The 57,671-nt window shown below is 41.3% G+C and carries 50 protein-coding genes and 1 riboswitch (2 of these 51 running past the window's edge); of the genes, 24 read left to right on the top strand and 26 right to left on the bottom strand.

Annotated features, from left to right (window positions below; translation table 11 throughout):
- Both ACFSBH_RS01585 and ACFSBH_RS01580 read left to right on the top strand, forming a co-directional pair.
- Nucleotides 1-395 carry the 3' portion of an NADPH-dependent FMN reductase gene (locus ACFSBH_RS01585; RefSeq protein WP_379595704.1) on the top strand. 184 nt of this gene lie to the left of the window's left edge, so 395 of the gene's 579 nt are visible here — the last part of the coding sequence; the start codon falls outside the window, past its left edge; its stop codon occupies nt 393-395.
- A 640-nt stretch (nt 396-1,035) separates the two neighbouring features.
- Complete coding sequence (locus ACFSBH_RS01580; RefSeq protein WP_251515723.1) at nt 1,036-3,057, top strand: transglycosylase domain-containing protein; 2,022 nt, start codon at nt 1,036-1,038, stop codon at nt 3,055-3,057.
- A 186-nt stretch (nt 3,058-3,243) separates the two neighbouring features.
- On the opposite strand, the gene ACFSBH_RS01575 is transcribed toward ACFSBH_RS01580, so the two are convergent.
- From ACFSBH_RS01575 to ACFSBH_RS01565, 3 genes are all read right to left on the bottom strand, one after another.
- Nucleotides 3,244-3,756 carry a YwhD family protein gene (locus ACFSBH_RS01575; RefSeq protein ID WP_251515721.1) on the bottom strand — a complete coding sequence of 171 codons (513 nt, stop codon included), beginning with the start codon at nt 3,754-3,756 and terminating at the stop codon, nt 3,244-3,246.
- 104 nt (nt 3,757-3,860) lie between these two features.
- Nucleotides 3,861-4,358 carry a YwgA family protein gene (locus ACFSBH_RS01570; protein WP_251515719.1) on the bottom strand — a complete coding sequence of 166 codons (498 nt, stop codon included), beginning with the start codon at nt 4,356-4,358 and terminating at the stop codon, nt 3,861-3,863.
- A complete protein-coding gene (locus ACFSBH_RS01565; RefSeq protein ID WP_379595702.1) occupies nt 4,348-5,670 on the bottom strand; it encodes an HD domain-containing protein in 1,323 nt (440 codons plus the stop codon). Before ACFSBH_RS01565 ends, ACFSBH_RS01570 begins: the two co-directional genes overlap by 11 nt.
- A gap of 80 nt (nt 5,671-5,750) precedes the next feature.
- Here ACFSBH_RS01565 and ACFSBH_RS01560 point away from each other — a divergent pair, with 80 nt between their 5' ends.
- Nucleotides 5,751-6,599: a lipoate--protein ligase family protein gene (locus ACFSBH_RS01560; protein WP_379595700.1), complete on the top strand. Its 849-nt coding sequence runs from the start codon at nt 5,751-5,753 to the stop codon at nt 6,597-6,599.
- A 346-nt stretch (nt 6,600-6,945) separates the two neighbouring features.
- On the opposite strand, the gene pta is transcribed toward ACFSBH_RS01560, so the two are convergent.
- Nucleotides 6,946-7,923, bottom strand: coding sequence for a phosphate acetyltransferase (gene pta / locus ACFSBH_RS01555; protein ID WP_251515713.1), 978 nt, complete (start codon nt 7,921-7,923; stop codon nt 6,946-6,948).
- 182 nt (nt 7,924-8,105) lie between these two features.
- Here pta and hemQ point away from each other — a divergent pair, with 182 nt between their 5' ends.
- The 3 genes from hemQ to ACFSBH_RS01540 all read left to right on the top strand — a co-directional run bounded on the left by hemQ (nt 8,106) and on the right by ACFSBH_RS01540 (nt 9,907).
- Nucleotides 8,106-8,855 (top strand): hydrogen peroxide-dependent heme synthase, encoded by a 750-nt coding sequence (hemQ, locus tag ACFSBH_RS01550; protein WP_251515711.1) that lies wholly within the window; start codon nt 8,106-8,108, stop codon nt 8,853-8,855.
- 264 nt (nt 8,856-9,119) lie between these two features.
- A complete protein-coding gene (gerQ, locus tag ACFSBH_RS01545) occupies nt 9,120-9,578 on the top strand; it encodes a spore coat protein GerQ (RefSeq protein WP_379595697.1) in 459 nt (152 codons plus the stop codon).
- Between the two features lie 74 nt (nt 9,579-9,652).
- Nucleotides 9,653-9,907, top strand: coding sequence for a hypothetical protein (locus ACFSBH_RS01540; RefSeq protein ID WP_251516198.1), 255 nt, complete (start codon nt 9,653-9,655; stop codon nt 9,905-9,907).
- On the opposite strand, the gene ACFSBH_RS01535 is transcribed toward ACFSBH_RS01540, so the two are convergent.
- The 5 genes from ACFSBH_RS01535 to ACFSBH_RS01515 form a co-directional block, all read right to left on the bottom strand.
- Nucleotides 9,902-10,270, bottom strand: coding sequence for a DUF423 domain-containing protein (locus ACFSBH_RS01535; protein WP_251516196.1), 369 nt, complete (start codon nt 10,268-10,270; stop codon nt 9,902-9,904). The two genes, ACFSBH_RS01540 and ACFSBH_RS01535, sit on opposite strands and share 6 nt — an antisense overlap.
- A gap of 13 nt (nt 10,271-10,283) precedes the next feature.
- Entirely contained in the window at nt 10,284-10,577 is a 294-nt protein-coding gene (locus tag ACFSBH_RS01530) for a YwdI family protein (RefSeq protein WP_251516194.1), read from the bottom strand.
- An 81-nt stretch (nt 10,578-10,658) separates the two neighbouring features.
- Entirely contained in the window at nt 10,659-10,823 is a 165-nt protein-coding gene (locus tag ACFSBH_RS01525) for a hypothetical protein (protein ID WP_379595694.1), read from the bottom strand.
- Between the two features lie 125 nt (nt 10,824-10,948).
- Nucleotides 10,949-11,251, bottom strand: a complete 303-nt coding sequence (locus ACFSBH_RS01520) for a phasin family protein (protein ID WP_251516191.1) — start codon at nt 11,249-11,251, stop codon at nt 10,949-10,951.
- Between the two features lie 60 nt (nt 11,252-11,311).
- Complete coding sequence (locus ACFSBH_RS01515) at nt 11,312-12,964, bottom strand: ABC1 kinase family protein (RefSeq protein ID WP_379595692.1); 1,653 nt, start codon at nt 12,962-12,964, stop codon at nt 11,312-11,314.
- 171 nt (nt 12,965-13,135) lie between these two features.
- Between ACFSBH_RS01515 and ACFSBH_RS01510 the strand changes: the two genes are divergently transcribed.
- Nucleotides 13,136-14,482 carry a YjiH family protein gene (locus ACFSBH_RS01510; protein WP_379595690.1) on the top strand — a complete coding sequence of 449 codons (1,347 nt, stop codon included), beginning with the start codon at nt 13,136-13,138 and terminating at the stop codon, nt 14,480-14,482.
- A gap of 208 nt (nt 14,483-14,690) precedes the next feature.
- On the opposite strand, the gene ACFSBH_RS01505 is transcribed toward ACFSBH_RS01510, so the two are convergent.
- From ACFSBH_RS01505 to ACFSBH_RS01485, 5 genes are all read right to left on the bottom strand, one after another.
- Nucleotides 14,691-15,686, bottom strand: a complete 996-nt coding sequence (locus ACFSBH_RS01505; RefSeq protein WP_379595688.1) for an acyltransferase family protein — start codon at nt 15,684-15,686, stop codon at nt 14,691-14,693.
- A 251-nt stretch (nt 15,687-15,937) separates the two neighbouring features.
- A complete protein-coding gene (locus tag ACFSBH_RS01500; protein WP_251516182.1) occupies nt 15,938-17,332 on the bottom strand; it encodes an L-cystine transporter in 1,395 nt (464 codons plus the stop codon).
- Between the two features lie 223 nt (nt 17,333-17,555).
- Nucleotides 17,556-17,996 (bottom strand): OsmC family protein, encoded by a 441-nt coding sequence (locus ACFSBH_RS01495; protein WP_251516180.1) that lies wholly within the window; start codon nt 17,994-17,996, stop codon nt 17,556-17,558.
- Nucleotides 17,997-18,098: 102 nt separating this feature from the next.
- Nucleotides 18,099-18,890 (bottom strand): TerC family protein, encoded by a 792-nt coding sequence (locus tag ACFSBH_RS01490; RefSeq protein WP_251516178.1) that lies wholly within the window; start codon nt 18,888-18,890, stop codon nt 18,099-18,101.
- Nucleotides 18,891-19,743: 853 nt separating this feature from the next.
- Complete coding sequence (locus tag ACFSBH_RS01485) at nt 19,744-21,483, bottom strand: phospho-sugar mutase (RefSeq protein ID WP_251516176.1); 1,740 nt, start codon at nt 21,481-21,483, stop codon at nt 19,744-19,746.
- 332 nt (nt 21,484-21,815) lie between these two features.
- On the opposite strand from ACFSBH_RS01485, the gene ACFSBH_RS01480 reads away from it, so the two are divergent.
- The 4 genes from ACFSBH_RS01480 (at nt 21,816) to ACFSBH_RS01465 (ending at nt 26,198) form a co-directional block, all read left to right on the top strand.
- Nucleotides 21,816-22,910: an AI-2E family transporter gene (locus ACFSBH_RS01480; protein ID WP_251516204.1), complete on the top strand. Its 1,095-nt coding sequence runs from the start codon at nt 21,816-21,818 to the stop codon at nt 22,908-22,910.
- Between the two features lie 474 nt (nt 22,911-23,384).
- Nucleotides 23,385-23,570: an SE1832 family protein gene (locus ACFSBH_RS01475; protein ID WP_251516174.1), complete on the top strand. Its 186-nt coding sequence runs from the start codon at nt 23,385-23,387 to the stop codon at nt 23,568-23,570.
- Between the two features lie 81 nt (nt 23,571-23,651).
- A complete protein-coding gene (gene recQ / locus ACFSBH_RS01470) occupies nt 23,652-25,799 on the top strand; it encodes a DNA helicase RecQ (RefSeq protein ID WP_251516173.1) in 2,148 nt (715 codons plus the stop codon).
- 78 nt (nt 25,800-25,877) lie between these two features.
- Nucleotides 25,878-26,198, top strand: a complete 321-nt coding sequence (locus ACFSBH_RS01465) for a PH domain-containing protein (RefSeq protein WP_379595768.1) — start codon at nt 25,878-25,880, stop codon at nt 26,196-26,198.
- A gap of 62 nt (nt 26,199-26,260) precedes the next feature.
- On the opposite strand, the gene ACFSBH_RS01460 is transcribed toward ACFSBH_RS01465, so the two are convergent.
- On the bottom strand, nt 26,261-27,505 hold the full coding sequence (locus ACFSBH_RS01460; protein ID WP_251516171.1) for an aminopeptidase: 1,245 nt from the start codon (nt 27,503-27,505) through the stop codon (nt 26,261-26,263).
- A gap of 318 nt (nt 27,506-27,823) precedes the next feature.
- Here ACFSBH_RS01460 and ACFSBH_RS01455 point away from each other — a divergent pair, with 318 nt between their 5' ends.
- The gene (locus ACFSBH_RS01455) at nt 27,824-28,171 is read left to right on the top strand and encodes a winged helix-turn-helix transcriptional regulator (RefSeq protein ID WP_251516170.1); all 348 of its coding nucleotides are present in this window, start codon (nt 27,824-27,826) and stop codon (nt 28,169-28,171) included.
- A gap of 32 nt (nt 28,172-28,203) precedes the next feature.
- On the opposite strand, the gene hutG is transcribed toward ACFSBH_RS01455, so the two are convergent.
- From hutG to megL, 7 genes are all read right to left on the bottom strand, one after another.
- Complete coding sequence (hutG, locus tag ACFSBH_RS01450) at nt 28,204-29,139, bottom strand: formimidoylglutamase (RefSeq protein ID WP_251516169.1); 936 nt, start codon at nt 29,137-29,139, stop codon at nt 28,204-28,206.
- The gene (gene hutI / locus ACFSBH_RS01445; protein ID WP_379595683.1) at nt 29,136-30,389 is read right to left on the bottom strand and encodes an imidazolonepropionase; all 1,254 of its coding nucleotides are present in this window, start codon (nt 30,387-30,389) and stop codon (nt 29,136-29,138) included. Before hutI ends, hutG begins: the two co-directional genes overlap by 4 nt.
- A gap of 2 nt (nt 30,390-30,391) precedes the next feature.
- Nucleotides 30,392-32,047, bottom strand: coding sequence for a urocanate hydratase (gene hutU, locus ACFSBH_RS01440; protein ID WP_251516167.1), 1,656 nt, complete (start codon nt 32,045-32,047; stop codon nt 30,392-30,394).
- Complete coding sequence (gene hutH / locus ACFSBH_RS01435; protein ID WP_251516166.1) at nt 32,044-33,561, bottom strand: histidine ammonia-lyase; 1,518 nt, start codon at nt 33,559-33,561, stop codon at nt 32,044-32,046. Before hutH ends, hutU begins: the two co-directional genes overlap by 4 nt.
- 338 nt (nt 33,562-33,899) lie before the next feature.
- Nucleotides 33,900-34,418, bottom strand: a complete 519-nt coding sequence (locus tag ACFSBH_RS01430) for an acyl-CoA thioesterase (protein ID WP_251516165.1) — start codon at nt 34,416-34,418, stop codon at nt 33,900-33,902.
- Between the two features lie 10 nt (nt 34,419-34,428).
- On the bottom strand, nt 34,429-35,865 hold the full coding sequence (gene cls, locus ACFSBH_RS01425; protein ID WP_251516164.1) for a cardiolipin synthase: 1,437 nt from the start codon (nt 35,863-35,865) through the stop codon (nt 34,429-34,431).
- Between the two features lie 965 nt (nt 35,866-36,830).
- Nucleotides 36,831-38,015: a methionine gamma-lyase gene (megL, locus tag ACFSBH_RS01420; protein ID WP_251516163.1), complete on the bottom strand. Its 1,185-nt coding sequence runs from the start codon at nt 38,013-38,015 to the stop codon at nt 36,831-36,833.
- A gap of 269 nt (nt 38,016-38,284) precedes the next feature.
- Between megL and rarD the strand changes: the two genes are divergently transcribed.
- The 12 genes from rarD to ACFSBH_RS01360 all read left to right on the top strand — a co-directional run bounded on the left by rarD (nt 38,285) and on the right by ACFSBH_RS01360 (nt 54,840).
- Nucleotides 38,285-39,175 (top strand): EamA family transporter RarD, encoded by an 891-nt coding sequence (gene rarD, locus ACFSBH_RS01415; RefSeq protein WP_285853842.1) that lies wholly within the window; start codon nt 38,285-38,287, stop codon nt 39,173-39,175.
- Nucleotides 39,176-39,309: 134 nt separating this feature from the next.
- Nucleotides 39,310-39,427, top strand: a riboswitch (SAM riboswitch).
- Nucleotides 39,428-39,604: 177 nt separating this feature from the next.
- On the top strand, nt 39,605-41,293 hold the full coding sequence (locus ACFSBH_RS01410; RefSeq protein ID WP_251516161.1) for a PLP-dependent aspartate aminotransferase family protein: 1,689 nt from the start codon (nt 39,605-39,607) through the stop codon (nt 41,291-41,293).
- Nucleotides 41,294-41,859: 566 nt separating this feature from the next.
- Complete coding sequence (locus tag ACFSBH_RS01405; protein WP_251516160.1) at nt 41,860-42,741, top strand: SGNH/GDSL hydrolase family protein; 882 nt, start codon at nt 41,860-41,862, stop codon at nt 42,739-42,741.
- A 5-nt stretch (nt 42,742-42,746) separates the two neighbouring features.
- The gene (locus ACFSBH_RS01400; protein WP_251516158.1) at nt 42,747-43,397 is read left to right on the top strand and encodes a YpmS family protein; all 651 of its coding nucleotides are present in this window, start codon (nt 42,747-42,749) and stop codon (nt 43,395-43,397) included.
- A gap of 58 nt (nt 43,398-43,455) precedes the next feature.
- Nucleotides 43,456-45,702: a sensor histidine kinase gene (locus tag ACFSBH_RS01395; RefSeq protein ID WP_379595679.1), complete on the top strand. Its 2,247-nt coding sequence runs from the start codon at nt 43,456-43,458 to the stop codon at nt 45,700-45,702.
- A complete protein-coding gene (locus tag ACFSBH_RS01390) occupies nt 45,699-46,403 on the top strand; it encodes a response regulator transcription factor (protein ID WP_251516155.1) in 705 nt (234 codons plus the stop codon). Before ACFSBH_RS01395 ends, ACFSBH_RS01390 begins: the two co-directional genes overlap by 4 nt.
- A 106-nt stretch (nt 46,404-46,509) precedes the next feature.
- Nucleotides 46,510-47,739 (top strand): beta-ketoacyl-ACP synthase II, encoded by a 1,230-nt coding sequence (gene fabF / locus ACFSBH_RS01385; protein ID WP_379595677.1) that lies wholly within the window; start codon nt 46,510-46,512, stop codon nt 47,737-47,739.
- Between the two features lie 16 nt (nt 47,740-47,755).
- The gene (locus tag ACFSBH_RS01380; RefSeq protein WP_379595675.1) at nt 47,756-49,495 is read left to right on the top strand and encodes a class I adenylate-forming enzyme family protein; all 1,740 of its coding nucleotides are present in this window, start codon (nt 47,756-47,758) and stop codon (nt 49,493-49,495) included.
- A gap of 13 nt (nt 49,496-49,508) precedes the next feature.
- The gene (locus ACFSBH_RS01375; protein WP_379595673.1) at nt 49,509-49,979 is read left to right on the top strand and encodes an acyl-CoA thioesterase; all 471 of its coding nucleotides are present in this window, start codon (nt 49,509-49,511) and stop codon (nt 49,977-49,979) included.
- A gap of 263 nt (nt 49,980-50,242) precedes the next feature.
- Nucleotides 50,243-51,520: an MFS transporter gene (locus ACFSBH_RS01370; protein ID WP_379595671.1), complete on the top strand. Its 1,278-nt coding sequence runs from the start codon at nt 50,243-50,245 to the stop codon at nt 51,518-51,520.
- Nucleotides 51,521-51,690: 170 nt separating this feature from the next.
- On the top strand, nt 51,691-53,079 hold the full coding sequence (locus tag ACFSBH_RS01365) for a DHA2 family efflux MFS transporter permease subunit (protein ID WP_379595669.1): 1,389 nt from the start codon (nt 51,691-51,693) through the stop codon (nt 53,077-53,079).
- A gap of 135 nt (nt 53,080-53,214) precedes the next feature.
- Nucleotides 53,215-54,840 (top strand): catalase, encoded by a 1,626-nt coding sequence (locus ACFSBH_RS01360; protein ID WP_379595667.1) that lies wholly within the window; start codon nt 53,215-53,217, stop codon nt 54,838-54,840.
- Nucleotides 54,841-54,887: 47 nt separating this feature from the next.
- On the opposite strand, the gene ACFSBH_RS01355 is transcribed toward ACFSBH_RS01360, so the two are convergent.
- The 4 genes in view from ACFSBH_RS01355 to ACFSBH_RS01340 are tightly spaced (at most 5 nt apart) and all read right to left on the bottom strand, a layout consistent with a single transcriptional unit that may run on beyond the window.
- On the bottom strand, nt 54,888-55,760 hold the full coding sequence (locus tag ACFSBH_RS01355) for a metal ABC transporter permease (RefSeq protein WP_251517153.1): 873 nt from the start codon (nt 55,758-55,760) through the stop codon (nt 54,888-54,890).
- A complete protein-coding gene (locus tag ACFSBH_RS01350; protein WP_379595665.1) occupies nt 55,757-56,668 on the bottom strand; it encodes a metal ABC transporter permease in 912 nt (303 codons plus the stop codon). The genes ACFSBH_RS01355 and ACFSBH_RS01350 overlap by 4 nt, the downstream gene beginning before the upstream one ends.
- Nucleotides 56,646-57,407: a metal ABC transporter ATP-binding protein gene (locus ACFSBH_RS01345; protein WP_251517149.1), complete on the bottom strand. Its 762-nt coding sequence runs from the start codon at nt 57,405-57,407 to the stop codon at nt 56,646-56,648. Before ACFSBH_RS01345 ends, ACFSBH_RS01350 begins: the two co-directional genes overlap by 23 nt.
- Before the next feature lie 5 nt (nt 57,408-57,412).
- Nucleotides 57,413-57,671, bottom strand: partial view of a metal ABC transporter solute-binding protein, Zn/Mn family gene (locus ACFSBH_RS01340; RefSeq protein WP_251517147.1) — the 3' portion only. Its footprint extends 686 nt past the window's final position; only the last 259 of its 945 coding nucleotides appear in the window; the start codon falls outside the window, past its right edge — the gene reads right to left on this strand; the stop codon is at nt 57,413-57,415.

The following is a 57,671-nucleotide window of genomic DNA, read 5'->3' as shown; positions in this document are numbered from 1 at the left end:
AAGCACCGGAAGCGAAAGTCTGGTCAAAAAAGATTGATGAGCTTGATGGATTTGTTTTCATTACACCGGAGTACAACAAAGCAATCACTTCATCATTAAAAGATGCAATTGATTACCTCTATCCTGAATGGAATAACAAAGCAGCAGGAATCGTCGGCTACGGATCCACCCTCGGCGTGACTGCAGCAAACAATCTGCGTTTGGCATTATCTGTTCCAAAAGTGGCGGTAGTTGGTACACAACCGGGATTAAGCTTATTCACTGACTTCCAGGATATGAGCGTATTCAACCCAGCACCGTATCATGAAGCTACAATCAACACCATGCTGGATGAAGTTGTTACATGGTCTACGGCATTGAAAACAGTTAGAGAAAAAACAGCTGTGGAAGTATAAGGTAATTCAATCCAACTCTAGTAAAAGTTAAGGACACGAACGGAAGAGAATACCTCTTGCTCGTGTCCTTATTTGGTATATAAGAACGGAATGATAGGCGGAAGCTATTCATTCGTGTACTTAGAATGCTTGTAAGAACATGAACCATGGGAGAATTTTTTTGTTCATGCTCTTAGAACACTTGTAAGAACATGAAGCGCAGTAAATTCTTCTCATTCGTGCTCTTAGAATACTTATAAGTACACGAACTGCGGAAAATTATACTCGTTCATGCTCTTAGACTACTTATTAGAACACGAAGCGCAGGGAATTCTTCTCATTCATGTTCTTAGACCACTTATAAAAACATGAACCGCGGGAAATTCTTCTCGTACATGCTCTTAGAACGATTATAAGTACACGAACCGCGGTGATTTCTGCTCACTCATGCTCTTAGATCAATTACAAAAGCACGAAGCATAAATAATTCTCCCTAACTCATGCTCTTAGACTACTTATTAGAACACGAACGGAGTGAATCATCCTAAGCTGAAGCTCTTGCACCATTCTCATTCCTAATAGAAAACAAGGGATTATTGTTTATTTTCTCCCTAATTTTCCCATACTGGATGAAAAGCGAGTATTAGGGGAGCTGGAAGAAGTGAAAAGGCGAAAAAAACGATTGCCAAGAATTATATTCAAGTTAGGTTTTTACATGGTTGCAGTCGTCCTCTTATCTGTAATTGGATTGCTCGGGGTAAGTTACTTGATGGGACCTCCGCCAATGAGCACCGAACAAAACACAATGATTTATAGTAATAACGAAAAGATAATTGGTGTCGAGAGCGCTTTTGAAAACCGTTTTTGGATAGAGCTTGATGACATTTCCGATAAAGTAATTGCGACAACCATCCTCATTGAGGATAAACATTTTTATGATCACTTTGGATTTGATATTAAGCGGATCGGGGGAGCGATTTTAAAAAATATCCAGACCGGTTCGCTGCGCGAGGGTGCCAGTACCATTACTCAACAGCTTGCTCGGAATCTCTATTTAACCCATGAAAAGACATGGGTACGTAAGCTGAAGGAAGCATTTTACACGATTCAATTGGAAATGCACTATACAAAAGATGAAATATTGGAAGGTTATTTAAATACCATTTATTACGGACATGGAGCATATGGAATTGAAACAGCGAGTCAATATTTTTTCGGGAAATCCCAAGAAGATCTCTCTTATGCCGAGGCGGCGATGTTGGTTGGAATACCTAAAGGTCCAACCCACTATTCCCCCTTTAATAACGAAGAGAAGGCCGTTGCAAGGAAAGACTTGATTCTCAAGACCCTCTGGCGTGGAAATGTGATTGACGATGCGACTTATTATATGGCAGCTAATGAAAAACTGGAATACGATTCAAATGGAGAAAAGATGATCCAAGAGTTTGCCGGACACTTTCTTGATCAAGCGATCAGCGAGGCGGCTGGCATCCTTGAACTGCCTGAGGAAGAGATACGTTCAGGTGGATATCGGTTATATACAACACTCGATGAGGACCTCCAGACCGAGTTGGAAGAAGTGATACCCGAGGTGATTCCAGAAGATACAGAACTTGAAACGGCCATCTATTCAATGGATATCCACACGGGAGCGGTGCTCGCCCTATCAGGAGGTAAAAATTATCGTAATAGTGAGTTCAACCGGGCGACGAGTGCGGAACGTATGCCAGGATCAAGCTTTAAACCATTTTTATATTACACCGCTCTGGAAAGCGGTTATACCCCACTTACGGAACTGATGAGCAAGCCGACGGCATTCAGATTGAACAACGGTGAAATATACGAACCGAGTAATTTCAATCATTATTACGCTTACGAACCGATCAATCTCGCTCAAGCGATTGCCCTTTCTGATAATGTTTATGCGGTACGGACGAATATCTATTTGGGGACCGATCGTTTAGTGGAAACGGCGAAAAAATTCGGGATTGATGGTGATCTGCCATCCGTCCCGTCCCTTGCCCTAGGCACAGCGGCGGTATCTCTGGAGGAATTGGTTAACGCTTATAGCATGCTGGGGAATGGCGGGAAAGAAACTTCGCCCTATACGATAGAAAAAATTATCGATAAACATGATCGAGTAATTTATGAAAGAGAGCAGCCGCGCCAGAAGCAGGTATTGAATGAGAAGACGAGTTTTATTTTGACCCATCTGTTAAGTGGGATTTTTGAGCCAAAGTTGAATGGTTATATGCCGGTTACAGGTAGCCCGATTTCCAATCAATTGTCGAGATTATATGCGGGTAAGTCCGGTACCACTGCCTCGGATAACTGGATGGTTGGTTACAGCCCATCCATAGCAACAGGGGTTTGGACAGGATATGACGATAACCGGACGATTGAATTGGTACAAGAGTCAACTTATGCGAAAGAAATTTGGGCCCGTGTCATGGAGGCAGCCCATAAGGACCAGCCTCAAGAAAACTTTCCAGTTCCAGATGGCGTCGTTGGTGTTCCGATTGATTTGGAAACCGGATTGCGTGCTACTCCCTACTGTGGAGAGAATATAATCATGTACTTTGAGGAAGGTACAGAGCCAATGGATTATTGCGAGCCACAAATCAATCCTGACCAAGAGGAAGATGGATTTTTCAAAAAGTGGTTTCAAATGTTTTTCGGCTGAACCGCCCGAATTGAATAGGTTTGTTACAAAAAAGAAACCAACGAGCAGCGAGTGTCCAGCTCAGCTACTGTTGGTTTCTTTTTTGTCCTAGTAAAAATGTCCATTTAAATATATTTTACAAATTTCTACCTTAAATCACAACTTTTTAACGTTTTTTTACTTTTTTCGTCACATTTTGTTCAAATCTCACTGTTCAAACGCTTGTTTTAATTCATCTGTTGAGTTATTCCACATCTCTTCGTTAAATTCAATGAGATAATCCCGTAACAACTTTTTCGAATGTTCATCCATATGGTCGATGACGATTTTATTTTTTAGTGACTGCTCCATATGTTTCACATGCTCTGCCATTGATTTGTAGGCGCGCTTGATTTCCCGGTCGACGCGGATTTCACTGCCGGCAACCCCTGCATAATACGTGCCTTTCTCATTACGATCAAGGTTCACCCAAACGATCCAATACAGCTTACCATTTGGTACCTCTTCTTTATTTCGGATCCACTTTACGCGGCGCTCCACTTCACTGCGGGCATGCATCGCTCCCATATCAACGTACGCTTTATTCTCATTCGGGTCGACGATGACAGAAGACATATTTTCTAAGCTGATTGCCCCCACTCCGTATCCTCCATGTCCATCAGTTGAATCATCTTTTATAATCGTAAATCTATTTTTCTTTTTTTCTTGATCATTTGTCATTGTCATTACTCCTTTCACTCTCTAATTGACTCCTATAAAAAAGCAGGACAGCAGTGTTTCCTGTCCCACATCATAATGGGAAAGGCATTATTCCTTTATCCCAATTATAACTCACGAATCTGTGTAATAAACTTATATGCTTCTTTTATCTCTTCATCCGAGAAGTTTTGTTTCGGTTTCACTTGGTGCAGTTTTTCTACTTGTTCAAGCTGTGGTAAATCTTCGAAGTATAAAATAGTAGAGACAAGTTCAAGAAAACGCGAGCTTTTTGATTTCAGCAAATCCACTTTTTCCATCATATCCGGCATGTCGAGCGTGAATTGCTTCAAGAAATTCTCGCCTTCCGGTGTGACGTGATAACAATACTGGAAGTAGTTCGCTTTATCTTCCTTTGTTTCGGTAAGAAATCCAAGGTTGCAGAGCTCTTCGACTCGTAACGTCAACTCTTCCGAATAGGGTCCATAGAAATGAAATTGATATTTCTCCTCAAATGGACAGTCGGCTTTTTGTAAAATATAGATCATCTTCTGCAATTTCTTTCGGCCGGTTACTTCATTGGCAACACAAAAAAAGTGAATCAATTTTGCGTGTTTAATTAACATTTTTTCTACTCTCTCCTTGCCCGTAAAGAATGTCCATAATTTGTTGTTTTAATCCGTTGTCTGTGAGGGCCTTCAGCTTGTCCAGTGGGAAATACAATTTGTGGTCTGTCCGTTTTTTCCCGGAAATCGATTCAACAATATCGGAATGCCGAGATAATTCTTTCAAGCTTCCATTCGGCATTTGCAAGTGGATCGGCAGCCGCTCTTCCTCTTCTCCCGGCCGGTAAAAGTCATACGGAAGATCGGAGGATGAATCTACAACTAGATAGTATTCCGGCTCAATTCCTGCTTTCATAAATAACTGCGTAAGCTCCAGAAGATCATTAATTTGTAAGTTCGGATTGAACTCGACATATTTGAAAAGCCGGCGATTCATAAAACGTTCGCACAGGTCGCTTAGAATCTCGTCCTCTTCCTCTTGCCAAAGTTGGAAGTAATATTGGACAACCGATTCATCCAGTTTCAAATAATCTTCTAAGGAAACATCTTCCTCAAAGAATGAAATGAAATGAATAGGTTCTAATTTAAACGTATACCCTACATCTTGATATAAATGTTTCGCACGGTGAAGTATTTTCGATAAAATGACTTCCGCACTGCGTGTGACAGGATGGAAATATACTTGCCAGTACATTTGATAGCGGCTCATAATATAGTCCTCCACCGCATGCATACCTGTAGATTTTATGACGACCTGATCTTCGATTGGACGCATGACACGGAGGATTCTTTCCATATCAAAATGACCGTAGCTGACACCAGTGAAATAAGCATCACGTTGCAAGTAATCCATCCGGTCTGCATCAATTTGGCTGGAGATGAGACTGACGACTAATTTATCTTCATACGTTTTTCCGATTACGTCTGCCACTTTACGCGCAAAACCTGGACTGACTTTCTCCAAAATTTCATTTACTTTCGTATCGCCCACAATGATGGCCTGGGTGAAATACTCATGATCGAGCTTGAAAACTTTTTCAAAGGAATGGGAAAAAGGTCCATGTCCAAGGTCATGAAGCAATGCCGCACAAAGGCAGAGTAACCGTTCCTCATTGTTCCAATGTTCACGGTCTTTGAAGTTATTGAGGATTCTCCGGACAATTTCATAGACTCCGAGGGAATGGTTGAAGCGGCTATGTTCTGCACCGTGGAAGGTCAGATGCGTCGTTCCTAGCTGTTTAATGCGCCGTAATCTTTGAAATTCCGGGGTCGCAATCAGATCCCATATGACACGATCCCGCACATGCACATAGCGGTGCACTGGATCTTTAAATACTTTCTCCTCTGATAATTGATCATCTTTATATGCCAACTTTTCCACCCGTTTCTTTTGGTGATTATTAACTTATTATATAATACAATTGGATAGGAAAAAAGGATAAGGAGAAAACTATGAAAAAATGGGATGAAATTATAAGTTATGAAACTTTTCGTTATATAGATCACACTGCTCTGCATGAATTTGAAGGGAAACCTTATACAGCAATGACTTCTTTTGCGATAGATGATGCGATTGCAACTGCAGTGAGCAACGGCGCATCCCCTCCTGCCTTTCGCCTATGGAAGCATCCGAGTACCATTGTGTTGGGAATTCCGGACGGGCGTCTACCTTTTCTGGACGACGGGGTCGCCTACTTGCAGGAGCAAGGGTACCGAGTCATTATCCGTAATTCTGGTGGACTTGCGGTAGCATTGGACGAGGATGTGCTTAATTTGTCCTTGGTATTACCAGATGTACAGCATGTTTCCATCCACGATGCATATGAAGCGATGTATCATTTTGTCCAGCATATGTTTCAAGATTTGACAGGAGAAATCGAAGCTTATGAAATCGTCGGCTCCTACTGTCCTGGGGACTATGATTTAAGTATTAATGGCAAAAAATTTGCCGGTATCTCCCAGCGTCGAATCAAGGAAGCTGCAGCGACACAAATTTATTTGGATGTACGTGGCAATAGCCAACAGCGCGCCCGTCATATCCAAGAGTTTTATAGGCTGAGTAAAAGAGATGAAAGCACGAAGTTTGTATATCCTGAAGTTGTTCCAGAAGTGATGGGGTCTCTATCCGATCTGCTCGACCACCCGCTGACAGTTGATGATGTGAAAGGTCGAGTATACCGCGCATTAGAGAATTTGAGCGAAGAAATTATCGTGCAGGAGTTCTCGGAGCAAGAGAAAGCAACATTTGAAAAGCGCTATGAGCAAATGCTGAAGCGAAATGAGCGGATTGACCAGCGTTAATGCCTGGAATAAGATAAAGCAGCTTTATTTTCCTGAACAATCCATGTAGACATGGATTAGGGAAAGTAGAGCTGCTTTATTTGACTGAGCACATCTTGTAAGCGGGATTTCAGGAAAGTAAGACCACTTTATTCGACCGAGCACTTCTTATAAGCGGGAATTCGGGAAAGTAAAGCCACTTTATTTGCCCGAACGCTCCTTGGAAGCAGGGTTTCGGAAAAGTAAAATCTCTTTATTTGACCGAACACTTCCCAATAGCAAGTTTCCAGGAATTTAAACCAGCAACGTCTAAGCAAAACAAAAACACATGTAACCAACTGCTGGTTCCATGCGTTTTGATATGATATTAACTTTCCAATGCTTGGGCTGCTGTGATGATTGCGAGCTTGTACACGTCATCTGCGCTGCACCCGCGGGATAAATCATTGACGGGGCTGTTAAGTCCTTGCAAGATTGGCCCAACTGCTTCAAAACCACCTAGGCGCTGGGCAATTTTATAGCCGATGTTTCCCGCTTCAAGGCTTGGGAAAATAAATACATTTGCATCTCCTTTGATGACCGAATCTGGAGCTTTTTTAGCTGCAACACTTGGTACAAAGGCAGCATCGAATTGGAATTCTCCATCGATGACAAGATCTGGGTTAGTCTCCTTGGCTATCTGTAGCGCATCGATTACCCGCTCTGTCTCTTCTGACTTCGCAGAGCCTTTTGTAGAAAAGCTTAACATGGCAACTCGCGGGTCGATATTAAAGAGCTTCGCAGTCCCTGCAGTTTCCACTGCAATTTCAGCAAGGTCATTTGCATCTGGTGCAATATTGATGGCACAGTCGCCAAATACATATTTTTCCTCATTTCTGACCATAATGAATACACCAGAAGTTTTCTTCACCCCAGGCTTTGTTTTAATGATTTGCAGTGCCGGGCGAACGGTGTCTGATGTAGAGTGGACGGCGCCACTTACTAGTCCATCCGCTTCATTTTGATAGACAAGCATCGTTCCAAAATAGTTCTCATTCTTTAGAACCTCACGAGCTTGTTCCGGCGTAGCTTTTCCTTTTCGACGCTCAACAAAGGATTCTACCATTTCTTCAAAAGCTGGATAATGATTAGGAGCGATTATCGTACAGCCACTAATATCATATGACAGGGAATTTGCTTTTTCCTGGATGGCACTTTCTTCACCAATTAAAACAGGTGTCAGCAGTCCCTCTTTACTTAATTTCGATACTGCTTCCAAGATTCGCTCGTCCAGGCTTTCTGGAAAAACAATTTTCTTGTCTGCAGAAGTAATTTTATGTTTTAACTCTTGGAATAAGTCACTCATTGTAACGCCTCCATTATGATGTCTTACCTAATATTTTACGGTATTTGGCTAATGAATGAAAGAAATAACCACTGATTTGACCCGATATTTGACAAAGGTTTGACAGCTACAGTTATAAGATGAATTACATATGGTAGTTATGCTATATTGAAAGCAGATTCAATTATGTTAGGAGAGATAGAATGGCTGAAGCAGTAGTAACAATGGATGGTTGGTGCAAACTACATGATACACGCACTTTTGACTGGCCATCATGGAAAATGATCGCAGAAGAAGAACGTAAAGCAGCAATCAATGAATTTCAGGAAATCATGAAAAAATGGGATGCTGTTGAAGAAAATAAAGAAGGAAGTCAATCTGTCTATAAAGTGGTCGGCAATAAAGCTGATCTGTTATTTATTTTCCTACGTCCTACAATGGACGAGCTGGAAGAAATCAAACGAGATATTAATCGTTCTAAGCTGGGGGATTTCCTTATCCCTGCATACTCTTATGTATCCATCGTGGAAATGACTATGCATAATCCGATGCAAGAAGGAAAAGACAGAGAGCTTTCCCCAGCGGTGGAAGCAAGATTGAAACCGATTCTGCCAAAATGGGAATACGCATGTTTCTATCCAATGGCTCGCCGTCGTGAGCAACATGCGAACTGGTTTGAAATCTCCAAAGCGGAACGTACAAGATTACTTTATGAGCATGGAATGACTGGCCGCAAATATGCTGGCAAAGTGAAAGAAATCATCAGTGGTTCCATCGGTTTGGATGAATGGGAATGGTGTGTCACTCTATTCGCCCACGACCCACTTCAGTTCAAAAAAATCGTATACGAAATGCGTTTTGATGAAGTGACGACTAAGTTTGCCGAATTCGGTGACTTCATAATCGGAGCATACCTACCTGAAGAAGATTTTGCAGGTTATTTTGAAGTTTAATATGAAGTTAGTCTATAAAAAAACCTTCCATCTTAAATGAAAAGATGGAAGGTTTTTTGTCATCATTTCGCCCAAATGACATACATATAATTAGTGAATGATACATCTGAAGAGTAAAGTCCAACTGGCAAGCATGTTAAATGGAAAATAACCTTGTTTCTGATTGCTTGCTTCAGGATTAAACGGCGTTTAGTATGGCTAGTTGCACACTGGCCAACAGTCTACCGTATTGTATTCTTTTGTAAAGACGAGGAGGTTTTACATGTGAGTGAGGAAAAAGATGTGAATCAAGAGCAGCAAAGTTTTTATGGTCATCAGCAACAGCAAAGCACATATTATCCACAACCATTCTACTCCTATTATCCAACATACCCTTTCAGACAAATGACACCTATGGCACAACAGCAACAGCAGCAACAACAAACTGCTGGAGGTCAAGGTATGCTGCCGCTAGAGCAATCTTATATTGAAAATATTTTACGCTTGAATCTTGGTAAAACGGCAACTGTTTATATGACCTTTGAAGGAAATAATAGCCGGTCATTCACTGGGGTTATTGAAGCTGCGGGAAGAGACCATATTATCTTAAGTGAGGAAGGAACAGGTCGTCGCGTACTACTATTGATGGTTTATTTGGATTATGTCACGTTCAATGAAGAAATTAATTACAACTTGCCTTTCGGACAATCCAGCCAGCAATTCTCTCAATTTCCACCGAGATAGACACTGTTTAATAGAAAAAAGGATGGCAATTTATCCATTTGCCATCCTTTCATCCTATAAAGGGGGCGAACCTTGTGCGGCATACCTATGAAAGGATTTTACAGCTTGAGCTCATTACGTTAGGATTGTCGATTGTGCTTGGCTTCATTTCCCTTTTTAATGGTTCCCTTTTCTTTCTTTTTTTTTCACTTTATATGCTTGCTCTTAGTTTAGCTTGTGACGCATATAGTCATCAATTTACTACTTATCGCAACATGCAAGGCATCAAGCAATTAGTCCGCGCAGCCTTGATCGTTATTCTGACGACTATATTCATTTTTCATTTATAAGTATTTAACAATTGCTGTACCGAGCAGAACCCAGCCGATCAGGAAACACACTCCACCGATTGGAGTAATCATCGCAAACGTCCGGATTGCTGTGGTGGAATAGATATACAAACTTCCTGAAAAAATGATAATGCCGGCAAGGAACAGCCAACCTGCCCACGTCAGACTTGCCGCCTGGAATTTTGTCATCAACAATCCAACCGCAAGAATTGCTGCGGTATGGAACATTTGATAGTCAACAGCTTTTCCCCATGTGTCTAGTTGCTTTTCAGTCAACTTCCCTTCCAATCCGTGAGCCCCAAAGGCTCCTAAAGCAACTGCCAAAAATCCGTTGATAACTCCCGCTAATAATAATATTTTCATCTCTCTGTCTCCTTTAAAAGTCAAAAATTGAATCGCCATTTGCTCCATCATGATTGATGGTGGGGGACGGTTTTGTCTCTATTACGCTACTCTTCTTTTCTCCGAGCATCGCTTTTATTTCCTGTTCTGTAAAAGAAGTGTGTGCACTTTCTGCTGAAGGTGCAGGCTTCGAATCTTCCTCAAGAAACAGTTCACATAACAATTTGATATGATTAATATGCTGCAGAAAAGCTTTTCGATCATGTTCAGCTGCTTTTGCTGAATGTAGTTCTTTCTGCATTTTATTTAAAATCGTTTCATTCTGCATGATTTATTTCACTCCCGATTATAGGTTACTATAATTATATCACGCACATATTTTTACACAAAAAAAAGCCCTAGTATATTACTAGTGCTGCTGCCGTACTGAAATATTTATATTGAGGGTTTCCTTTGTTTTTTGTTCTTCCACATGACGATTGTAAAGCCAGCATAAAAAATCCAGTTCCTTTTGCTCCAGCGTTCTGCCAAGTTTTTCTGCCGTTTCCAAGCAAAATTTCTCATAATCTTTCAAGCTTTACTACCCCCTCTACCACAAGGTTCCATCATTATGTATATTATAGAGCACATCTTTTGCTTTTTCAAGAACTTTTCTGAAAAAAGAGAACTGAATGACGATTCATCCAGTTCTCCTATAATCTACTCATTATTACCTAGCCTTGACTCTAAATCGGTTATACGCGCATGAAGAGATGCAATGTCTTCTTTCGTTGCCAGGCCAAGCTCTTCCGCTGCTTTACGTTTTTGTTCTTCTGATTTCATTGTCCATTCTTCGGTTTTCTTCTCGCCTTTATTAATGAATTCATTCATCATCTGTTTAGCTTCATCTTTAGAAATTTCATTTTTTGAAACAAGTTCATCCAACTTTTTTTCTAATTTTTCCTTGCCGGCAAGTGCAGCACCTAACCCAAGCAAGAAACCTTTCCTTAAGTAATCACTCATCATTTACACCCCCTTTTATAAGAAATAGGTTATAACCTGTTATGCTAAACCCCATGTCGCTTACGTTTTTGATTTTTTACTCTTAATCATTCTACGATGGAACAATAATAAGATATTCAATAAAATGAAAAAAATACCGGCGATACTCCAACCGAAGTAACGGATAAAGACTACATCCATAGAGAAACTATAAATACCAATTATTATCCCTAATACTACCATTATAAAAGAAAATGTCTCAAGCAGTAGATAGTATTGGTGTTTCATTTTAATATGGAACTTTTCCTTATCCCATACCCGGTCGCGCTCCCCGCTTTCAAGAAAATTCAACAGGGCCCTTGGATAAGAAAGGAGTGGGTCGGTTGCATTCTTCACGTACTGTTTCGCCACCGATTCGATAATACTCGACTTTCCAAACCAATCCCTTATTCTATCTTTACCCCATTTCACGATATCTATATCAGGATTTATCGCAAAGAGGATGCCAACGACGATGGATATGGCACGAAGTAGATACGCATAGTCCGCCGGAAGCTGAATCGGCTGTTCTTGCACCATTTCCGTCACTTCATCAAATAACTGGTTGATCGTTTGGCTGTTTAAATTCTTTAACGACCCATCCGAGTATAACTCTACAGCATCACGCATGACTTCTTTAATTTTTTTCTTGTCTGCATTCGGGAGAAGGAAGTTCATTTTATCTAAAGCATCGACGACAATATCGTAATTATCTATGATGAATCCTTGAACGAGCAGCTTGAAGTATTCCGTATCTTGTTTCTTAATTTCTCCAACCATCCCGAAATCGATGATGGCAACTGTTCCATCCTGTTGCAAAAGAATATTACCTGCATGCGGATCGGCATGGAATTTACCAGGATTTAAAAATTGGTCCACATAAAAATCAAATAGCGCTTTCGAGATGACTTGCCTGTTCAGCCGGTGCTCCCGATAAAATGCTGCATTCGTAATCTTTTCCCCATGAATCCACTCCATCACAATCACACGTTTGGTAGAGTATTCTTCATAAAATTCAGGGATATGAATGTTTTCCATATCGGCATAACGTTCTTTAAAGTACTTGCCAAACTCCACTTCCTTTTTGTAATCAAGCTCCCGCTCCATCACTGTGACAAGCTCGTTATAAAGTGCTTTTAAATCAGCTTTTTTCCCGAAGGTGGTAAACACTTTAAGGATCCAAAATACCATCCGCATGGCGACAAAGTCTTTATGGAAAATTTCTTCGATACGGTGGCGCCTTACTTTAATCGCGACTTCATTGCCATTGTTCAAAACTCCATAATATACTTCACCGATGGAAGCAGAGGCGACGGATTCTTTTTTAATATAGTTCATATGTTCATAAATATTTTCTCCCCAGTCTTCCTGGAGAATTTTTTCCGCATATTCAAAAGGCATCGGCGGGACGTGATCGACCAATTCACTCAACTCTTCAATGAAGACATCAGGAAGAAAGTCTTTTCTCGTACTTAAAAATTGCCCGACTTTAATCAACACACCACCAAGTCGTTCGGCTTTTTTCCGATAATCTCTTGCCAATTTTGCAAGGAGTATGTTCCACTTTTCATTCGTTTGTTCATCCCAAACTGAATGAATAAATAAGAAAAGGTAAATTCTAAAAATAAATTTAAGCGTTAGTGAGACGATAACTAAGTAGCGATATAAAAAATTATACTTAAACAGTTTGCGCAAATGGACCACCTCTACTTACATCTTCCCTAATTTCACCTTATCTTATCCTATTCACATAAACAAATCTTAAAGGCAAGAAGTGAGAATTAATGGAAAATAAGATAACCTATTGCATGTTTTTCCGGACGGCTGTATAATTATGCAGTACGTTGAATATTGGAGGATTTAATCATGTTAAAAGAATATACATTAAAGAACTATTTATTATTTATTATCCCATCTATAATTGGAATTCTACTATTTATTACGCCTATTTCGGTCGCTGATGGTACAACCATTCCAATTGCATTTTTAGCAGGGCTTGTAGAAGATGGGCTAGCTCCTTATTTGTCGCTCATCATGATGCTGATCATCGTCATTACAGCAATCTTAACTCTACTTGGATTTGCGACGAAAGGAAAAGCATATGCGAATACTCCTTTCTTCCAAGGATTGTTCACAACTTCCCTGTTCTGGACAATTACCCGTGTAGTAGCAGCAGTTTTTGCAATCATGGTTTACTTTGAGCTTGGCCATGAGATGTTTTACAGCGGTGATACGGGTGGAACGTTATTGCATGGATTATTGCATACATTATTCACAGTGTTCCTGTTCGCCGGTTTATTTTTACCGCTCCTCACGAACTTCGGTTTATTGGAGTTCTTTGGAGCATTGATGACAAAAGTGATGCGCCCATTATTCAGACTTCCAGGTCGCTCTTCCATTGATGCACTTGCATCTTGGGTCGGTGATGGAACAATTGGGGTACTACTCACAAGTAAACAGTATGAAGAAGGTTTTTACACGAAACGGGAAGCTACCGTAATTGGTACTACATTCTCGATTGTATCGATTACATTTTCTTTAGTTGTTTTAGCAGAAGTTGGTCTGCAGCATATGTTTGTCCCTTATTATTTGACGATTGTATTTGCTGGATTCGTTGCAGCGATCATTATGCCGAGAATACCACCACTTTCACGCAAAAAAGACGACTATATCAATGAGAGCAATGAGCCCATCGATGAATCTATCCCTCAAGGATATAATTCAGTTACCTTTGGATTGAAAAACGCGTTGGAACGTTCAAAAACAGAAACGAATGTATTTAAATTCTTTAAAGAAGGCTTTCAAAATATATTAGATATGTGGATGGGTGTTGCTCCAGTCGTTATGGCTTTCGGATTAATCGCTCTAATTATTGCAGAATACACACCATTTTTCAGCTGGATTGGAGCACCATTTATTCCATTGCTAGAACTGATGCAAGTACCATATGCAAAAGAAGCATCTGAAACGATATTAATTGGTTTTGCTGATATGTTCCTGCCAGCAATCATCGGTTCTGGCATTGAATCTGAAATGACACGATTCATTATCGCAGCATTATCTGTCACTCAATTGATTTACTTGTCAGAAGTCGGAGGATTACTGTTAGGGTCGAAAATCCCAGTTACCTTCCTTGATTTGGTTTTCATTTTCTTATTACGTACGATCATTACGTTACCAATCATCACTTTAATTGCACATTTCTTATTTTAAACACGGAAAACCAGGACATACAAAGGCAGTTTCCTTTGGACATCCTGGTTTTTTTATGTTATTCATGATTCCTGAAAATGGAGCGGTGTTTGTTCCATTTAGTAATCATCTCCATTATGAACTTGGGGCTTATTCCACGGCAATTTTTATGTGAACTCGGGCCATTCTCAGCTGGATTTGGGCTTTTAGGCAAAAAAGAGCAGGGATCTTAAGTCCACTGCTCTAATTTTCGCTTCAGTAAAGTCGCTCTTCCTTCAATGAGCGGTTGAGAAATCCCCAAGACAGGCTTGGAAGATAGTAGATAGACTAGGCCTGCTGAAATCGCCGCAAGTCCGATCACATCCAGAAAACCATCAACCGTAAATAACTCTGTCTGGCGGAAGTATTGGATAAAGAATCCGTGTAATAAATACACATAAAGTGTTCTGGCTCCAAGATAAGTGACTCCTTTGATGTTCGCGGAAGGAATCCACGCAAGGATACTGATCACCATAAGACTGGATAATCCATACACAAGCAAGCGTACAAAACCTCCATACCATTCGACGCCTAAATCTCCATACGATTTAGATGCCAACAGCCAACCTGTATTGATTTCTGGCAGATAATAGATTAATAGCGCGAAAACTGCCATCACGACTAATCCAACTCGCTTCACGATGTTCCTTTTCACAAGCATCAGCTGCTTTTCCGTCAGCCAATAGCCAATAAGGAAAAACGGGAAAAATACGAACGTCCTTGACAGACTAAACGTATGGCCAATTTCACTGAAGTAGCCGACACCAATACCTATCAATAAAGCTAAACCAATACTGTAACCCGGCTTTAGCTTTTTGAAGAAAATCAATAAGATATGCCAGCCAAATAAACTGAATAAAAACCATAGGGACCAGTGAGGATAAAATAATCCAGCCTGCCAGTCAGGTTTTCCTATCAGAAAATAATAACCCGTGTAAATGATCTGGAATATAAGATATGGCATGATCAGCTTTTTCACAAGGTTCCATATATACCCGCTGTCCCCAGCTCCCTTGGCGAAAAATCCTGATACTAAAATAAATGCCGGCATATGAAACATATAGATCCACATATATAACGTGTTCATTCCTGTGGATTCTGTAATGAATGGTTGAATAATATGACCGAACACAACTAGAAAAATCAAAACTACTCTCGCATTATCAAAATACGCATTTCTTTCCATTGCTCTCCATCCTTCTGTTTAATATCATAGTCAGCTAGCAATCGATAATTTAATTGTACCCTGACAATGTGGAATAAATGTGGATGATGCAAGAACTTCATCCTTTTGTTAGGATTTTGTAAAACAGATGACAAGTTTGCCGATCATGTAAAATAATTGCAATCAAAAACCGCCTTAGTTTGTAAGGCGGTTTTGGTTTTGTTTCAATAACTCAAGTTGCGGAGCGCTAAACGGGCGCTTACGCTTTTGTGCTAAACAGTCGCTTGGTCAGCTACTGAGTTTTTATCGTTGAATTTATCTGCATCGTGACCGCCAAGAATTTTGGATGTCAGTGTTCCGGCAACCATAGAACCATTTACGTTAAGCGCTGTACGTCCCATATCAATAAGTGCTTCTACAGAGATCAACAATCCAGCTAGACCTACTGGAAGACCCATGGATGAAAGGACGATAATCGCTGCAAATGTTGCACCGCCACCAACTCCTGCTACACCAAATGAACTGATTGCAGTAATGAGGATTAATGGAATTAAGAAATCCAATGCTAATGGATTAATACCTACCGTTGGCGCAATCATAACGGCAAGCATTACTGGGTAAATTCCAGCACAGCCATTTTGCCCCATCGTTGCACCGAATGACGCGGAAATATTCGCTGTTCCGTCATCAACTCCAAGACCATTTTTCTGCGCTTGGATATTGATTGGAATCGTTCCCGCACTAGAACGTGAAGTGAAAGCAAATGCAAGTGCCGGGAATGCTTTTTTCACATATGTTACTGGGTTCAATCCAAACCCGCCCACGAGGAGTAGGTGAATAATGAACATTGTAATTAATGCTGCATAGGAAGCGAGCACGAATTTACCAAGCTCCAGTACCCCAGCATAGTTTGTATTAGCAACCATATTTATCATGAGTGCGAGTACCCCATATGGCGTTAAACGGAGAATCAACGTAACAATCCGCATGACGACGGCATAAATCGCATTGACACCTTTTACAAACAGTTCTGCCTGCTCTGGTTGTTTTCTTCTGACCCCAAGTACTGCCACTCCTGCGATAAGAGAGAAGATAACCACACTGATTACAGATGTTGGACGTTCTCCTGTCATATCAAGGAAAATATTATTGGGGATAAACTCTAAAATTCGTTGTGGTGTTGTCTGATCCTCAATACTTGCATAACGTTCTTCGATCGATGCCGCCCGCTCATTTTCAGCTTGACCGGCTTCAATCTGGTCGGCACTTAAATCGAATAGAAGTGCGGAACCAATACCGACGACAGCTGCAATCATTGTTGTACCGATTAGAATTCCAATAACCCAACCGGCCATTTTTCCGAGCTCTTTCGTTTTCTCCAAATTGATGATCGCACGGATGATGGAAACCATGACGAGTGGTACGACGATGAGCATTAAGAGTCGTACATATCCACTACCGACAATACTATACCAATCCAACGTACCTGTCAGTATATCGGATCCCACTCCATAAACAGCTTGTAAAATAGCACCTAGCACAATTCCGATTCCCATTGCAGTAAATACTCGCTTCGCAAAGGAAACGTGTTTTTTTTGCATGGTATATAGCAAACCAATAACAACTAAGAAGACGATAATATTTATAATTATAAAGACACTATCCATCTTTTATTCCTCCCATTTTATATTTACTATAATCCCTATAGATTTAGTCCGATATAAAATATACTATGAATTACGATTTTGTGCAACAACATATTATACTAGTTAAATATTTTTAATATGCTTAGCTTCCCACCATCCATAGACTATATTCCCAATTACCAAGAATTAAAGCGTACAGTTTTATAAAAGAAAAGATTCCCATCATACAATAGGGAATCATTCATTAACTCAAATTCGGTTGTAGTTCGAGCTCAACATTCCCCTGTATCGCGCGGGAAATCATGCAACTCTTTTCTGCTTTCTCAACGAGAACTTTCAGCTTCCGATGATCTTTGTCTGAAGCGGATTGCTGTAAAACCACGGTAGGCTTATGGATAATTTTTTTATATGTAAATACCCCTTCTGTCACATCGACAATGGCCTCCGCATCATGGGACATTTCTTTCAACGGGAGATTTGCCCGCTCAATCATTGCTGCAAGTGTGATAACATAGCACGTCGCTGCAGCCCCTAGCAACATTTCATCAGGATTCGTTCCAACTCCCGGTCCATCCATTTCCGGTGGTATGGAAATTTGTGCTTTCAAATTCCCTGCATCAATATGACCGACACTATTTCGACCACCTGGCCAATCTGCTTTCAAATAAAAATGATGTTCTGCCACAGTAATCACCTCAACTCAGATTGTAGCACTAATTTTCTCAGATGCTTAGTGTTTTGCTCAAAAGAAAAAGAACGACAGAATAAATTCCATCGTTCTTTGTGTTTAGCCTAATGGTTTCTCGTCCACATTTTGATTCTTTGATGAGAACCAGCCAATGACGGCAATGAGAACAAGTACGATATAGAATGTCAGCTTCCAGCCAGTTGAATGTGGGAATGCCTCCGGTATTAAGGCAACATCTTTATGTGCAAGCGTGAGTACGGCGAGTTTCACACCTACCCAACCAACAATAAGGAAAGCTGCGACTTCCAAGCCCGGCCGTTTTGCAAGCAGTCCCACAAAAATATTCGCTGCAAAACGCATTATGATAATCCCAATCATACCACCTGCGAAGATGACTGCAAATTGACCTGCATCTAAACTTCCAATCTCTCCCAAGCCAGTTGGCGGTAATGCAACGGCTAGGGCTACAGCTGCAAGAATCGAATCGACCGCAAAGGCAAGGTCGGCAAATTCGACTTTTAATACAGTCAGCCAAAATTCTTTTGGTGAAGCTTCTTTAAGCGGTGCTTTCTCCAGATTAACATCATCAGCATCCGGTTCCTTCTTCTTGAAGCGATCATACAGGTTCTTAATTGCAATTCCTAGTAAGTAGATAGCTCCAAGCGCTTGAATCCACCATAGTTCCACCAAGAATGAAATAACAAATAGAGAACCAAACCGTAGGACAAAGGCCCCTGCTAGTCCATAAAATAGTGCCCGTTTTCTCTGTTTTTCCGGTAAATGCCTAACCATGATGGCTAAGACAAGAGCATTATCCGCCGCCAATAGACCTTCTAGTCCAATCAGAACGATCAATACCCATAAGTATTCTAAAATTAATTCCGTACCCATTCGGCACACACTCCTTCTCCTGCTATTATTGACCACAAAAAATGGCCTTTACACAGTAAAGGCCACAAAAAAATAAAAAGAGACCTTTACCTGTAGTGGTAAAGGTCTCGCTAACAACAAACGTACGTTGCCAATTAAGCCGGAGATGTTAATCTCGTAATGACGACTTAGATTGTACAGCTACTCCCCTTTAGGAATATTATAAGCTAATTTAACACTATTCTCGGCTAAATGTCAATTTCCTAACCAATACAAGGAAAAATATTTTCATGTTTAATAGATATTATACTTTTCCCAAATAAAATAGTTTTATGCCATTGTGAATTGTTATTGTGCTTTTGGAGACTGATTACTTATGTTCGTGACATGAGACAGTTTCTATTGTATGTTTTCAGCTTGGTTTTCCGTCTTTTGTGACGAGAGCAGTGTTCTATGGTATGTTTCGAAGTTAGTTTACTGTCTTTCGTGACAAGAGAGACGCTCTATAGTACGTTTCGGGCTTGGTTTCCTGCCTTTCGTGACAAGAGAACGCTTCTATGGTACGTTTCTAGATTGGTTTCCCGTCTTTCATGACAAGAGAATATTCTATTGTACTTTTCTAACTTATTTTCCCGTCTTTCATGACAAGAGTACGCTTCTATCGTACATTTCGAGTTTAGTTTCCCATCTTTCGTGACAAGAGAAACTTTCTATTGCTCATTATAAGCTTTAAATCCCCTCTCTCGCGACAAGACAACCACTGTTACTGTGCAAATTCAGCTTTCTATCATTCTCAACATGAACAACTTTATTAAAAAAATCCTCCATGCCCAAGGAAACCTAGACATGAAGGATGAGACTAAAACTCACTATATTATTTCTCTAAAATTCCGGCAATCACTGCATCTAATGCCTCTTTGATTGATTGTAATTTTTCTGCGCTATCTTCATTGCTGTTACCGCAAACACCGTAATAATATTTGATCTTGGGTTCTGTGCCGGATGGACGGAAACAAACCCAAGCCTGATCCTCGAGGATAAATTTCATCATGTTTTCTTTTGGTAAGTTGATTATTTCAACATCACCTGTTGCAACATCCGTACGTTCGCTGGTGACATAATTCTCGACCGTCACCACTTTCATGCCTGCAATTTCCTTCATTGGACGTTCACGGATTTCTTCCATGATATACGCAATTTGCTCCGAACCTTCTTTTCCTTCAAGTTTTAAAGAAGTTAATCCTTCAAGGAAATATCCATGTTTTTCAAATAAAGTTTCTAAAGCATCAAGTACCGATTTCCCTTGACTCTTCCAATAATAAGCCATTTCTGCTGCGAGCATGGACGCTTGAACAGCATCTTTATCACGCGTGAATCCACTCGCGAGGTAGCCATAGCTTTCTTCATAGCCGAACATGAAAGTTTCACCTGTTGATTGGAAGTTGGCGATTTTTTCTGCAATATATTTAAAACCAGTTAACGTTTCAATTGTTTCTACTCCATAAGAATCGGCAATTGCACGGCCGAACTCAGTTGTAACTACAGTTTTGATCATTCGGGCATTGCGGTAAACGTTCATATCACTATGGGAAAGAATGTAATCCAATAATAAGGAACCGAGTTGGTTTCCAGTAAGGACGACATATTCCCCATCTTTATTTTTCACTGCAGCGCCAAGACGGTCTGCATCCGGGTCTGTCGCAAGTAAAATATCGGCATCAACTTTTTCCCCATATTCGATTGCAAGCTTGAATGCCTGATGTTCTTCCGGGTTCGGTGATTCTACCGTTGAAAATTCCGGGTCAGCTACAGTTTGTTCTTCAACAAGCGTTACGTGAGGGAAATTCAATTGTGCAAAGCCTCTTGATACAAGATTTGTTCCTGTTCCATGAAGTGGTGTGTAAACAATCTTTAGATCTTTTTCTTCTTCAAGTACGGACGGTTCCATTTTTGTTATGCCTTGTAAATGTTCGAGATAAGCACGATCTACTTCTTCACCAATCCATCGAAGAAGTTGTTCATCTTCAAGCTCTTTTTGATCTCGCACAGGAACGAGCAGTTCATCACCTGTTGCCTGAATGGCCGCAGTAATTTGCTCTGCTTCCTCCAAAAGGATTTGTCCACCTTCTTCGTTATAGACCTTCAACCCATTGTACTCCGGCGGATTATGACTGGCCGTAATCATGATTCCAGCTGCTGCACTCAAGTAGCGTACCGCATAGGAAAGCACTGGAGTCGGCCGTAGTGAGGAAAACACAGAAGCACGAATACCGTATGAACCAAGAACTTTGGCCGCTTCAATCGCAAATTCTTGTGACATATATCGTGAATCGTAAGCAATTGCCACTCCACGCTGTTTTGCGTTCACTACATGTTCCAACAAATGCTTGGCTAGGCCATTCACCGCTTTACGTACGGTATAAATATTCATACGGTTTGTTCCAGGTCCAAGTACTCCACGGATACCACCTGTTCCGAATGTCAGCTCTTGATAAAACGCATCTTCCAGTTTTTTCGGATCTGACTTAATAGCCTCCAAATCAGCTTTCAGACTGACATCCAGGTTTTCAAAATTAAGCCATTTCTCGTATACTGCTTCCCAATTTTTAGCCATTTCGTTCCCCCTATTAGTATGTATATAAGTAAAAGCCACGTCCAACTTCGGCAAAATCAGGCTCTATGAATGGACTGTTTGTCCGTGCAGATTTGCGAAGTGCGGGGCTCCGTCGACCAGAATTCAACACGACGACCGGATTTTCTTCGAATGAGCGCTTCCACTATTCGTATGTATATAAAAATACTATCATGACATTATCTTTTATTCTATTAAACTTGAATTAATTTTTCATTTTCGGTTAATAATAATAACAGCATATACTATTATAATCGATTATAATAAAAATAAAACCACCAATCGATTGTGTGGAACGGAGAGTAGAGATGCAATTGAAAAACAAACGATTTTTTGAAATATTAATTGGGCTAATACTTATATTTCTATTGATTTTATTAGTCTCAGCCACTAATTTTATATTTATCCCTGTCTTCCAATTGATTGGAGCTGTCGCATTTCCAATTATTGGTGCAGGTATCCTTTACTATCTGACTAGGCCGCTTATGCGTTTTTTTGAACGGTTTAAAATTCATCGGATCATCGCGATTATTCTTGTCTTCATTATCATCTTAATCGCCGCGTCGTTATTTATCATCTATATTTGGCCGATACTACGTGAGCAAACAACAAATATCATGAACGGAATTCCCGCCATGGTAAAGGTAATCCAAGAGTTCATACAATATTGGGAAACGAATTATGTTTATATCCCCGATCAAGTCGTCGGAACAATCAACGACTTTGTGAATAATATCCCTTCACATATTGAGGAGATCATCAACTATATCTTTGCTTTTCTCGGCGGATTAATTGGACAGGTCCTCAGCATTGCAGCTGGAATGGTGTTAATCCCATTCTTCCTGTTCTTCATGCTGAAAGATGGTGAGAAATTAATACCATTCATCACCAAATTCTTCAAACCAAAAAAAGCTGCCAACATCCGCAGCCTTTTAATGAAAATAAATAACGTGCTGACTGCCTTTATCCAAGGGCAGCTGATTGTCAGCTTCTTTGTCGGGATACTTTTATTTATTGGATATTCTATTATCAGACTAGATTATGCATTAGCTCTAGCGTTATTTGGAATGGTGACGAATGTCATTCCTTACCTTGGACCATTCATCGCTGTTACACCAGCACTTATTATTGGAGGTATCCAAGATCCGTGGAATCTGATATGGATATCGATTATTATGATCGTCGCTCAGCAGATTGAAAGTAACTTAATCTCACCAAATGTGATGGGCCAAGCACTGAACCTTCACCCGCTCACGATCATTACAGTGATTCTTGCCGCGGGAAGCATTGCTGGTTTTCTCGGAATCCTTTTCGCAGTTCCATTCTACGCGGTGGTACGGACGATTATTGTTCATTTCTATGAAACTTATGTGGACTCTAAAAGAAATAAGGAAGATGCGTTGTTTTAATGACACGTATCTTCCTGATGGATTTACTGTCATCCCATATGGGAAAATAAGCACCAGATGCTTTCCCATGGTGATTTATTTTCACCCCATTTGGGAAAGTAAACACCTGTTATTCTCCCAAAGCGAATTACTTCCAGCCCATTCGGGAAAATAAACAACAGTTATCTTCCCGAAGTGATTTATTTCCAGCCCATTCGGGAAAGTAAACAACAGTTATCTTCCCGAAGTGATTTATTTCCAGCCCATCCGGGAAAGTAAACCACAGTTATTTTCCCGAAGTGATTTATTTCCAGCCCATCCGGGAAAGTAAACAACAGTTATTTTCCCGATACAATTTACTTTCACCCCATACGGGAAAATAACTTCAGCGCCACACTCTAAACCGCCATTCAAAAGGCTAACCTTTTTCCCTAGGAATTAAGCGAGTTCCGTATTACAATAGTTGGTAGGGCTTTTAAAAGGGGGAGAAAGTGAATGAACCGTGATAAACTTTTGGCTAAATTAGATGAGTTGAAATCGGATTATGTTCGAATTCAAGGTGATATGGATAAATTGGAATATGTTAAAGGCAGGGTTTCTTCAGCAGAAGAGCAATTGATCCGATTAGAAGGAGAGATTGCGGAAGTACGGAAACAGCTTGAGGAACTGGGCGAAGAGTGAGGCAAATGCTTCACTCTTTTTCTATCGTTACAACCTATCAAAAATATGGTAGGATTATTCATAATGGAAGGAGCGTAAAGGATGCTAGTAAAGGAAAAAAACATTTTAAAAAGTTACTTTGGTTATGAAGCATTTCGCCCTGGGCAGCAAGAAGCGATTTCGCATATTTTAAACTTACATAACACGCTCGCTGTCATGCCTACGGGTGGAGGTAAATCTCTTATCTATCAAATCCCCGGATTATCCATGCAAGGCACTGCAATTATCATCTCTCCTCTCATCTCCTTAATGAAGGATCAAGTGGATGGGCTTCAGTCCCTTGGAATTCCTGCGACTTTTGTAAATAGTTCCCTATCCAATGAAGAACAAGACTTGCGGATGCAGGAGATTGCTAGTGGGCGCTATAAATTTGTCTATGTTGCGCCAGAGCGGTTCGAATCTTTCCGTTTTACGAACTTGATGAAGCGGATCAATATCTCCCTCGTCGCCTTTGATGAGGCACATTGTATTTCCCAATGGGGACATGATTTCAGACCAAGTTACCGTTCGATTGTTCCTCGTCTGAAAGAATTCGGGAATATCCCTGTTTTCATTGCGTTGACAGCGACCGCAACAGAAGAGGTTATTGCAGATATCCAATCCTTACTCGCAGTCGATGACCAACATACGGTCAATACCGGCTTTGCCAGGGAAAACCTTTCTTTCCACGTTGTTAAAGGTAAAGACAAAATGACGTATATCCGGAACTTTTTGACCGAACATCGGGATGAAGCAGGAATTATTTATACAGCTACGAGGAAACAGGCGGATAGTCTCTATGAATTGGTGAAAGCACGTGGTTTTTCCGTTGCGAAGTATCATGCCGGGCTTTCCGAAATGAAACGTAAAGAAGCTCAAGCCGCCTTCCTTCACGACGAAGTGAATGTCATGATTGCAACAAACGCCTTCGGGATGGGGATAGATAAATCAAACGTTCGTTTCGTTCTGCATTATGCGATGCCGATGAACATTGAGTCCTACTATCAAGAAGCTGGAAGAGCCGGACGTGATGGTGAGCCAAGTGATTGTATACTGCTGTTCTCCCCGCAAGATATCCAGCTGCAGAAATTTTTAATTGAACAATCGCAAATGGATGATCAAGCAAAACAAAATGAATACCGTAAACTGCAAGCCATGATCAACTACTGTCACACCCATAGTTGTCTCGCAAATCATATTCTCGAGTACTTCGATGATACGGTTACGAAGACGACCTGTGACCGTTGCAGTAATTGTACCGAACTTCAGGAAAAGGTGGATATAACCGAAGAGGCACAAATGATCCTGTCATGCGTGAAGCGGATGGAAGAACGCTACGGTGTGACACTGACAGCAAAAGTATTAAAAGGATCGAGAGATAAGAAGATTATCCAATTCGGACTTCAAAAGCTTTCCACCTATGGACTGCTTTCCCGTTATACGGAAAAGGAAATAACGGAGATGATCCACTTTTTAATTGCCGAAAATTTACTCGCCATTGAAGAAGGACGTTTTCCGATCATCAGGTTGAATCAGCATTCCGTACCTGTTTTAAAAGGTGAGCGCAAAGTGGAAATGTTTACGGCGCCTATTCCAACGACGGAAGATGCGGATTATCATGAAGATCTTTTCTCCGAGCTGCGTGCACTGCGTAAGGAAATTGCCGATGAGAAACAAGTGCCGCCTTATGTATTATTCTCTGATGCCACATTGAAAGAGCTTAGCCGCTACTTCCCACAGACGAAAGAAGAAATGTTGGACATCAAAGGAATCGGTGAAGTGAAATACGAGCAATATGGTGAAGACTTCTTGGCATTGATACAAGACTGGCGTGAACGCAATCCAAAAGTACCGAAGCGAATACCTATCTTTGGGAACGCTAAACCAGTAGCAAGAAAGAAAAGAACGGAAGACGATGGGCCGAGCCACCTTGTAAGCTATAAGCTTTTCCAAGAAGGCAAAACGATAAAGGAAATTGCTGAAGCTCGTGACTTTTCAGCGATGACGATTGAGAATCACCTTTTCAAAGCTTATAAAGAAGGACATGAAATGAATTGGAATCTATTCTTCAACGCCGAGGAAGAAGCGGAAGTACTCGCAATGCGAGAAGAGTTGGATGAAGATAAACTAAAGCCATTGAAGAAAGCTTTGCCAGAAGATTATAGTTATACAATGATCAAAGCCGTTTTAGTGAAAAATGGAATGATGTAAACTGGAGGGGTTGAATTGACTGATCTTACACCAAAAAAAGTATTTACTTTTTATCATGAAGTTCCGCTTAATGAAAAGATGGAAAAATTTTTATCAGGCAAAGAACAGGTTGTATTTTGCGTGAAGACGATAAGAGATATTGCCGTCTTTACAGACAAAAGGATTCTGATTGCTGATAAGCAAGGATTGACAGGGAAAAAAGTGGAATATTACTCTATTCCATATAAAAATATCTCAACTTATTCCATCGAGACGGCAGGCAGATTAGATCTTGATTCGGAAATCAATTTGACCCTGTCAGGTGGTATCAACATTGAACTGAAATTTATGAAGGACAAAAATATGGACGAACTATTGTTGCGCACTTACCACTTGATTAATGAGTATATCATCGACTAGGATGACACCCTATCCAAAAGAAAAAAATCCACAAGCATAACAGCTTGTGGATTTTTAAATTATTATTCACCTTTAATGTTCAGTGCCCAAGTCCCATTACGGAATACAGGCTCTGTCGTACCATCTTGCTTCACACCATCGATATCAAGTTTGTCAGATCCAATCATGAAGTCCACGTGGATGAGGCTGTCATTCACACCATGTTTATCCAGTTCTTCTTCTGACATGCTGGATCCGCCTTCCAAGTTGGTTGGATAAGCTTTACCAAGAGCGATGTGCACCGAAGCATTTTCATCAAACAGCGTGTTATAGAAAATCAAGCCGGATTGGGAAACTGGCGACTCGTCTGGAACAAGCGCGATTTCTCCTAAACGGCGGGCACCTTCATCGGAATCAAGTAAATGTTTCAGCACTTCTTCACCGACTTCTGCTTTAAAGTCCACTACTGCGCCATCTTTGAACGTCAACTGGAAGTTGTCGATTAAGCTGCCACCATAATTAAGTGGTTTTGTGCTTGATACTGTCCCATTTACGCCGTACTTATGCGGCAAGGAGAATACTTCTTCGGTAGGAATGTTCGGGTTAAATTCTACCCCAGTTTCGGCAAAGGCTGAACCGCCCTTCCAAATATGCCCCTCAGGAAGCTCCAATTCCAGGTCGGTTCCAGGCGCTTTTAATATTAATTTTTTATAGTTTCTATCATTCAATACTTCACGAGCTGTCTTCAATGTTGCATTATGTTCTTTCCATGCCGCAACTGGGTCTTCTTGGTCTACACGGACAATTTTCAAGATAGCTTCCCATAAGCTCGCCACTGCATCTTCTGGCGATTTATCAGGGAAAATCTTTTGTGCCCAATCCTTCGATGGAATAGAAATAATGGACCAAGGAATTCGGTCATTCATCGTATACTGGCGGAAATTCACCATTGCTTCTGCTGCAGCTTTGTTAGCCATTGCAACACGTGCAGGGTCAATATCCTTTAATAAATCAGGGTTGGTCGAACGAATATGAAGGATTGCCGCTCCATCTTCCGCAAACTCATCATGAAGTTTGACCCGCCATTCCGGGAAGGAACCGATCACTTCATCTGGAGCGTGCTGGTATCTTAATAATGTCAGCTCATCGTCCACCCAGTTGATATGAACGTCTTTTGCACCTAGTTCATATGCTTTTCTTGCTATAATTTTTGTGAAGTCTGCACCTTCAAGCGGAGCATTAATCATCAAGGCCTGGCCTTTTTGTAAATTGACACCTGTACGTAAAGCTAGTTCTGCATATTTTTCTTGTAATTGTATTGTCGCCATCTTTTAACCTCCAATTGGATCAATTTCTATCATACGAAATTACACTTTAGTGAATCAGGGTACTCTCCTCCATCTATTCAGAATAGGAATTTTACTGAAAGATACACCGTCTAAGCCCTATTATTTCACAAAACGATGAATTCACCAACTATTTACTTTTTTAAAAAGAAGAAAAACTTACTTAACCGAGGCATTTAGAACTGATAAATAGTGGTTACACTGTTTACTAGAAGGGTAATTTTATGTTAAACTATAAATAGTTACTTTTTGTAATTACTGTTATTCCTTTTCATTTGATTTAAATAGAGTGAGGTGATCATGATGGAGGAAATCTTATGTCCACGTTTTGAAAAGGCTATGGGATTACTAAGCACACGTTGGGTAGGCTTGATTTTATTCGAATTACTAAAAGGGACGAAGCGTTTCTCAGAAATGGAAGCTGATTTACCTATTAGTGGCAGATTGCTCTCTGATCGCTTGAAGATGCTCGAAAAAGAAGGTATCGTCGAACGTAAAATATACTCCGAGTTCCCGGTTCGGATTGAATACTCACTTTCAGATAAAGGCCGTGCGTTGGAGCCGGTCATTCGCGAAATTCAAAGTTGGGCAGATAAACATGTTACAAAAGAAGAAGTAGAAGCAGAGCAAGCGGATAAAGTTAAGTAACAAAAGACAGGTGCACTCACCTGTCTTTTTTATTATGTTTCCTTATTTTTAATATAAGTTAGAATCAGGTAGGCAGCCGTTTTACTCGTCATATCCCGGATATCCTGGGTAGGATCAATCTCCACAATGTCCATAGCCTGGACAAGTGGATGCTTGGCAGCAACTTCAACTCCTCGAAGCAATGTTTGTGTATCCATCCCTCCAGGTCCAATCGCCGGACATCCGGGGGCAAATGCTTGATCGAGCACATCCATGTCCACAGATAAATAGATGAAATCAGCAAGTCTGGAAAACCGGTTCAACTCCCGCTCCATAATGTAAATTATCCCTAATTCACGAACTTGCTCCATGGTATAAACTTGGATGCCATGTTGATTCGCAAAATCATGATATTCTTTCGCATTCATGAAATCCCGGATACCGATTTGCGAGATCCGCTCACCCGTCACAATATCATCCTCAATCAGTCTTCGAAATGGTGTACCGTTCGTCGGGCCACCGTCTTCTGTATTCCGTAAATCATGATGCGCATCAAATTGAAGGACACCGATTGTATGATTGGCAGCAAGTGCCTTGATGCTGGAATAGGAGATGGAATGATCTCCACCTAAGAAAAACCACTGAGAAGCTGCCCCGGTAGCGAGAACTTCTGTCAATGCCACCGTTATCCGTTGTTGGCTCTCCTCCACATCGGTCGGGTGCATCAAGACGTCACCGAAATCTAAAAGTTCATCGGTCAGTTCCCTTCCTTCCTCACCGGAGTAAGTGGAAAAACTAGCCAAGCTATTGCGGATTGCTGTTGGTGCTAGAGAGGCACCTGAATGGCTGATGGATGGCTTGGATAAAGGGAAACCGACTAATCCGAACGTTGCCTTTTTCCCCTCATCATAGTGCCGCAATAATTCATTTGCTTTAGTCGTAAAACGGTCTTTGAAGATTGCTTTTCCTGCCGGACGTAAGAAAGTCATCGGATCCCCTCGTTTCTGTATCGTATTTCACCATTTTTCAATACTGTATTTACATGATTGACCCCATAATGATAAGGGATATAGAGATGATTCGGCGCATCCCAAATGACGATATCCGCTTTTCTTCCTATCGCAATGGAGCCTGCTTCTTCTCCGCGGTTAATGGCATATGCTGCATTGACGGTTACAGCATGCCATATTTCGGCTGGTGACATATTTAATTTTAATGCGGCAATCGACATGATAAGCTGGAGGTTTTCCGTCACCGAACTGCCGGGATTGAAATCGGTGGAAATTGCGATTGCCGCTCCGGCATCAATCATTTCACGCGCCCTGGCATAGCTATCTTTACCAAGGTAAAAGCTCGTTCCCGGTAAAATGACTCCAATCGTATCGGATGCTCCGAGCTTTTTGATTCCTTCATCTGAAGTGACCGCCAAATGCTCGGCACTGATTGCGCCTAACCCAACCGCAAGCTCAGTCCCCCCGAGCGTTTCAATCTCGTCCGCATGAATCTTCACTTGGAAGCCTTTAGCTATCGCTGCTTCCAAATAACGCCGGGAAGCTTCCACACTGAATACATTCGCTTCTGTAAAGATATCTACAAATTCTGCGAGATTCTCCTCCTTGATTTCTTCAAACATTTCTTCCATCGATTGCAGAAATTTTTCTGGGTCATCTTTATACTCTGTTGGAATAGCATGTGCCCCCAAAAACGTGGAAACGAGGTCAACTGGATGCTGTTTCTTCAGTTCTTTCACTACTTCCAACTGTTTCAATTCTGTCTCCCGGTCCAAACCATATCCACTTTTTGCTTCCACCGTCGTAATCCCGTGCATAAGCATCCGGTCCAAATGGAAGCGGGCTTTTGATAATAAATCATCATGCGATGCCTGGCGTGTCGCTCGTACGGTCGATAAAATGCCACCGCCTTGCTTTAAAATTTCTAAGTAATCTACTCCTTGTTGTTTTAAAGATAATTCCTTTTCCCTTGATCCGCCAAAAACGAGATGCGTGTGTGCTTCAACGAGGCCTGGGGTAACCAAATTTCCTTCTGCATGGATTGTTTTTTTCGCAGATAAATTTCTTGCATCAGCTGTTTTGCCTATCCACGCGACTTTTCCATCTTGGATTGCTACTGCAGCGTCTTTGAGGACTTGAAGCTGATTCATTTCCTCCCCCTTAGCTGGACCATCTGCTTCCATTGGCAAGAGTTCCCCGATGTCATGAATCAAGATATCGTATTGCATCTCTACTCCCCTTTCTCATACATTGGCAGTACAATGTTCTGGTCTTTTGCAAATTGGATGGCCTCTTCATACCCCGCATCAGCATGGCGGATCACTCCCATACCTGGATCGGTCGTCAACACTCGTGAGAGGCGTTCTCCCGCCAAGTCGGTACCATCCGCAACGACAACCATACCTGCATGTAAGGAGTACCCCATACCGACGCCACCACCATGATGAAAAGATACCCAAGAACCACCAGCTGCTGTATTGATGAGAGCATTTAATATTGCCCAGTCGCCAACTGCATCGCTTCCATCTTTCATTGCCTCGGTTTCCCTGTTTGGCGAAGCAACAGAGCCGCTGTCCAAATGGTCCCTGCCGATCACAATCGGGGCTTTCAATTCACCTCTTCTAACCAGCTCATTTATCGCCAGACCCATCTCTTTCCGCTCTCCGTATCCTAACCAGCAAATTCGGGCAGGCAGGCCTTGAAATGACACTTTTTCCCTAGCCATATCAATCCAGCGGATAAGCGCTTCATTTTCCGGGAACAATTCTTTAATCAATTTATCAGTTCGATAAATATCTTCGGGATCACCCGACAATGCTGCCCATCGGAATGGGCCTTTCCCTTCTGTAAATAAAGGCCGGATAAACGCTGGAACAAAGCCAGGAAATTGAAAGGCATCTTTCACTCCTTCATCATGAGCGACTTGCCGAATATTATTGCCATAATCAAAAACGACAGCACCTTGATCTTGAAACTGAAGCATTGCTTCGACGTGCTTAGCGATACTTTGTGTTGCGAACTTTTCATAACGGGTCGGGTCACTAATGCGGAGAGTTCTCGCTTCTTCCAACGTAAATCCTGCAGGGATATAACCATTAAGCGGGTCATGGGCTGCCGTTTGATCCGTTACGATATCAATCTGAACTCCACGACTTAATAATTCATGATGTACTTCAGCAGCGTTACCGAGCAATGCGATGGAGAGTGGTTTTCCTTTCGCTTTAGCTTCCGTTGCCAATTGGATTGCTTCTGTCATATCATCTGTCATCACATCACAGTAATTGGTTTTCAAACGTTTCTCAATCCGACTCTCGTCTACTTCAACAGCGATCACTACCCCTTCATTCATCGTGACAGCAAGAGGTTGAGCCCCTCCCATTCCACCAAGCCCCGCCGTTAACGTGATCGTTGATTTCAAGCTGCCACCGAAATGTTTTCTTGCCAATGCTGCGAATGCTTCATATGTTCCTTGAAGAATCCCTTGGGTACCGATATAAATCCAGCTTCCTGCCGTCATTTGTCCGTACATCATGAGTCCTTTTCGATCGAGTTCGTGGAAATGCTCCCACGTCGCCCATTTTGGTACAAGAACTGAATTAGCAAGCAGCGCACGCGGCGCATGTTCATGTGTCTTGAATACACCAACCGGCTTACCACTTTGAATCAGCATCGTTTCATCATTTTCGAGTTTTCGGAGTGTAGCTACAATCGCATCAAAAGCTTCCCAATTTCTTGCAGCCTTTCCAATCCCGCCATAGACGACCAGTTCCTCCGGGTCCTCCGCCACTTCAGGGTCGAGATTGTTGTACAACATTCGTAATATCGCTTCCTGCTCCCAGCCTTTACATTCTAAATCCAAGCCCTTCTTCACTTTCACTTGTTTCATTTTGTATTCTCCCACCTTTCAGATACATAACTATCATCAGCTTCCTTCAACCAATGTGCAGCGCGGGCAATATCTTCAGCAAAGATGCGATCTTTTATCATGCTCGGAATGATGTTCCTCGCTCTTTTATAAAACTTTCTCGTTGTCTTCGCCATATTGGCGACACCACGGTACTCACATGCTTGGAGTGCACAGATTAACTCGATGGCTAGGACGTTCCTCGTATTTTGGATCATCATGTAGGCATGTCTTGCTGCAGTCGTTCCCATGCTCACATGATCCTCCTGATTGGCGGACGACGGAATGGAATCAACACTTGCAGGATGAGCCAATGTCTTATTTTCGGATACCAGGGATGCCGCACTGTACTGTAAAATCATCGCTCCTGACTGGAGACCTGGGTTCGGACTTAAGAAAGCCGGCAAGTCATTTAATTGTGGGTTGACGAGCCGCTCAATCCGCCGTTCGGAAATGTTAGCTACTTCAGCGATTCCAAGCTTCAAAAAATCCATTGCAAATGCTATCGGTTCTCCATGAAAGTTTCCACCAGATAAAATCTTCTTCTCATCCGTAAAAATAATCGGGTTGTCGGTTACTGCATTGATTTCAATCTCCAACTTTTCCTTCGCATAATGCAGTGTTTGCCAACATGCCCCTAACACTTGGGGAATGCAACGAAGAGAGTATGCATCCTGTACTCGTAGTTCGGCTTGTTTTGTAGTCAATTTGCTTCCTTGAAGAATCTTGCACATCCTAGCAGCAACTTCGATTTGCTCTTTGTGCCCCCGCACGTGATGAATTGCAGGTTCAAATGCATCGATGATCCCTTGTAATCCTTCAAAGCTCAAGGCGGCAATGAGCTCACTTTGATACAGCATTTTTTCCATTTCCAAATACGAGAGGACACCAACAGCTGTCATCGCCTGCGTTCCGTTGATGAGTGCGAGTCCTTCTTTAGGCTTCAATTTAATCGGTTGAAGGTTCGCTTGTTGTAACGCGTTTTGTGAGGCTATACGTTTTCCCTGGTAGAAAACCTCCCCTTTCCCAATCAACGGCAGAGCTAAATGAGCTAACGGAGCCAAGTCGCCGCTTGCACCGAGAGAGCCCTGCGCCGGGATAACTGGATGAATTCCGGCATTTAATAAATCTAGCATTCTCTCAATTAAAGCAGGCCGTACTCCTGAAAAGCCGCAAGCCAATGCATTTGCCCGAAGCAATAACATCGCCCGACTGACTTCTTCAGAAAAAGGCTCCCCGACTCCACAAGCATGGGAATGGAGCAAATTGATTTGCAGCTGTTCCAGATCAACTTCATCGATTAAAATATTACTCAGCTTTCCAAAGCCGGTATTAATGCCGTACATGATTTTCTTTTCTTTGAGAAATGTTTCCACTGTTTGTCTGTTTTTCTCTATATTCACTTTCGCCTGTAGGTCAAGCTGCACCTTTTGCCCCGAGAAAACAACTTGATGAACATCGTCTAGTGTTAATGTATTCCCTGTTAACCGAATCATTCTACACCTCCACGGCATTACTTCACTATGCTAAAGAGACAAACGAAAAGGAGGCTATGGTTTGAAACCATAGCCTCCTCGTATGGGTTGGATAGATGTTGATTGCCAGAGCATCATAGGAACACCTCGTTTGGTGGAGTTGCTAATAATTTTAGAATATTTATTATATTCATTATAAGCGTTTTCATAGTAGATTGCAAGGGTGGAAAACAGCTAACAGATAGACGAAAGGATGAATTTTTCGGGAAGTAAGCACATCTATGTGTTTCATATTGTTAAAAAAAAGGAACGCAAGTAATTTTGCGTCCCCCTTGAATGTTATTCCATTGAAACAAGTGCTATCTTCTGTCCCAAATATAATCTGCACCGATTTCCTTTGCAAAGTTTTTTGATTTCTTCCGTCGGGAATCACGTTGTTCAGCACGCTCTGGTGCAGATTCATGAAGTGATTTTTCATAATCCGTTTCTGGATAAACCGGTGGAACCGGTGTCGGTTTGCCATTTTCATCGATTGCTACAAAGGTAAGAAAAGCAGTATTACAAACCTTCTTCTCCTCCGTCACAAGGTTTTCCGTAATGACTCTTACAAAAACCTCCATGGATGTATTTCTTGTCCACGTAACAAAGGCTTCAATTAAAATTGCATCGCCCGCCCTCACTGGGGTGAGAAAATCCACCGAATCAATCGAAGCGGTAACGACGGGATTCCGGCAATGCTTGATCGCCGCGATTGCAGCCAAGTCATCAATATGGGCGAGTAACTTTCCACCAAATAATGTGTTGTGGAAGTTCGTATCCGGCGGCTGAACATGGGTCGTTTTAATTGCTAGTGAATCAGAACAAGGTTTTGCTTTCATAATGTCCTCCTTATAAAACTGGTGATAGTAGTCTAGATACAGATTCTTTAATACGAATTCCGATGGAACGTTTTTCGTATAATTTTTTCGTCATTTGCGTAGAACGGCGAATATCATCATTAAACGCTTGTAAAAGCTCTTGCGTAATTTCTTTATCATATATAAAAGCATTCACTTCAAAATTGAGTTGGAAGCTCCGCATATCAATGTTCGCAGTTCCAACTGTGGAAATCTTCCCGTCAACGATGAGCGTTTTTGCATGTAGAAAGCCGTTTTGGTAAATATATACTTCCCCGCCCGCTTGCAATAAGTCCCCACTATGAGATAGTGTTGCCCAGTAGACAAATGGGTGATCCGGTTTATTTGGAATCATCACCTTCACATCCACACCAGATAATGCAGCAATCTGCAAGGCATCCCGCACACTTTCATCCGGGATGAAGTAAGGGGTCTGAATATAAATGGACTCTTTCGCTTCCATGATCATTTTAATATAACCATTTTTGATTTGCTCTAATTGTTGATCCGGTCCACTGGAAACAATCTGCATTCCAGCATTCCCCGCTCTTTCCGATTGATAGTATCGGTCTTCGTACAGAATCTCTTCTTTAGAAGCCTGATTCCAATCGAGGATAAACCTTGTCTGCATACTTTCGACCGCAGAACCTTTCACTCTCAGATGAGTATCCCGCCAGTAACCGAACTTTTTATCTTTACCCAAATATTCGTCACCGATATTAAAGCCACCAATATACCCGACTTTTCCATCAATAATGGCAAGCTTTCGGTGGTTACGATAATTGATTTTAAAATTAATGACCTTAGCTGGGAAAAATTCCTCAATTTGCACGCCTGCTGCTCGGAGACGCTTTTTATATTTTTTTCCTAGCCGTCTCGAGCCCATCGCATCAACCAGAAAACGAACAGTCACCCCTTCATTCGCCTTCTTGATCAACACATCAGCAAGCTTTGTCCCCAGTTCATCATTCCGGACAATATAATAAATCAAATGAATATGATCTTTGGCCCGTCGCATATCCTGCAGCAGTCGATCAAATTTCTCTTTCCCGTCGAGAAGAATATCGACATCGTTATTTTGGGAATATAGCGAATTATCCGTCCTTAAGTTCAGGTAGATCAAACTCTGATACCGCTTCATATCCTCATCACTGTATTCGAGTTTGTCATCTTCAATTTCCCGCAATTGACCTTGGACAGCTGCTTTTAAACCTAATCGGCTTTTCGTATCCCATACAAATATTCGACCATTGCTGATCGGTTTACCGAATATTAAGTAGAGAAAGAACCCGGCGATTGGAACGAATAACAAAACCATCAACCATGCCCAAGTCGAAGAGGCATTTTTTCTCTCTAAAAAGACAATGGAAATTCCAAGAATTATGTTTACTATCAAGATAATACTTAATAAGATCGTAGTTAAAGTCATCCTTGTCGCCCTCTTCATCATTCAAATTTCAGTAAAAAATGGGCCCCGCATAAAAGCGTAGGCTCCCGTTTAACAACATCCAGACTTTCCTTGCGTCACTTTCAGATAAGAAATTCATGGCTTATCTTGTTAAGGGACCGAGGAAGTCTGGCTGTAGTAAATGCTCGTCTTGTTACATCACTCCTCACAAAGCAACCTGGAATATGTATAGAAAATTGATTTACTAGTCGCTTGGCCGAAGTTATAAAAAATATTTATAAAAGCTGGGTCATTCGTGATTATATCGCCCACAAAACAAGTCTTCACGCACCCCATTATCTACCATTACTATAGCATAATCCTACTTTAAGATAAATTTTCCAGCGTGACTAAAGCTCCATTTCACAGTTCTTGGAGTACGGACAACCTTTTTCAAGTGCTCGTGACATTAGAATTCGCTTCATAACAATAGTTATGCCTTTCTTTCGTAAAAAGGCAAATCAATATGGAGGAGTATCTTGTCTGGAAGAGTAAAATTAAGTTCAAAGTGTGCAATAGAAGTGTTCTCTTGTCAGGAAGCAAAGAAATATTAGCTCAAAACGAACAAGAGAAAGGCTCTCTTGTAAGGAAAGAGATGGATTTTACCCGGAAACGTGTAATAGGAGCTTCCTCTTGTCAGGAAAAGAAAAAATTTCAACCAGAAACGTGCAATAGAAACATCCTCTTGTCAGAAAGAGAAAGAATCTTACACTGAAACGTGCAATAGGAGCTTCCTCTTGTCAGGAAAAGAAAAAATTTCAACCAGAAACGTGCAATAGAAACATCCTCTTGTCAGAAAGCGAAGAAATACGAGTTCAAAATATACAATAGAAGCACTTCCACGTCATCCAAGTACATAAGCCAACCCGCTTATCATCACTCGTATCTTAGTACCCCTCCTAAAAAAGAAAAAACATCTTATCCCCATGGATAAGATGTTCGGCGTTTTATACAACGTCTAATGCTTGCTCCAAATCTTCCCAGATATCTTCCCAAGCTTCGAGCCCTACAGAGAGCCGAATTAATTGGTCCGAGATGCCCATCTCCAACCGGGACTCCTCTGGTACAACGGCATGTGTCATTGTCGCCGGATGTTCGATCAAGGTTTCAGCATCGCCGAGACTGACGGCGATTTTGATAAATTGCAGGCGATTCATAAATTCCTGGGCATCTTGTTTCGTCCCTTTCACTTCAAACGAAATCATCCCACCATTTTGACTCATTTGTTTCTCCGCAATCGAATAATCTGCAGAATTCGGGTCACCAGGAAAATAGATTTTCCCTACTTGCGGATGTTCTCTCAACTTTTCATATATTTTCGATGCGTTTTCACTATGGCGATCCATTCGAACTGGAAGTGTTTTTAACCCCCGCAGCAGCAGCCAAGCATCGAATGGAGACATGATTCCTCCAATATCTTTAAGTGTGGTCATTGCCATATTTTCAATAAATTCTTCTTTACCTACCACTAGCCCTGCAATGACATCCCCGTGTCCGCCAATATATTTTGTCGCACTGTGGAGGACTACATCACAGCCGATATCGAGCGGGCGCTGCAAGTAAGGGGTAGAAAACGTGTTATCTACAACAACAGGAATATTATATTCTTTCGCCACTTCCACAACGAGCTCTAAATCAATCAGTTTCATCGTCGGATTAATCGGGGTTTCTACATAAATCACTGAAGTTTCGGGCTTGATTTTAGATCGAATTTCTTCCTTGGAGTCCATCATGGAAAAATCAGAGGTGATATTATATTTTTCTTTCATCATCATGAGTAAACCAAAGGTACATCCATATAAACCGGCTGAGCATAGCACATGATCATTTGCCTTTGTTAAGGACAGCAGCACCGCAGAGACGGCAGCCATTCCCGAAGCAAAAGCCAAACCTTTTTCACCATTCTCCAATCGCGCAATCCGTTCTTCCAACACACGTACAGTCGGATTACCGAGGCGCGAATAAATATAGCCTTCCTCTGTGCCATGGAAACGCCTCTCCCCTTGTTCTGCAGTATCAAAAACATAAGTGGACGTTTGGAAAAGCGGTACAGCCAAGCTCCCAAGCATCTCCTTTTCGTCATACCCCTCATGAATTACAGCCGTTTCAAATCGTTTATGATTTTTTGTCATGTCCCTTCCCCCTTTTTTCATGACAAATACTCTCTTATACCAACATATGCATATCCCAGCAAGCGGTAAATCAAGCTATCTGATAAATACTGTTACATATTATTTTACTTCAATAAACTCAATAATGAAAGCGTTTTCCTGAAATGGGTATAGATTGTTAGATTCCAATAAAATCGATTCTCAATCATTTGCCTTTTTAAAAAATTAATTCTACTATTATTTTAATATATAGACAAAGAAGGGTTTGATGGAGTTTGGAAACGAAGGAAATGAGATTGGGCACTTTGTATGCTTTCAGTGCTTATTTACTTTGGGGATTTTTGACGATGTATTGGAAGTTCCTTGGAAATGTAAATCCGATGGAGGTATTGGCACATCGGATTGTATGGTCTTTCGTTTTCATGATTTTTTTATTACTAGTCATTAAACAGTTCCGCTCCTTCCTGAAGGAATGCGGTAAATTATTTAAAAATCCAAAAGATTTATTAGGGATTACAACTGCTTCTCTCCTCATTTCAACGAATTGGTTTTTATTTATTTGGGCAGTAGGCAATGATTATGTACTTCAGGCAAGTCTCGGTTATTACATTAATCCGTTGATGAGTATTTTCCTAGGCATCGTCGTACTGCGGGAAAAGGTAACTGGAAAGCAGACGATCGCATTCTTGCTTGCTATTGTTGGTGTTCTTTACCTGACTATCCGCGGCGGAGTTTTTCCTTGGATTTCACTTGTTTTTGCATTGACATTTGCAATATACGGATTGCTTAAAAAGAAAATCAATATAAGCGCAACGCATGGACTTACGATTGAAACGATGATTATTACACCTATTGCACTTGGTTATCTGTATCTTTTACCATCAAACAGTTTTACTTTTTCACCTGTCTTCTCATCGACAAATCTCTTGTTATTCGGCGCTGGAATCATCACGGCCATCCCACTTTTATTATTTGCCAAGGGGGCAAAGACGATTCCTTTATCGATGGTAGGTATTTTACAGTTCATCGCACCGACGATTATGTTTTTCTTAGGGGTATTCGTTTATCATGAACCTTTTTCAACAGATAATTTTATCGCATTCTTATTTATTTGGTCGGCATTAATACTATATTTGAACTCGGTTTACCACCACCCCGCTAAACATCGAGCAAATGCGTAGAAAACATTAATTATTTTTAATAAATATTAAAAGGGTTGACATTGGTCAAAGTAAAGCGTTATAATCATCAGTAAATTTATAAAAGATTTTCAAATACAGCAACAGTGTCAATTTGAAAATCTTAAACAATTAATCTCTTATCAAGAGCGGCGGAGGGACTAGGCCCGATGAAGCCCGGCAACCTTGAAGTAAGCACGACTTACTTTTAATGGTGCTAAATCCTACAGATCGACCAGATCTGGAAGATAAGAGGAGGAATGGTATAGAAAACTATACGCCCTCTTCTTAGGAAGGGGGCTTTTTTAATTCCCCTCCCTTGCCAGATAAAAAACGGAAACACCTTTCTTGAAAGCAATCCAAGCAGGTGCTTTCGCAGAAGGTAGCTAGACAAGAAAACATATCTTGCCAAATAACAAGGAGGAATTTACAATGTCAGAATTCAATTTTTTCGATTCAGAAACACTAGGATTACACGCAGGTCAGGAGCCTGATCCAACAACAGGTGCTCGAGCACTTCCAATCTATGAGACTACCGCTTATGTTTTCCGTGATACGGAGCATGCGCAAAATTTATTCGGTTTAGCAGAGACAGGAAACATCTACTCTAGAATTATGAACCCAACAGTTGACGCTTTTGAAAAGCGTATCGCTGAGCTTGAGGATGGGGTCGCAGCTGTAGCAACTTCTTCAGGAATGGCTGCCATTACTTTCGCAATCCTTAACGTCGCTACTGCTGGTGATGAAATTGTTGCGGACGCGAACCTATACGGTGGTACGTACAATCTTTTCGTCAACACGCTTCCAAAATATGGAGTTACGGTAAAACTAGTTGACGGTTCGGACCCAGAAAACTTCCGCGCAGCAATTACAGATAAAACGAAAGCACTTTTCGGTGAGACGATTACGAACCCAAGCCTTAACGTATTCGATATTGAAGCAGTTGCTGAAATCGCTCATGAGAACGGAATTCCTTTGATCATTGATAACACATTCGCTACACCATTTAACGCAAAACCAATCAGCTGGGGTGCTGACATCGTTGTCCACTCTGCCACAAAGTGGATCAGTGGACACGGTACAAATGTTGGTGGCGTCGTTGTTGATGGTGGTCGTTTTAACTGGGATAGTCCAAAATTCCCTGAATTTACAACACCAGACGAAAGCTATAAAGGTGTACGCTATGCAGATCTTGGCGCTGTAGCTTATGCATTAAAATTACGTGTTACCCTTTTACGGGATATTGGTTTCACATTAAGTGCACAAAGCGCGCATAATTTCTTCCTTGGTCTACAAACGTTACAAGTACGTATTGATCGTCATATCGAGAATACGAAGGAAGTTGTTTCTTACTTGAATAACCACCCTGCAGTAGAATGGGTAAACTACCCAGGTCTAGAAGGGCATCCTTCATACAACCTAGCGAAAAAATACTTGATCCGTGGCGGTGGTTCAGTTGTGACATTCGGCATCAAAGGTGGACGTGAAGCTGGCCGTAAAGTAATTGATAATATTAAACTATGGTCACATGTAGCTAACGTTGGAGATTCAAAATCTCTCATCATTCACCCAGCTTCTACTACACAACAACAGCTATCGGATGAAGATTTGAAGAAGAACGGTACACCGGTTGAACTAATCCGTCTATCAATTGGTCTCGAATCACCAAAAGATATCTTAGTTGAACTGGACAAAGCAATTGCAATAGCTACTGGAGAAGAACCACAAATCAAGACTACTGAAGAAGACGTCGTGAAATGGTTGCTTCACTCTCCATTTGACCGCTCTGAGGAATTAAGACAAAAAACAGTTGCTGTGTCAGGAGTAGAAGAAGCGACGAAGAAAAAACTTGCAAACTACGGATTCCAAGTCGTTTCTATTGAAGATGACGTTGATGTCCTTGATGCATTAGTAGTGAATGCTCAAGAACTTCCGAAAGAAACAATTGAACAGCTAATTAACAAACAAGGAAAAGTACTATGGGTTGAAAATAAAGTGGCTGATGCAGCTGTAGAAAATGTAAAAGCCGCTGGAATCCAAGTCATTCAAGACAAATCTATTGCCGATGAATTAGATCGAGTTCGTGGCAGTAAGTTAGTGAAGGAAACAGTAAAACTATAATTGAGAAGTAACGAGGAACCGAGTGCTATGTGCACTTGGTTCTTTTTTGTTCCAATAAATTTTCATGATGAGATTTTTCTGCATAGGCAATGGTTGTCCCTGAATAAGCTAATGATACAAAGTTTCGGATCAGGTGCCTTACCTCATCAGACTTAAATAATATCTACTATACTCCCTAAATAGGATTGTTTAAAAAGATTGCGGGATATTTTCCCGTATCAGAATGAATTCAGATGCTTTGGGAAAAGAAACACAGCACACCTTCCCATAACAGGTCGAATCCAAGTGTTTCGGGAAAAGAAATACTGCTTATCTTCCCCTGTCAGATTTAATTCTAGCGATTCAGGAAAAGAAACACACAGCACCTTCCAAATTTTAAGCAATCCAGGAAGTCATTAAATGTTTTCTGACTGAAATTCTCCCATTCCCCTATTCACCAACCCACATTCCATGTTTATAAGTTTAACATTTACTTTTTACGTTCAAAATAATAGGGTAAATAAGAAATAGTAGTTGAGGACAAAACAAGTTATACTAGTATTAGACAGAATTTAGGTGTGATGACATTGAAAAAATTATTATTTATGTTTTTGATAACCATTCTTATTGCTATTGGAATAATTTATTATATAGATAATCAGAAAGCGGTACTCAAACAGCCTTTGATTCCTCAAGAAGATGAGGAACAAGTTATGGAAGAGATACAACCTGAGGAAGAAGAAACAGAAGAAGATGTCCAACAAGAAAATAGTTTAACAGAACGGGTATCTACTGTCTTTCAAGAAACGTTGGATCGTATTTTCCAGCGTGAAGTGAAAATCGTAGCAATTGGAGATTCGCTTACTCGAGGAGTCGGCGATGCGACAGAAGGCGGCGGGTATGTCGGCATCTTGGAGCGTACTCTCAACCAGAACAGACATGTGGCCACTTTTGAAAACCTCGGTCTGCCTGGAAACCGCTCGGATCAGCTTTTAAGAAGATTGGACCAGCCTGAAATTATGGAAGAATTGGAAGATGCTGATCTTGTACTCATTACAATCGGTGCAAACGATATTTTGAAAGTCACCAGAGAACACTTTACAAATTTAGAGATTGATGTGTTTATTGATGAACAGGCCCGCTACGAGGAAAGGCTCAAACAAATTTTAGAAAAGATACAGAGCATCAACGAGAATGCCGAAATCTACCTGCTTGGAATCTATAACCCTTTCGAAAAATACTTCCAAGACATTGAGGAATTGAATCAAATTGTCAATGCTTGGAATACAACAGGCAGCGACTTAACGATGGAAATGGAAAATGTCACGTTCATCCCGATTGACGATTTGTTTGCCGACAACGAAAATCCGATTTTTGCAGATGATAATTTCCACCCGAATTATGCCGGGTATTACTTGATGGCTGAACGTGTGCTGGAATACATTTCTAAAGAAGAAGAAGAAGGATGACAATTATGTCTAGATTGAATAAACATAGAGATAAAATAAATTGGAAAAACGGCTTCTTCTTTATTTTGGCGATCAATATAGCTATTTTCTTACTAGTTGTCAGCTTTATTTTTTGGCCAGCGGAGGAAGTCGAACTCCCACATCGCTCGGTAGATATAGAAAAAGAAAGTTCGGAATTTATCGTACGGACGTCAAAGGAAAACTTAAACAACTTAATCAATGCTTATATTGAACATTTAACGGTGAACACGGAACATAAATACCGGATTGAACTGGAGGAAGATGTTCATCTCATTGGGGAACTTCCTGTTTTTTCCACAACGGTTCCACTATCGATGCATTTCGAACCATTTGTTGTGGAAAATGGAGATATTATTCTAAAACAGCGGTCGATATCATTAGGATTATTGCAGCTGCCGAATAAAAGAATCATGGAATATCTGGAAAGATACTTGCCGATGCCCGAATGGGTGACGGTCAATCCGGATGATGAAGAAATTTATATCGCCATCACCGATATGGATATACGAAGTAACTTCGAGCTTGCTGTTGAAACCATTGATTTGGAGGCGAATAATTTAGCATTCCGAATTCGCGTACCTTATGAAACATTGGGTATTGAAACGTGGAATATGATTCCTACCCCAAAAAGATGATTTCTGCTGAAGTCAGGAATCATCTTTTTCAATATACATATTACATCAAGGAGAAGACATGAAGAAAAATAAATCTTTTAAAAGAGAGCTTATCCTATCATTCCTTATCATTGGAATCACCTCCATCATCATTCTCGGAAGCTTTCAAATTTATCAGCTCTATTCCCTAGTGAATGAAAAACAGAGCAATCAAATCGCACTTACGACATTCATGGAAGATTATATCGATAATTATGTCGACACTCATGCCCGTATCATTGAAACGATGTCCTATCAAATTTCTGATGACGTCTCTGAAGGGGATTTCGCTTCGATTCAGCAAGACTTAAGCGAAATCAAAGCACACTACCCCGGCTTTGTTAATTTATATATCGGGGACCCTGAAGGACAAGCAATGCTTTTCTACCCCGAAGTGCTGACAGATGGAGTCATTGAAGAAAATTATAATTTCAGTGATCGTCGTTATTATCAGGAATTGATTAATAAACAAACTAGTGTGATTTCTCCGGCCTTTCATGGAAGGGGCGGGACGGACCTGCTTCTTGTTGCCATCGTCTCCCCTATATTCGATGACCAAGGAAACATGCAAGGTTATCTTCTCGGGGCCCTTGACTTGAACGAGTTGGACAGTTATACAAGCAATCGGATCAATGATGACACGAGCAAAACAATTGTGCTTGATCGGGAAAATAACGCAATTGTCCATCCCGATATCGATACCGCTAGAGAACTGGTCAATCTATCAAATAATGAAATTGTAAACCATATTGAAGGCAATCAAACATCCGGAAGCTTTACGATTAAAGATGGTGACGAGCGAAAATTTATCACCTACGGAAAAATTGAATCACTGGGTTGGACCGTTTGGATTTCCAGCCCTGTCATAGCGATTATTGGTGAATTTTTAGATTCCATATTCGCGGTCATTCTCGTTGCATTATTGACTGGTGCAATCGTAATCATCACGAGCCTGCTATTGACAAACCGTCTGGAAAGCGCCATACATAAACTGCTTCACTATATTCATAGCTACACCGCCAGCTATAAAAAGAATGAACCCTTCCAATTGGCCGCACAAATTTCCGGCCCGTCAGAAATGAATGAAGTACTCATCCATTTTAATGGGATGATGGAAGAAATTGATTACAACCGGGAAAAACTAATGAAGCTGAATACCGAATTGGAAGAACGCGTGAGGGAAAGAACAATCAACTTGGAAAATAAAAATAAAGAGCTTCGATTCAAACACGCTGAATTATCAGCAGTTCTCGAAAGTATGTTTGAAGGAATTATGCTATTGGATAATAAAAAGCAAATCCGTTATGTAAATGAATTTTTCCTCAAGGTCATTGAAAACGAAGCCCTCCCTCCCCTTCAAACATTGGAAGATGTTTCAGAACGGCTGCTCACTTCTTTTGATGTAACCCAGGAAGAACTGGATAGCTTCTTTAATGAAGGCGGAGAACTCAAGCTTAAAAATAAACTGGAATCTGGGAAGGATCAATTTTATTTACTTCACCGTTTTTCCGTGACGTCTGAGGAAGAACAAATTGGTTTTGGCCTGTTGATTCAAGATATTACAAAGGAAGTAGAGATTGATACGTTGAAGGATAATCTCATCTCACTTACTTCCCATGAATTCAAAACTCCAATCACAACCATCAAAGGCAGCGTGGAGACATTGTTACGGAATGATGTCGATTGGGAACCGGAGTTTAAACAGGAGCTTCTAGAAGGGGTGCTCGAGGATATTGAACGGATCCAGCAGCTCGTAAATGATTGGATGGATATTTCCAAGATTGAGTCAGGCACGATGTACATCGAACCCCGACAAATCCATGCGGATAAAGTAATACAAGAATCAATCGACCGTATTCCGCCCGTTCTACAGGAAGATGCTACGTTCCAGTTTCATAATGAAGTGGAAGGAAAAGCCGTATTTTATGCAGATAAAGAAAGAGTCCAACAAGTGCTGCTTAATTTATTCACCAATGCACTGCGTTATAATGACGCAGTACATAAAGAAGTTGAAATCATACTAAGGAAGAATGAGGAATATATCATCATTTCCGTTTCAGACAACGGGATAGGGATTGATGAAAAACATATCGAACGCATTTTCAATCGTTTTTACCAAGTTGATGTTACTGCGACGAGACGTTCAGGTGGCACCGGTCTCGGTTTAGCCATTGTCCAAGGGGTAATGGAAGCACATCAAGGAAAAATCAACGTAGAGAGTTCTGTCGATACGGGCAGTACATTCACACTTTATTTTCCACATGTAGGTAAGGAGGTCAACAAATGAAACAAAAAATCTGCGTCGTTGATGATGAAGCAAAAATATTACGTTTTGTGGCTGCCAATTTAAAATCCGTTGGCTATGAAGTAGTCACAGCAAGCTCAGGAAAAGAATTACTTGAAGAATTCGACCTCCACAGTCCCGATTTAATCTTACTCGATATTATGATGCCGGAAATGGATGGATTTTTCGTTTTAGAAGAAGTGAGGAAATTTTCCAATGTACCGATCATCATGCTGACAGCAAGAGGTAATCCCCAAGATAAAGTCCGAGGATTAAACTTGGGAGCCGATGATTATTTAACAAAGCCGTTCTCACTCGATGAACTTTTCGCCCGGGTAAATGCGGTACTTAGAAGGACAAGTCCCCAAGTGCCTATTGTATCAGAAGCTGGAACTTCCACCGTTCAAACAGGAGAATTGAAGCTCGATATCGGCAGTAAACGCTGTTGGATCGACGATAAGGAAATCAAACTCACCCAAACTGAATTTGCCATAATAGAGATTCTTGCATTAAATATCGACAAAGTGGTTCAGCACGAAACTATCCTTACTAAAGTATGGGGAGCGCAATATGTGGATGATGTAGAATATTTACGGGTTGCTATTGCGCGAATTAGAAAGAAGCTGAAAGACCAATTAGCGGAAAAGCAAGATTACATCATTACGTATCCTGGACTTGGATATATGTTAAAGGCAATTGCTTAAAGTTATAGACCACTGGTATCTGCCAGCGGTCTATTTTTTACATCGAAAGCAGTCAGTTATGGTACTATGTTTTTAATGGAAAGCATTTACAAAGGAGGGATTTAGAATGAAAAGAAGAGTTGTTGTAACAGGTACTGGCGTGGTGTCTTCCTTAGGAAATGATGTGGAAACCTTATGGAACAACATAACTAATGGGGTATCCGGAATCAAGCCAGTTACGTCAGAGGAATTCAAGGACTTAAGCACAAAGATCGCTGGAACAGTTGAGGATTTTCCAGCTGAAAAATATATCGATAGCAAAGAGTTGAAGCGATATGACCGCTTTACCCAGTTTGGAGTAGTCGCCGCAATGCAGGCATTGGAGCAGGCTCGGGTAGACTTGGATAAAATTAATAAAGACCGAGTCGGAATCTATATCAGTTCCGGGGCTGGCGGGATGGATACGATAATGGAGAATCATAAAGTCTTGCTGGAAAAAGGACCAAAACGGGTGTCTCCGTTCTTCATTCCGATGTCCATCCATAATATGCTTGCTGGCTTATTAGCGATTAAGACAGGCTTCCGGGGCCCAAGTTTTTCAACCGTTTCTGCCTGTGCGACGAGCAACCACTCCATCGGAGAGGCTTATCATCAAATTGCACACGGCTATAGTGATGCAATTTTGACTGGCGGTGCAGAAGCGACAATCAATCCACTGTATTTTGCTGGTTTTTCCAAAATGCGGGCGATGTCTACAGCGAATGAAACACCAGAACAAGCATCGCGTCCATTTGATGCTGACCGTGACGGCTTTGTCATGTCTGAAGGTGCCGGGGTACTATTTTTAGAAGAATACGAGCATGCAGTAAATCGCGGGGCTCCCATCCTTGGAGAAATTATTGGGTACGGCAGCACAACCGATGCCTACCATATTACAGCCCCTGACTATCAAGGAGCATCCCGGGCGATGAAGCTTGCGATCGAACGAGCGGGAATAGATCCTGAAGATGTCGATTATATCAATGCCCATGGGACTAGTACACCGACTGGTGATGTTTCTGAGACGAAAGCGGTGAAAGAAGTGTTTGGGGACCATGCCTATAAGCTTAAAGTCAGTTCATCAAAATCGATGACAGGTCATTTATTTGGTGCCGCAGGAGGCATCGAAGCAATCATCACGTTAAAGAGCTTGGAAACCAATACTTTTCCACCAACGATCAATTTGGAAAATCCCGATCCAGAATGTGACTTGGACTATGTCGCTAATCAAGCAGTCGAAGGGGAAATTGATATTGCTTTATCCAATGGGTTTGGATTCGGTGGCCATAACGCGGTAATTGCATTCAAAAAGTTTTAATTAAGGGGGAAGTTCAGTGACAACGACGAAGAAGAAAGTTCCAATATTGCCAAGTGTGGAAGAAAGAAGAAAATCTCTAGAAGCGCGTTTCCCTGTCTGGCCTAGGGATACGATTGCCGCTCATTTCCAAAAAGCTTGTAAAGCGTATAAAGACCGTCCTTATCTATATATGGATGATGAGGAATATACATATGAAGATATTTGGAGAGATGCTGTCCAGTACGCAAAAGCGTTTATGGAGCTTGGGGTAAAGCGTCGCGATCATATTGCAATTTTAATGCGGAATGACGCTACCTTTCCTTCATTAATGATCGCCTCTTCCATCGTTGGTGCTGTATTCATTCCGATTAATTCGATGCTGAAGAAGGATGAACTGAAATATATCATTTCCCAATCTGATACACAGTATTTGATTTTTCAACAGACGAAGAAGGATGAAGGTCATCAAGATATGTTATTGGATATCCTTGCTGATCCGAATTTCCAAGCTAATAATAAGCTTGAAAAAATCATTGCGATCAATAAAGATGAAAGCCGTACAATCGACGAGCAGTTTCTATCTTGGGAAGATTTTTTAACAAAAGGCAATGCAGTTTCAGATCAAGAATTGACAGAGAGACAAAATGAATCCCGTTATCCGGATGAAGTAGCGATCATTATGTACACTTCCGGTTCCACTGGAAGTCCAAAAGGTGTCATGCTGACCCACGACATGCTTTTACGTTCTGCATACGGGACATGCTTAAGCCGTGCGATTGAAGACGGACGAGTTACCTTCGCACCTCTGCCTTTTTATCATTGCTTTGCCATTATTGAAGCGATCCTTGCTATGTCCTTTGTCGGCGGCTCGTTCATCTCGGCAGTTGGAGCATCTCCACTTCTATCTTTACAATTGATGGAAAAGTATCAAGCAAATGATTATTTATGTGTACCGACTACATTAGTTCCATTATTGAATCACCCACAAGTGAAGGAATTCGATTTAACCCATTTATTCGCGATGTGGTGCGGTGCTGCGCCTGCTCCGATACCAGTATGGGAAAAAGCTGTGGAGACCCTAGGGTTGACCGAGATCATCACAGGATATGGACAGACAGAAGTTGCTTCTTCTGGCGTCACGACAGAGATTGGAGATTCCCTAGAGCGGATTTCCACTAGAGTCGGCCGTCCGAAATTAAATGGAGTAAGTGGGTTATCAGAGTTTAATGGCAGCTCCGTACAATATAAAACCGTTGATCCGGATACAGGCGCCACCCTCCCTGCAGGTGCAGTTGGAGAATTGGCGGTACGCGGGAATACAGTTACCCATGGTTATTACAAAAAACCAGAAGAAACAGCGAAAACGATTGATAAAGATGGCTGGCTGCGCACCGGGGATGTAGGAAGAATCGATGAAAATGGGTATTTACAAATTCTTGGCAGAAGTAAAGAAATTTATAAAGTATCCGGTGAGCTCGTTTCTCCTCGGGAAGTGGAAATCGTTATTTCCAAGCATCCAGCAGTGAATCAAGTGAATGTCATTGGTGTGCCAGATAAATTAACGACGGAAATCGGTGCAGCATTTATTGAATTGAAAGATGGGGAGAATCTCTCACGTAAGGATATCGTAGATTGGTGCTCTTCACAGCTTGCCCGCTTTAAAGTACCGCGACACGTCTGGTTCATCGAGGCATCAGACTGGCCGATGACGAGTACTGGAAAAGTCCAGAAGTTCCGCCTTAAAGAAAAAGCGGAAGAATTACTTGCGAAGAAATAACGGAGGGTTAACGATGAACGAAGTATGGCATCAACATAAAATGCGAGTCCAATATAAAGATACCGATCGTATGGGCGTTGTCCACCACGGTAATTACATCACATGGTTTGAAGTCGGCCGGACAGAATGGATGCGACATTATGGAATGAATTATTACAAAATGGAGGAACAAGGTCTTCTCCTTCCTGTACTCCATGCAGAAGTGGACTATAAAAAATCTGCCCATTTTGATGATTGTGTTGTGATTTACTCTAAAGTAGCAACATACTCGCCTGTTCGGCTGGAGTTCCATTATGAAGCACGGAAAATCACGGAAGAAGAATATAAACAGATGGACACAATGACAACTGCAGAGCCATTTGGCGAACTGTTGGCAAAAGGTTCAACAAAACATATGTGGGTAAATCCAGAATGGAAACCTGTCCGGTTGAATAAAGTCGCGCCCGAGATTTATGATGCGTTACAAAATATGATGGAGAAATAAAAATAAAGCTCTGTTTATCTCTAAGGATAAACAGAGTTTTTTCATTGTTATCTATTCCAACCAACATTCTAATCGCATTTGTCCACATTGGACAATCTAACCCCAAATCAACTCCACTCATTTATCACAAATAACTAATTTTTAATGTTTTTGTAATGTCTCCTCTCTTTATTTTATTCGATTGCAATGTCCTCTGCCGTATCATGAAAGTACAAGATAAGTAATCATTTATTTTATTCATAATAATGAAGGAGGAAACAACATTGGCAAAAGCAGCTACAGAGATTCCTGTAAAAGAACAAAATGAGAAAAAAACACTCATTCCTTACTGGGTTAAAATTGTCACGATCTTCTTTTTAGGTTGGGTTGCCATCTATGCGACGCGATCCGTATTGAATCCAGTTATGGATAATATTCAAACCGAATTTGGTCTTTCCACTTCTACATTAGGTCTTATCAGCAGTATTTTCTTTCTAGGCTATGCAGCAATGAACGTACCGGCAGGAATGCTTGGGGATAAAATCGGTAAGAAACGTGTCGTCGTTCCTGGCGTTATTCTCTTCGGTATTTTTGCAGCACTTACAGGTATGATGCCAACATTCTTCATGTTCATCACCATGTGGGCAATGGTTGGTATTTTCCAAGGATTCTACTATGGTCCTTCTTACGGGCTATCATCCGAATCGATTCCACCTAAACACATCACTGTAGGTAGTGCGATTATCAACAGTGGGATGGCGTTCGGTATCTCGATTGGTTACTTTATTTCCAGTTATACGGTCGGTGAGCTCGGAATGAGTTGGAGAGCTCCATTCTACATTATCGCGATTCCCGTCATCCTGATCGGGTTACTCATGATGTGGGTCATTAAAGAAAAACGTAAAACGAAAGCGGAACATCAGGCTGAAGTTGATAGTGGTGAAAAAGTTAAACTTGGGGATCTATTCAAAAACAGAAACCTAGTACTTTCCTATATCGTCATTTTCACTGCAATCTATGCATTCTTCGTAGTCGTAACTTGGATGCCGTATTACCTACAGCATGCACGTGGTATTACAAGCGGATCGGTAGCATTTATTGCATCCCTTGTACCTTGGGCAGCTATTCCTGGTTCAATTCTGTTCAGTTGGATTGCCGACCGTATGGGTAAACGTCGTCCGGTATTGCTAGTGATGATGCCATTATCCATTATCGCCATCATTTCAATTGTTGCATTTGATAGCATGTGGGTACTTTATGCATCATTAATCGGTTACGGTATCTTTGGTAAAATCAGTACAAACCCTGTACTTGTAGCAGTAGTGGCAGACAACGCTCCAAAACATGCTTACAGTACGTCATTCGGTGTATATAACTTTATCGGTATGTGTGGTTCCATCCTAGCTCCGTACATCACTGGGTTCCTAACCGATGTTACTGGAAGCTTGAACATGGGCTTCTACTTTGCAGGATTCCTGCTGATTATCGGAACGATCGCAGCCGCAATGATCAAAGAGGACAACCGTCCAAACGTAGAAGGTGCAGCTACAGCGAACAACTAAATGAAATGGCACCCAATCCCCTCCCCTATTCCGGGTGGGGATTTTTTAACTTTCTATAAGAAAGATAAGTGGATAACAGGAGATAATGCTTGTCTGTTTCCAATTCATTCGGGCTCTGATATCTTAGTGTTAGTTGTACGCATTAGTTATAAAGGAGGAAACTGCATTCGATGACCCGAGAATTTTTATCTACAACACATAGAAGACTGCTAGTGGCAATCGTGCTATCCAGTTCATTCTTTTCAGTTTTGATGCAATTTCTCCTGATTACCGCTTTCCCTAAAATCATGGATGAATTTGAAATTAATGCAAGTCAAGTCCAATGGCTGACAACAAGCTTTATGTTGGCGATTGCGATACTTATTCCTATGACAGCATTTTTAATGGATAAATTCACGACAAGAACATTGATGACGAGTGGAATGTTCTTGTTTTTCATTGGTACATTATTAGGTTTATTTGCGCCTTCCTTCGAAGTATTGCTTGCAGGAAGAATCATCCAAGGAATGAGCTCAGGGATTATGATGCCGCTTATGCAAACCGTCCTCTTCCTTGTTTATCCACGGGAAAAGAGAGGTTATGCAATGGGGCTTTCTGGTCTCGTGATCAACGTGGCTCCTGCAATCGGCCCGCCCATTTCAGGAATCATCATCCAACATTTTGAATGGCGTGCCATCTTTTTATTTACACTTCCGGTAGCAGCAATCATCCTTGTATTTACTTATATATTCATGCAAAATGTAACGGAAAAGCGGGAAACTGAAATTGATATCTTATCCATACTTCTTTCCAGCATAGGTTTCGGCGGTGTTCTTATTGGATTCAGCATGGCCGAGTCAGACTTTGGCCGCACAAGCAGCATCCTGACTATATCGGTAGGAGTAATCGCTATTGTCCTATTTGCATTAAGGCAATTTCGTTTAAGACAACCTATTTTGGATCTTCGTGTTCTCAAGGTTCCAATCTTCGCTCTGTCGACGGTTATCACAATCATTGCCTTCAGTTTATTGATATCCATCGAAACGATCATACCGATGTTCGTGCAAAATGCACAGCAGCTATCCCCGGTCTACGCAGGTTTGGTTGTCGCTCCAGGAGCATTAACCTTGGCAATCATGAGTTTCTTCGCCGGCAAGATCTACGATAAACACGGCGGAAAAATCATGACGATCCTTGGATTTATCCTTATTTCAGCTGCAACGATCGGTTATTACTTTGGGGCAGAGACGTCCAGCTCTTTCCTGTTTACATCTGTCCTGTTTGCCATATCCATGGCCGGTGTCGCCTTCATCAATATGCCGATTATGACAGCCGGGATTAATGGGTTGCCTGATTCAGCCATTGCCCATGGAACTGCTATCATCAATACAGCCAGACAATTCGGCGGTTCGCTCGGATTGACGTTTATCATTTCATTTATAAGCAAGACTGCATCAGGAATGGAAACATCAGATTCATTGCAATTTTTACAAGGTGTAAAAAACGCATTTTTAGTTGCTTTCATCTTTTCAGTTACAGGATTACTGCTGTCGCTGTTTATGAAGAGGGATAGGAAATAATAGAATGATGCAAGGCATGTGGATTTGATTCACATGCCTTTTCCAACATTGGTACTTCTTTCTTTTATACGTATGTAGTTATCCAATATGGACAGGATAATTATAGACTTATATTTCAAGAAAGAGGGATTATGCATGAGTAAAGAGCACTCTGAGGAAAAATATGAAACACATGTAGAAAATGAAGACACGCTAACGACGCGCCAAGGACATCCTGTCACTAATAATCAGAACATCCGAACCGTTGGGAACCGCGGTCCTGCCATGCTTGAAAACTATGATTTCATAGAAAAAATCAGTCATTTCGACCGTGAGAAAATACCAGAAAGGATTGTACATGCCCGTGGTGCAGGTGCCCATGGTTATTTTGAAACCTATGGAACGGTTGGAGATGAACCGGCTTCCAAGTATACCCGTGCAAAAGTTTTTCAAGGAAAAGGGAAACAAACTCCTGTTTTTGTCCGCTTCTCTACCGTAGTGCACGGAATTCATTCACCAGAAACAGTAAGGGATCCGAGAGGTTTCGCAGTAAAATTTTACACAGAAGATGGAAACTGGGATTTAGTAGGTAACAATATTAAAATATTTTTTATTAGAGATGCGATGAAATTCCCGGATATGATCCATGCCTTCCGTCCAGACCCAGTGACAAACATTCAAGATAGTGAGCGCTTTTTTGATTTCTGTGCCAATTCACCGGAATCTTTCCATATGGTGACTTTCATCTATTCACCTTGGGGTATACCGGCCAACTATCGAATGATGCAAGGATCTGGGGTTAACACATACAAATGGGTAAACGCAGAGGGTAAAGCCGTTCTAGTGAAATATCATTGGGAACCGAAACAAGGAATTAAGAATCTGACGACAAAAGAAGCACAAGAGATTCAAGCGAAGAACTTTAACCATGCGACACAAGACTTGTACGAAGCGATTGAAAGAGGAGACTACCCGGAATGGGAGCTATTTGTTCAAATTATGGAGGACGGCCCGCATCCAGAGCTGGATTTCGACCCATTGGATGATACGAAATTATGGCCAAAAGATCAGTTCCCATGGCTTCCTGTCGGAAAGATGGTATTGAATAAAAATCCGGAAAACTATTTTAATGAAGTGGAACAAGCCACATTCGGAACGGGTGTATTAGTAGATGGATTGGATTTCTCCGATGACAAAATGCTTCAAGGCCGTACCTTCTCCTATTCGGACACGCAGCGTTACCGGATTGGAGCAAACCATTTGCAGCTTCCAATTAATGCGGCTAAAAAGCGGGTTGCGACGAACCAGGAAGGCGGACAAATGCGCTATGAAAATGATAAAGCCCCTGGACAAAACTTGCATGTGAACTACGAACCTTCAGATTTAGGTGGTCTTAAAGAAGCAGAGCAGCTTGGTAAAGACCATAAGCCTTATGTTGAAGGCGAGCTTGTCCGCGAATCAATCGACCGAAACGACAACACGAAACAAGCTGGTCAAACGTATCGGGAATTCGAGCAATGGGAAAAAGACGAGCTGATTTCGAACTTGGTAAACGACCTGTCCACTTGTAAAAAAGTGATCCAGGATAAAATGATTGCTTTAGCCGAGGAAGCGGATGAAGAATACGGACGCAGGTTGCGGGAAGGTTTACTTGAAGCAAGCAAAAAGACATCCTCGATGTCAGAGGAAACCGCTGAAGAAATGCATCCACTTGGAGCCAAAGAGGCTGACCAAGCTGTAGATGAAGCGATTGAAAAAGGCCACGATGCCGATCCATATTAATGAAAAGGTGATTGCACCCTTTTGGGGACAATCACCTTTCTTTTATTTTACATTTGACCAACAGGCTTCAAACGTTTTGCAATTAAACCATGCTTTGGTGAAAAAATGAAACTGATTAGAAAAACGACTCCGGTGGTAAATGCCATCGAACCGGATATGGATGTATCTATCCAGGCCGCTACATAATACCCAACAATAGAAGATACAACTCCAAATCCACCACTCAAGATAATCATAATAATTAGCTTGTCGGTCCATAAATATGCAGAAGCAGCTGGAGTAATAAGCATCGCAACAACCATAATTGCTCCAACCGCATCAAAGGAAGCGACAGTCGTCACGGAAACGAGCCCCATAAACAGATAGTGCATGAACAGTACCGGAATCCCCAGACTTGCTGCCAAAGCAGGATCGAAGGAAGTTAATTTCCATTCTTTGTAGAATGCAATTATGGAAACAATGACAACCACCAGTACGAAGAGCAACAATGCCGTCGCCTGAGGTATGTCCCCGATGAGCGGCAAAGTGATTGTATGGAAAGGAATAAAGGTGATTTCCCCCATTAAAGCATGTTGAACGTCAAGGTGGGCATTTCCAACAGAGGTTGAAATTAAGATGACCCCTATTGCAAATAGAGTCGTGAATACAATTCCCATCGCTGCATCATGTTGTACTTGCAGGGAATGCAGCGATTGCACGAGAAATGCAGTAGCAATTCCAGCTAAGATCCCACCAATAAGCATCGCCATTCCACTCACTTCTTTTGTCACAATATAGGCTAATACAATCCCCAACAAAACTGTATGGCTGATTGCATCTGCCATCATCGCCGTCTTTCGCAAAATAAGGAAAACACCGATAATCCCACAGGATAAGCCAACTAACGAAGCGGTCAATAAGATCCAGAATGTATAACTCATAATCGGCCACCCTCCTGCTTTAAAACTTCCATCTGTTTTTTCTGTTGGAATTTATATTGAATATAGTTGATAAGCAGCCCTTTTTCTTTGCCGAAAATAAGAGATACCATAAAAAAGCCCGCTCCAACTACTACAATGAATGGTCCTGTAGGTAATCCATTCCCCATGGTGCTTATCAGGGTTCCACTAACCCCCGACAGTCCACCAAATAACGCAGATAGCATAATCATCATTTGAAAAGATTGAGTCCAATATCTGGCGCTGACAGCCGGAATGATTAGTAAAGCTGCCATTAATATGACTCCAACAGCTTGAATGCCAATAACAATTGTTGTAACGAGCACAACCGTGTATAACGTGCTCATACTCTGAATGGATAACCCGAGGCCCTTTGCAAACTGTTGGTCAAACAAGTAGATTTTCCATTCTTTGAATCCAATAAACACGATCAACAATACAAGCACAGCCAAGATCAGCATCGTGACCACATCGGAGCGGACCATTGCAGCTGCTTGCCCGAAAATAAAACTATCAAGCCCACTCTGGTTACCTCCCGCAGAACGGTTGGCAATCGTTAAAAGCATAATTCCCATACCATAAAACACCGCTAAGATCATCCCCATCGCAGAGTCCTCTGAAATTCTACTCGAGGTCGTGATCCATTGGATGAAAAACGCTCCTACAAGAGCGCTGATTGCCGCTCCAATAATAAGAACAAACAAATTTTTCTCACCCAACAGTAAGAATGCAATAACGACTCCAGGTAATGCAGCATGGGAAAGCACATCACTCATCAGGTTTTGACGCTCCCAATATGCCATACAGCCGATTGCCCCAGCAGCTATACCTAACGTCATCGTACTCAGAAGCACCCAGCCCGTGTTACTATTCCACAGAATGGACAGCATACTCTCTGTTCTCTCCCATCCAACGCATATTTCCACCATAGGTTTTTGCGATATTCTCTTTTGTAAAAATCTCTTCCGTTCTACCATGGCAAAGAAGTGTCTTGTTAAGCAGAAGTACATGGTCAAAATAATCTTCTACCGTTTGTAAATCATGATGAACGACCATCACCGTTTTTCCATTTGCCTTCAATTCTTTGAGTATATTCATAATCGCCCGTTCTGTTGCAGCATCCACCCCGGCAAGCGGCTCATCCATAAAATAAAAGTCAGCATCCTGCACTAAGGCTCTCGCTAGGAATACACGTTGCTGCTGACCACCTGAAAGCTGACTGATCTGTCTGTTGGCATAATCCGCCATCCCCATTTTCTCCAGTGCTTCATAAGCCAATTGTTTATGTTTGCGGTTCGGCCGCTTGAGCCAGCCGATTTTTCCATATAAACCCATTGTCACTACATCTAGTGCGTCCGTTGGAAAATCCCAATCTACAGAGCCACGCTGAGGTACGTAGCCGATTCGTTTCTTCGCTTGTTGAAAAGGTTGATTAAAAAATCTCACTGAGCCAGTCAAAGCCGGATGTAAATTTAGTATTGTTTTCAAAAGTGTAGATTTACCCGCTCCATTCGGTCCGATAATTCCGGTCAATGATCCCTTCCGTATCTTAAAATTGACATTATTTAATACGGTCGTTTTCCGATAGGAAGCAGAAAGGTTATCCACTTGTAATATTATTTCCCCCATTTTTCTCACTCTCCCATCAACGCTTCGTATATTGTTTGGATATTATGACGGTACATCCCAATATAAGTGCCCTCATCCGTTCCAGGCGATCCCATCGCATCCGAATACAGCTCTCCTCCAAGCTCTACCTCAACACCTTCACTTTGAGCTCCTTCAATTACCGCTTCAATTGCACTGGAATTGATGCTGCTCTCTATGAAAATTGCAGGAACGCGGTGTTCCTTAATAAGTGCAATTATCTCGTTTATATCAGATATACCAATC

Source organism: Oceanobacillus luteolus, from assembly GCF_042678205.1.
Lineage (GTDB): Bacteria > Bacillota > Bacilli > Bacillales > Amphibacillaceae > Oceanobacillus > Oceanobacillus luteolus.
This window is presented reverse-complemented; position numbering and strand designations above follow the sequence as displayed.

What these genes read in the sequence shown, in the direction of transcription:
- ACFSBH_RS01575 (WP_251515721.1), bottom strand. Translation starts at nt 3,756, where the DNA reads ATGACAAATGATCAAGAAAAAAAGAAAAATAGATTTACGATTATAAAA.
- ACFSBH_RS01570 (WP_251515719.1), bottom strand. Translation starts at nt 4,358, where the DNA reads ATGTTAATTAAACACGCAAAATTGATTCACTTTTTTTGTGTTGCCAAT.
- ACFSBH_RS01560 (WP_379595700.1), top strand. Translation starts at nt 5,751, where the DNA reads ATGAAAAAATGGGATGAAATTATAAGTTATGAAACTTTTCGTTATATA.
- pta (WP_251515713.1), bottom strand. Translation starts at nt 7,923, where the DNA reads ATGAGTGACTTATTCCAAGAGTTAAAACATAAAATTACTTCTGCAGAC.
- hemQ (WP_251515711.1), top strand. Translation starts at nt 8,106, where the DNA reads ATGGCTGAAGCAGTAGTAACAATGGATGGTTGGTGCAAACTACATGAT.
- ACFSBH_RS01535 (WP_251516196.1), bottom strand. Translation starts at nt 10,270, where the DNA reads ATGAAAATATTATTATTAGCGGGAGTTATCAACGGATTTTTGGCAGTT.
- ACFSBH_RS01530 (WP_251516194.1), bottom strand. Translation starts at nt 10,577, where the DNA reads ATGCAGAATGAAACGATTTTAAATAAAATGCAGAAAGAACTACATTCA.
- ACFSBH_RS01520 (WP_251516191.1), bottom strand. Translation starts at nt 11,251, where the DNA reads ATGAGTGATTACTTAAGGAAAGGTTTCTTGCTTGGGTTAGGTGCTGCA.
- ACFSBH_RS01510 (WP_379595690.1), top strand. Translation starts at nt 13,136, where the DNA reads ATGTTAAAAGAATATACATTAAAGAACTATTTATTATTTATTATCCCA.
- ACFSBH_RS01505 (WP_379595688.1), bottom strand. Translation starts at nt 15,686, where the DNA reads ATGGAAAGAAATGCGTATTTTGATAATGCGAGAGTAGTTTTGATTTTT.
- ACFSBH_RS01500 (WP_251516182.1), bottom strand. Translation starts at nt 17,332, where the DNA reads ATGGATAGTGTCTTTATAATTATAAATATTATCGTCTTCTTAGTTGTT.
- ACFSBH_RS01490 (WP_251516178.1), bottom strand. Translation starts at nt 18,890, where the DNA reads ATGGGTACGGAATTAATTTTAGAATACTTATGGGTATTGATCGTTCTG.
- ACFSBH_RS01485 (WP_251516176.1), bottom strand. Translation starts at nt 21,483, where the DNA reads ATGGCTAAAAATTGGGAAGCAGTATACGAGAAATGGCTTAATTTTGAA.
- ACFSBH_RS01475 (WP_251516174.1), top strand. Translation starts at nt 23,385, where the DNA reads ATGAACCGTGATAAACTTTTGGCTAAATTAGATGAGTTGAAATCGGAT.
- recQ (WP_251516173.1), top strand. Translation starts at nt 23,652, where the DNA reads ATGCTAGTAAAGGAAAAAAACATTTTAAAAAGTTACTTTGGTTATGAA.
- ACFSBH_RS01465 (WP_379595768.1), top strand. Translation starts at nt 25,878, where the DNA reads ATGGAAAAATTTTTATCAGGCAAAGAACAGGTTGTATTTTGCGTGAAG.
- ACFSBH_RS01460 (WP_251516171.1), bottom strand. Translation starts at nt 27,505, where the DNA reads ATGGCGACAATACAATTACAAGAAAAATATGCAGAACTAGCTTTACGT.
- ACFSBH_RS01455 (WP_251516170.1), top strand. Translation starts at nt 27,824, where the DNA reads ATGATGGAGGAAATCTTATGTCCACGTTTTGAAAAGGCTATGGGATTA.
- hutG (WP_251516169.1), bottom strand. Translation starts at nt 29,139, where the DNA reads ATGACTTTCTTACGTCCGGCAGGAAAAGCAATCTTCAAAGACCGTTTT.
- hutI (WP_379595683.1), bottom strand. Translation starts at nt 30,389, where the DNA reads ATGCAATACGATATCTTGATTCATGACATCGGGGAACTCTTGCCAATG.
- hutU (WP_251516167.1), bottom strand. Translation starts at nt 32,047, where the DNA reads ATGAAACAAGTGAAAGTGAAGAAGGGCTTGGATTTAGAATGTAAAGGC.
- hutH (WP_251516166.1), bottom strand. Translation starts at nt 33,561, where the DNA reads ATGATTCGGTTAACAGGGAATACATTAACACTAGACGATGTTCATCAA.
- ACFSBH_RS01430 (WP_251516165.1), bottom strand. Translation starts at nt 34,418, where the DNA reads ATGAAAGCAAAACCTTGTTCTGATTCACTAGCAATTAAAACGACCCAT.
- cls (WP_251516164.1), bottom strand. Translation starts at nt 35,865, where the DNA reads ATGACTTTAACTACGATCTTATTAAGTATTATCTTGATAGTAAACATA.
- megL (WP_251516163.1), bottom strand. Translation starts at nt 38,015, where the DNA reads ATGACAAAAAATCATAAACGATTTGAAACGGCTGTAATTCATGAGGGG.
- rarD (WP_285853842.1), top strand. Translation starts at nt 38,285, where the DNA reads ATGAGATTGGGCACTTTGTATGCTTTCAGTGCTTATTTACTTTGGGGA.
- ACFSBH_RS01410 (WP_251516161.1), top strand. Translation starts at nt 39,605, where the DNA reads ATGTCAGAATTCAATTTTTTCGATTCAGAAACACTAGGATTACACGCA.
- ACFSBH_RS01400 (WP_251516158.1), top strand. Translation starts at nt 42,747, where the DNA reads ATGTCTAGATTGAATAAACATAGAGATAAAATAAATTGGAAAAACGGC.
- ACFSBH_RS01395 (WP_379595679.1), top strand. Translation starts at nt 43,456, where the DNA reads ATGAAGAAAAATAAATCTTTTAAAAGAGAGCTTATCCTATCATTCCTT.
- ACFSBH_RS01390 (WP_251516155.1), top strand. Translation starts at nt 45,699, where the DNA reads ATGAAACAAAAAATCTGCGTCGTTGATGATGAAGCAAAAATATTACGT.
- fabF (WP_379595677.1), top strand. Translation starts at nt 46,510, where the DNA reads ATGAAAAGAAGAGTTGTTGTAACAGGTACTGGCGTGGTGTCTTCCTTA.
- ACFSBH_RS01375 (WP_379595673.1), top strand. Translation starts at nt 49,509, where the DNA reads ATGAACGAAGTATGGCATCAACATAAAATGCGAGTCCAATATAAAGAT.
- ACFSBH_RS01365 (WP_379595669.1), top strand. Translation starts at nt 51,691, where the DNA reads ATGACCCGAGAATTTTTATCTACAACACATAGAAGACTGCTAGTGGCA.
- ACFSBH_RS01360 (WP_379595667.1), top strand. Translation starts at nt 53,215, where the DNA reads ATGAGTAAAGAGCACTCTGAGGAAAAATATGAAACACATGTAGAAAAT.
- ACFSBH_RS01355 (WP_251517153.1), bottom strand. Translation starts at nt 55,760, where the DNA reads ATGAGTTATACATTCTGGATCTTATTGACCGCTTCGTTAGTTGGCTTA.
- ACFSBH_RS01350 (WP_379595665.1), bottom strand. Translation starts at nt 56,668, where the DNA reads ATGCTGTCCATTCTGTGGAATAGTAACACGGGCTGGGTGCTTCTGAGT.
- ACFSBH_RS01345 (WP_251517149.1), bottom strand. Translation starts at nt 57,407, where the DNA reads ATGGGGGAAATAATATTACAAGTGGATAACCTTTCTGCTTCCTATCGG.